This window comes from Caballeronia grimmiae, assembly GCF_022879615.1.
Taxonomy (GTDB): Bacteria; Pseudomonadota; Gammaproteobacteria; order Burkholderiales; family Burkholderiaceae; genus Caballeronia; species Caballeronia grimmiae.
Genome location: NZ_CP084271.1, coordinates 1,532,990 through 1,587,772, shown reverse-complemented (window position 1 = coordinate 1,587,772; position 54,783 = coordinate 1,532,990). Strand labels below are relative to the sequence as shown.

Here is a 54,783-nt window from a genome sequence, read left to right as displayed (position 1 = left end):
GCCTCACAGTTACGACGACGATCAGTTCCACCGATCAGGACGCCGCTTATCGCGCCGTGCGCAAGGGCGTGATGGACTACGAGCGACGTCACGGGTATCGCGGGCCGGAAGGGCATATCGACCTGCCGGCCGCAGCCGATGATCGCGCCGAATCGATCGAAGACGCGCTCGTCGATCACCCGGATAACGGCGATCTCGTCGCAGCGGTCGTCACGTCGGCGACGCCGAAGCAGGTGACGGCGCAGTTCGTCGGCGGCGAGACCGCGACGATCTCCGGCGACGCCTTGCGCTTCGTGGCGGCGGCGCTGCGCAGCAACGCGTCGAAGGCGCTTGCGATCAAGCCGGGTTCCATCGTTCGACTGACGAAGGATGCGAAGGGCAACTGGCAAATCGCGCAATTGCCGCAAGTGGAAGGCGCGCTCGTGTCGATGACGCCGCAAGACGGCGCAATCCGCGCGCTCGTCGGCGGTTTCGATTTCAACAAGAACAAGTTCAATCACGTGACGCAGGCCTGGCGTCAGCCGGGTTCGAGCTTCAAGCCGTTCATCTATTCGGCGGCGCTCGACAAGGGACTCGGACCGGCGACCATCATCAACGATGCGCCGCTGTATTTCCCCGCGCCGGCGGGCGGCGAGCCGTGGGAGCCGAAGGACGACGATCAGCCCGACGGCCCCATGTCGATGCGCACCGGTCTGCAGAAATCGAAGAACCTGGTGTCGATCCGCATTCTGTCGTACATCGGCACGGGCTACGCGCAGGACTTCGTCACGCAGAAGTTCGGCTTCGACAAGGACAAGACGCCGCCGTACCTGCCGCTCGCGCTCGGCGCAGGGCTCGTCACGCCGCTGCAATTGAGCGGCGCGTACTCGGTGTTCGCGAACGGCGGTTATCGCATCAATCCGTATCTGATCGCGGAAATCGCCGATGCGCGCGGCACGGTCGTTTCGCGTGCCGATCCGCTGACGGCGGGAAGCAATGCGCCGCAGACGCTCGAGCCGCGCAACGCCTATGTGATGAACAGCCTGCTGCATACGGTCGCGACGTCCGGCACCGGTTCGGGCACTAACGTGCTCAAGCGTAACGACTTGCAGGGCAAGACGGGCACGACGAACGACGCGAAGGACGGCTGGTTCGCGGGCTATCAGCGTCAGCTCGTGGCGGTGGCGTGGATGGGCTACGATCAGCCGAAATCGCTTGGCAGCAAGGAGTTCGGCGCGCAACTCGCATTGCCGATCTGGGTCGACTACATGGGACGCGCGCTGCGCGGCATTCCTCAACAGCAGATGCCGATGCCCGACGGCATCACGACCGTCGACGGCGAACTGTTCTTCACGGACCATACGCCGGGCGCGGGCTTCGTCGCGAGCATCGGTCTCGACAGCGGCAATCCGATGGCCGGCGATTCCACCACGGCGGGCGGTGTCGGTCCGGCTGGCATGCAGGCGCCGCCGGTGCCGCAAGTTACCACCGACGAGCGCAAGCAGATCATGGACATGTTCAACCGGCCGTGACGTTACGGCGGTGCCGGGCATAGAAAAAACGCGCCGGGGTCTCAGGACTCCGGCGCGTTTTTGCTTTTTGACGGCGCGTGTCGAGCGTTACTTGCCGAGCGTCGCCGCTGATTTCACCGCGCAATCGACCTTGACCGTGGTCTTGTCGGCGAACGTGAGCGTGAGCGGAATCGTCGCGCCGACCTTCACGGACTTGCCCGGTTCCTCGAGCATCAGGTGATAGCCCTTCGGTGCGAACGCGAGCGTGCCGTGCGCGGGAACGTCGACGGTATCGACGGCGGCCATCGTCGCCGTGCCGCCCTTGTTTTCCGACTTGTGCATCATCGCCATGCCGAAGGCGGGCGTGTCGGCGGCGCTGAGCGTCGCGGCCTTGTCGCCGTTATTCGAGACGACAAAATAACCCGACGAAGGCAGATTCGGCGGCATCGCGCGAACCCAGCAATCGCGCGCTTCGAGCGTGGCCGCGTGCGCGGCGGAGACGAACGGGGCGAAGGACGCGCAAACCAGCGCGCTCATCAGTACAGCGTTTCTTTTCATTGCGGCCTCACTTGACCGTGAAGTTGTAGTGACCTTCCGTGCGATGTCCGTCGGCGGCGACCGCCGTCCACTGCACTTTATAGACGCCCGGCGGCAGATCGCCCAGCGCGACGCTCATGCGCTTCTTGTTGTCCGTATCGACGACCGATTTCGCCGTGTTGACCTGCTTGCCTTGCGCGTTGGTGACGAGCATGGAACTGAAGGCCGGTTCGAGTGCTTCGCCGAACACGATCGATACTTCTTGCGGCGCGCTGACCGTTGCGCCGGGGCCGGGCTGCTCGAGCTTGGGGACCGCGTGAGCAAACGCGAGTTGCGCCGACGCGATGCATGCGAATACGAGCATGCCGCGCAATGCGGATTTGATCGACATGATGATGTCCTGTGTGGTGCTTGATGACGCGGCGCCGGCGTGTCGCCGGATGCGACGCGAGCAGCGCGCGGAATAGGGCAGATCAGGCGAGGGCGGGCGGTGCGCGCGGCTGGGCGTCGTCGAAGCGAACGCGATGCGCGGTGCGGGTAGTATCGACTGAAGCGAAAAGATCGCGCGGTGAGGGTATGGACGCGAATTCGATAGCGGGCGCCGGCGGCGTCGCTGCATGGGCGATGAGATCGCAGTAGCCACAGGCCGGAAGATGGATACGGGCGTGGTCATCGGCATGCGCTGACGTTACGGGGTGCGCGTTGCCCGAGGCGCATACCGATGCGAACTGTGCATCGACGCGCTGGGCGTTCAGCCATTGCGACGCTACGGGCGCGAACGAGAGCAGCAGCATCGCGCACAAGGCTACGATACCGCTCGCTTTCCCGATGATTCCCCGACGCAAAAGCTGCATCCCGCCTTCTCGTACCGATGATGGATCTTGATAGCGGACGATTATGCCATGCACGCTTGTGCGGCTTTTCCGACTGATCGTCCGGGTGCGCGAGGCATTGTCTTTGCGATCGCAGACGCAAATGATGAACTAATCATTGCGCTCTATAGATCGATGCCCTATAATCTTTTCTTCGACGGACGCGGGGTGGAGCAGTCTGGCAGCTCGTCGGGCTCATAACCCGAAGGTCGTAGGTTCAAATCCTACCCCCGCAACCACTGAAGACCGTCGCAACATCAAACCCGCCACTGAGCGGGTTTTTTGTTATCTGCTCGAAACGCTTTCGATCCGCGCATCAGCCGGCCCACACGGAAAGGAGAAACGATGGACCTTCCACACGATCTTCAAGCCATCGCGCATCAGGAGAACACGCTCGTGTTCCCGCAGTTCAACACGGAACACGCCTGGCAAGTGGGCTCGCAATTGCGCGAGATGGCGCTTGCGCGGAGTGCAGCCGTCGCGATCGACGTGCGCACCTTCGGCCACCGCCTTTTCTTCGCCGCGCTCGATGGCGCGACGCCCGACAACGCGCGCTGGGCCGAGCGGAAATCGAAGACGGTCGAGCACTTCCGCCGCAGCTCGTATGCCATCGGGCTTACGCTGCAGCAAAGCGGCGCGACGCTCGCCGATAAATACGGCCTCGATCCCGCTCAATACTCTGCGCATGGCGGAGCGTTTCCGATCCGCGTCGCGAATGCTGGCGTGATCGGTTCGGTCGTGGTGTCGGGACTGCCGCAGCGCAAGGATCACGAGATGGTGGTCGAAGCTTTGTGCGCCGTCCTCGGTCAGAGCTACGCCGCGCTCGCGCTCGATCATCACTGAGCGCTGTCTCCGCGCCTTAACGAAACCCGGTGGGGCACAAGGCGAGAACCGCGTGCCTATTTGCAGCGAATGATCATCGAACGATTCTTCACGTTCGCGGATATTACGTTGCTGATGCCGCCGCCCGTCGGCCCGCCTTCTTCGTTGTCCTTCGACACGATGTCATACCCCGTCGCGCCGCATGCCTTCCCGGCCAGCACATAGCAACTCGCCCAGCTCGATCCGGCATCCGCGCCGCTGCAATTGACGGCGTAGCCCGTCTGTCCATCGGGCAGGTTGATGAGCGAAGCGTTATTCGACGACGCGCAAGCACCCAGCCCCGCCATCAAGAGCGCAGTCGCGCCGAGCATCGACGCGCGCAGCCATGAAACCTTGCGTATCCCTTGCGCCCTATGCGCCGAAGGAAGCGCATCTCCAAGCGTGGAAAGCCGGCTGCTTCGCCGATTGAATCCCTTCATCTGTACCTCGTGAGTTCTGGTCCGTGCGACGCGAGGCCCGCGCGCGCATACTTTTTGAGATGGGCATTGTCCCATACGCCGATGACCCGGCGTGACATGACGCGGGCGCGACGCTTGCGAGACGTCAGTCAACACATGCAGCATTTCATACGCTGCGAACTATTTGCCGGATCGTGCGCCCTATGAATGGGCTATCGGTTTGAATTGCGGTCGGGCCGCGCAATGGCGCACGGCACGACAACGAGCAACGGAGGACAAAAGCAATGGCGGAAAGAGTCACGGGACCGTATCGAAGCTATTACATCAGCGCATCGGCGCGGCTCGTGCAGACGCACGAGAGCAAGGACGGTCAGCCCGGCGCGGGTATTTACGTCGGTTCGGTGAGCCTCGGTCAGGGCGGCCCGGACAACGCGCGCCACTTCGAGGCGCTCGTCGACCTCGGCCCCGAGCGACGCTTCGCCACCGAGGAGGAAGCGCTCACGCACGTCGAGCAAGCGGCGCGCGATTACATCGACCGGTTGCTGCAAGCGACATGATGCGAGCCATTCATCTGCGCCACGCCGTGCTATACGATATCGCGCATTGCCTCGTCGATCTGTTCCCGAGCGGCGCGGACATCGCCGAGGTCGGCGCCGATTCGAGTCCCGCGCTGTTCGTCAGCTGGCGCACGGGCGGGGTGGCGAACCATGCGGGCAACATCGCGTGGGGCGTGCATTACCGTTTCGATGCACGCGTGTTACTCGCGTATCCGCATCTGCCGCACGATGCCCGCGAGCGCGTATGCCAGCGCGTGCGCGAAATGAGCCGTCACCTCGATTTCAATTACGCCGATCCTCGCGCAAGCTCGCTGCTCGTCGTGGATGTCGGCGAGGACGTGCTCGACGGCTGATCGTAAGCGGCGGCGCATCGCGCGCCTGCTGGACCGTGCGGCGCATCGGCGAGTACCATGTTTGCCCTGACCGGATTTCGCAGCGCGGCCCGCTCGTCGCGGCGGGATCGAACGGAGAGACGCCTCTGCAACGAGACAATCATGGACATTCGTTTTCTTTCTGACGCGCCGGATTATCGCGATTCCAATCTCACGATCGAATTCGCCGCGCTGGTCGATGGCCGGCGCGTGCCGTGCGCGATTTCAGTGGAAGCGCTCGAAGACCACTTCGGCGCACAGACTTACGACAGCGCCGGCTGGATCGGCGCTTTCGATGCCGGCCGCGAGCGCATCGAAGCTGTCGCCCGGGAACACTTGCGTGTGACGAACGGCATGCCCGTGCTGCTGAAAAGCGGACACTTTCCGCCGGGGCGCGTCACTGTCGAGTGAGAGCAGCGCTTCTTGCAAGCATGAGGTGTAAGAGCTGCCAGCCCCTTCGGCGCTGCGGCCAAAGGACGTCCATGAACGGCGTCCTTTCGCACGCTCACGCCTCGGAGTAACATGACGACAATCTGCCGCATGCGATGCGATTCGCTCGGCATATTACTTGCTCCGGGCCATTGGCTACGAAGAGCATCCATTATAAAAATCGCGCGGGGTCGTCATGCTTCAATCCTTTCTTCACTCGCTCGTCGAGTCCAATGCACTTTGGCTCATCTGGGCGGCCGTCGGTGTCCTGATTCTTGGCTTCTGCATTCTGTTTGCTTCGGTCGTGCTGGGCGACTCGGACGAGCCGCTCTACAACGCGGCTTCGGCGACACGCAGGGACGACGACGGCTCGATGACCGTCTGAACGGCGGCGTCGTGCGCGGCATCGCCCGCCGTAACCTAAACTCACTTGCAACGTAGCGGTGCCGACAATGCCTCGCATGAGTCTGGATGAAGAGCGGACACGCCGATTGCAGGAGCACAAGCAGCAGCAGCGCGACGCGCTGCGCGAGCGCATACTCGAAGCTTCGCGCGGCATCGTAAGGAGCGAGGGCATCGGGTCGCTCTCGATGCGCAAGCTCGCCGATGCGATCGACTACTCGCCCGCAGCGCTCTATCTTCACTTCAGAAGCCGGGGCGAGATTGCGCGAGCGTTGCGCGAAGAAGGGCATGCGCAACTGCGCGCGGCCTTCGTTCCGCACGCGGCGATTCCCGATCCCGCCGCGCGCCTGAAAGCGATCGGCCGCGCGTATGTCGAGTTCGGCCTGGCGGAGCCGGAGATGTATCGGCTGATGTTCATGGAGACCGGCGATGCAGCCGGTTCCGCCGGCGTCGCGAGCAGCCGCGACAGCGCCGCGATGCTTTCGCTTTTCGGGGAGGCGTTCGCCGCGCTGAACGCGAACGCGCCGGCTGCCTGCGCGCAGGCGTTGTGGGCGAACCTGCACGGCATCGTCGCGCTCCAACTGAGCGGTGCGGCGCCGCCTGCCGCGCCGGTGGCTGCGCTCGTCGAGCTGTCGCTCGATGCGTGGCTCGCCGCTGGCTCCGGGCTCGCCGCTAGCTCTGGTGTTTGACCGAAAGAACGTTCCGACTCTCAACACGATGACCACTGAAGACATCCGTATCGACACCGCCAACGGCATCGGCTTCATTGCGCTCGATCGTCCGAAGGCGCTCAACGCGCTGACGCCGCCGATGCTGCGCGCGATCAGCGAGGCGTTGCGGGCCTGGCGTCACGACCAGGCGATCCGCGCCGTCATGATCTACAGCCCGCACGTGCGCGCATTTTGCGCGGGCGGCGACATTCGCTTTCTCTACGACGCGGCGAAGGCGGGCGACCGCGACACCGTCGACGCATTCTTCATCGACGAGTACAAGCTCAATCACGCGATCTTCACGTTCCCGAAGCCGTATATCGCGGTTATGAGCGGCGTCGTGATGGGCGGCGGCATGGGCATTTCGCAGGGCGCGCATCATACCGGCGGGCTGCGCATCGTCACGCAGTCCACGAAGATGGCGATGCCCGAGACGCGCATCGGACTGTTTCCGGATGTCGGCGTGAGCTGGTTTCTGGCGCGCGCGCCGGGCGCGATCGGCCGCTATCTCGCGGCGACGGGTGCGAGCATGGGCGCCGCCGATGCGCTTTACGCGCGCATGGCCGACGCCTATCTCGACGACGGCGCGCTGCCGGGGCTGATCGAATCGCTGCGGCATCAGCGTTTTCTGGATGGCGTCGACATCATGCGTTTCGTGCAGAACGAGACCACGAAATACAAGGTCTCGCCGATCCCCGATGCCAGCCCGCTCGCGGAAGCGCGCACGCTGATCGACAAGTGTTTCGCGGCGGGCAATGGCGCGGCAATTCTCGCGTCGCTGGAACGGGAAGCCGACGCGTCGGGAAGCGAATGGGCGCGCGGCACGGCGGCGCAATTGCGCGAGCGTTCGCCGCTGTCCGTCGATGTATCGCTTCAGCAGGTGGACCGCGCGCGCTTCTCGACGATGGCCGAGACGCTGCGCCGCGATCTCGATCTCACGCGCTCCGTTTTCGAGCGGGGCGACGTGGTGGAGGGGATACGGGCGCGCATCGTCGACAAGGACGATCAGCCGGCATGGAAAGTCACCCGCGCCGAGGATGTCGATCCGAAGGACGTCGAGCACATGTTCGACAGCGCGTGGTCACCGGCGACACACCCGCTGAGGCTGCTGAAGGATTGAGGCTTGCGGCGGCCGGGAGTCCGGCCGCTTGCGCTTGGCGCGCTTAACGCGCTTAACGCGCCTCGCCGCGCGCCATGAATGCGCGCATGAACACGAGCGCGCCCCAGCCCCAGATGGCGTTTGCGATGAAGCTCGGCGCGAGGCGCGGCAGCATGTTGCCGGCCGGCCAGATGCCGCGCGCCGGATCGATCACGAAGGCGCTCACCGCCGTCAGCACGATGCCGCCGAACACGAGCGCGCCGATCCACGGGGCGCGGTTATCGGGCGCGACGCGCAGCAGCCACGCCATCAGTACGGCGAAGACGGCGCTCCACAATGCATTGGCGATGAACTCGGGGATGCCGAGCGGCAGGAAGGGCGTGGTGGAGAAGCCGGTCGCATCGATGAGTCCGGCTGCATGTAAAAGCGCGTAAGTCGATTCACGAAAGAACAGGGCGGCGAGAAAACCTGAGACGAACGGCAGAATGAGTTTTTGCATTGGCTGGACCGCAGGCGGGCGAGACGGCGGCTCGCTCGGTTATCGTGACGAGCGCCATTATAGGGGCGGGCGTGGGGCAGTTGACCGGTGCATGGCGGCACGAGAAGCGCCACAAAGCAAAAAGCCCAGTCGAAGACTGGGCTTTTTGCTTGAATTCTTCTGGGGTGGCTGATGGGACTCGAACCCACGACGACAGGAATCACAATCCTGGACTCTACCAACTGAGCTACAGCCACCACTGACAACAGATCTACTGCTTTCTCCCTTCAGCAAGATTGCCTGCCGATCGAGAAGCGAGATTATACGAACTGGGATTCCGCTTGCCTAGCCCTTTCGAGCATTTTTTTGCGGTCCGCGCTGCCGGTTTGCGTCAAGCCTCGATCGCTTCGACGCCGTCGCGCAAATGGCTGCGCGCTTCATCGAAGATGCCGAGATCGCCCTTCGCGAGCCGCTTGCTATCGGACAACACGCGCCGCCATCCGCGCGCGCCCGCTTCGCCCCGGTACAAGCCCAGCGCATGCCTCGTCACCGCGCCAAGATACGTGCCGCGCGCAAGTTCCGTACGCGCATACTCGATCAGCCCCGCCTCGATATCCTCGCGCGCCGGAACAGGCGTCGTCGCACCGTAGAAGCGCGTGTCGACTTCCGCCAGCACATACGGATTGTGATACGCCTCCCGTCCGAGCATCACGCCATCGACATGCTTCAGGTGCTCTTCCACCTCATCCAGCGTCTTGATGCCGCCGTTGATCGAGATTTCCAGATGCGGAAAGTCGCGCTTCAGCCGATACGCATAGTCGTACTTGAGCGGCGGAATCGCGCGGTTTTCCTTCGGGCTCAGGCCCTTGAGAATCGCGTTGCGCGCATGGACGATGAACACCTCGCAGCCCGCGTCGGCCACCGTGCCGACGAAGTCGTGGACGAACGCATAGTCCTCGACCGCGTCGACGCCGATGCGATGCTTCACCGTCACCGGAATGGATACGGCATCGCGCATCGCCTTCACGCAGTCGGCGACGAGCTGTGGTTCCTTCATGAGGCACGCGCCGAACGCGCCGCGCTGCACGCGCTCGGACGGACATCCGCAATTCAGGTTGATCTCGTCGTAGCCCCATTGCTCGCCGAGCTTCGCGCTTCGGGCCAGATCGCCGGGCTCGCTGCCGCCGAGTTGCAGCGCGACGGGCGCTTCACCGGGCGTGAAGGCGAGATGCCGCGCGACATCGCCGTAAAGCAGCGCGCCGGTCGTCACCATCTCGGTGTAAAGCCATGCATGGCGCGACACGAGTCGATGCAGCGAACGGCAGTGGCGATCCGTCCAGTCCATCATGGGTGCGACGGACACGCGGCGGGGGCTGATCTTCGGAACGGCGGACATGGCGATAAGACGAACGGTGTCGGATGGCGGCGAATCTGCGATTTTAACGCAGCGATGCGAGCGCGTTTTGCGGGCGGTTCGCGGCGGCACAGGCGAATCTTTCGGGTGAACGCCTGTCAGATCAGGCATGACGTCGTTCGAACGGAGTCCATCATGAAAAAGCAACTGATCGCGGCAGGCGCGTTCCTCTGTGCCGCGCTCGCCGCACAGGCGCAGAATCCGCCGGCCGCGCGCCCGGACGACAACGCGTCGATGGTCAGGCCGCCCGGCGCGCCCGGATCGCCTGCAGCCAGCGCCGCGCGCCCGCACAATCCCGACAACATGCCCGTCAAGCGTCCCAATCCGCCGCCGAACAGCGACCGCATGCTGCACAACAGTCCCGCGAGCGACGCTATCGCGAAGTAAGGCGAACCGCAAGCACGCCACGGCGCGATGCACCGTGCTAGCATCTTCAGACCATCCCCCAACCGACGACCATGGAGGCAGCTATGGCTACTTTGGCGATCGACGGCGTGCGCTGGGTCAACGATCGTGTGACCAACGTGCGCTGGGGCAGTTTCGATTCCGCCAGGAATGCGTGGGCGGCTCCGACCAGCATCGTGGATGTCCACGAAGTCGTGGACGCCATCAAGAGCGGCAAGGAAGTCCGCACGCTCTTCACGCTCGGCGGACGAACCTTTCTCGGACCCAAAGTCAGCGCCTTGCCTTACGCCAACGGCCACGTCGGCATCGAGGCGCGCGTGCAGGACGGGCAAATCGAGAAATCGCTCGAAGACCTGCCGCCCGTCTGACGACGAGCAAACGCGGGCGCAGCGGAGAACATGCATTGAATCGGGAACAGGCGCTCAGGTTCGAAGCCGAATTCATGCCGCGCATCGTCGAACACGTCGCGCGGCAGATCGGTCGCGGGCTGCGTATCGATGTCGTTCCGTACGAGCATCGCAATGCGCCGACGCGGCTGCACATCAGTGCGCCGCCGCATGACAACGGCGAGCGGGCGCGTCAATATCCGTTCGATCTGAGCGTGTTCCTCACCTGGGACGACGACGAAATCGAGCGCCTGTTGCGTCCCGGAGGGGAAGCGCGTTTCCAGCGATATCTGGATTCGCTCGGCGCGAAATTCATCGCCTGGCAAGGCGCGCGAGAAGTCGATTTCAACACGCGCTCGCAAGCGGAGCCGTCGATATTGCTCGGCGGGCTCGACTTCGAACCCTGACGGACCTCGCCGCTCGCTTCGGATCGAACGCACTCACGAAATGGGAGATCGAGATGGCATCGTCGAATGAAGGCAGGCTGCGCGCATTCGTGCAGACGGCGGAACAGGCGGGCGGCTTCGTGTGGGTGCTCGTGCTCGTCGATTTCCAGGCGCAGGAGATCAAGCGCGCGATGGTGTCGGAAGAAAACTTCGCCACCGCCGATGCCGCCCGCGACGCGGGCAACGATCGTCTGAAAGCGATGTCGAACGACCGCTGACGCCGAACCGGCGATGCCCGAGTGATGGCCCACGCGCGGCGTCGCGCCGTGCGTGGAGCGGCTTTTGCGCGACGTCCGTCAGACAAATCTATAAGAACGATGAGCGACAACGATAATCAGGAAGCCGCCCGGCAAGCCCGCTATCGACGCTACGAAGCCGCCGGCGAAGCATCGGTCCGAGCCGATCTCGAAGAGGCCGCGCACGCCGATCCGGAAATCGCCAGCAAACGCGCCTGGCTGCGCGACAAGGACGCCGCGCGTCAGAACGAGCAGTTCCGGGCGATGTTCGCCTCGGTCGCATCGGCGAACGATGCCGCGCAGCTTGCCCGCGAATCCGCGCAGGCGTCGCGCCGCTCCGCCTTCTGGACGATGATCGCGGCGCTCGCGGCGACGGCCGGCGTCATCGTCAACGCGGCGATCGCGCTCGGATGGCTCGACTGGCTGAAGCGGTAAGGCGGTGAAGCGGCAGAACGGTAAAGCGCGTTAGAACGTCCACCACGAGCGCACGCCCGGTTCGCCGTCGAGCGCGCGCAGGAAGTCGTCGGCGAAGGCATCGCTGGCGGCTTTCCATTCCGGCGTGCCGGCCGGCAGATCGTTCGGGTTCTTCAGGCCGCGCGCATGGCGGATGACGGCGACCGCTTCGCTCACGGCGGCGATCGATTCCAGACTTTGCATGTTCATACCGTGGTTTACGGCACGCAACGCCCGACATTTAGCGCCGCGATCCGTCCGCCTTGCCATGCCCCGACACCAGCGCGCCGGCGTCTTTCGGCAGCCTGAGCAGATCGATCACGGCGGCAAGCCCCATGAAACCGACGATCAGGAACGCGACGCTGAAGTCCTCCGGTGCGATCGAATGCGCATCGTGGCCGTGCAGCCACTCGCCGATGCGCAGTGCAATCGCGCCGGCCGCGACGCCAATGCCCATCGTCATCTGAAAAAGCGTGCTCGATAACGCCGACGCGCCGCTCATCTGCGCCTTCGGCACGTCCGCGAAGCTGAGCGTGTTGAGCGCCGTAAACTGGAGCGAGCGCGACAGGCCGCTCGCGAACAGCACGACGGCAATGGCGACCTTAGGCGTCGACGGGGCGAGCAGGGCCATCGCGGCGAGCGAGAGCGCCGCAATCACGCCGTTGACGATCAGCACGCGGCGAAAGCCGAAGCGCCGCATGACGGGCGTGGTGACGATTTTCATCGACAGGTTGCCGGCGAAGACGGCGAGCGTGAGCAGGCCCGAATCGAATGCGTTCATGCCGAAGCCGACCTGGAACATCAGCGGCAGCAGAAACGGCGCGGCGCTGATGGCGATGCGAAACAGCGAGCCTCCGCCCATCGCCACGGCGAAGGTCTGGATCTTGAGCGGCGCGAGATCGACGACCGGCTGCGCCGCGCGCCGCAGATGCCGCCACGACAGGACGCCCGCCACGCCGCCCATCGCGACGAGCGCGCCGACGAGCGGCCACGAGGCGTCGTTGCGGCCGACGAGTTCCATCGCGTAGAGCAGCGTCACGCAGGCGATGCCGCACAGCACGAAGCCGGCGAAATCGAAGCGGCGCTGCGCATCCTCACGCACGTTGTCGACGAAGCGCCAGGTCAGCAACAGGCCGATCAGACCGAGCGGCACGTTCAGATAGAAAATCCATCGCCACGAAGAATACGTCGTGATGAAACCGCCGAGCGGCGGCCCGATGACTGGTGCGACGAGTCCCGGCCACGTAATGATGGCGATGGCGCGCATCAGCCCGTTTTTCGGCGTCGCGCGCAGGACGGCGAGGCGTCCGACCGGCACCATCATCGCTCCGCCGATGCCCTGCAGCACGCGCGCCGCGGCGAACGCCGGCAGTGTCGATGTCGTTGCGCAGAGCACGGACGCCGCCGTGAACACGGCGATCGCGCTCCCAAACACGGTGCGCAGGCCGAAGCGGTCGGCGGCCCATCCGCTGATCGGGATGAACACCGCCAGCGTGAGCAGATACGCGGTGATGCCGAGGCTCATGTCGGCGGGATGCACGCCGAACGAACGCGCCATCTGCGGCAACGCGGTCGCAATGATGGTGCCGTCGAGGTTCTCCATGAAGAACGTCGCGGCGACGAGCATGACGATGATCGAGGAGCCCGGCTTCGTGCGGTCGGGTTCGCTGGAGGCAGTGGAAGAGGACATCGGCCGGGTGGTTTGATCGTGTGGAAGGCGCAGTGCGTGAATTCTAGCCGTGGGAGCAGACCTCGCGCGCCTATGGTAGTTTCTGCGGTTGGTCGGCTATGTCTGCCGTGGACAGTTCGCCAGCGGGTGTCACCAAGCAGGCTTCAATAAAAAAGGAATCAAGCGATGAAGTATCGGAAACTGGGCGATTCGGGCGTCGACGTGAGTCTGATCGGGCTCGGCACCATGACCTGGGGCGAGCAGAACACTGAAAGCGAAGCGCACGAGCAGATCGACTACGCGCTCGCGCAAGGCGTGAACCTGATCGACGCCGCGGAAATGTATCCGGTGCCACCGCGCCCCGAAACGCAGGGCCGCACCGAGGAATACATCGGCACGTGGCTCGCGAAGAACGCCGGCAAGCGCGGCGATATCGTGCTCGCGACCAAGATCGCCGGGCCGGCGCGCCAGCCGCACAATCCGCGTCATATTCGCGGCGCGGGCAATCAGTTCGACCGCAAGAACATCAACGAGGCGATCGACAGCAGCCTCAAGCGCCTGCAAACCGACTACGTCGATCTCTATCAGCTGCACTGGCCCGACCGCAGCACGATGACTTTCGGGCGCGGGGCGTATCCGTATATCGACGATGAATACACCGTGCCCATCGAGGAAACGCTCGCCGCGCTCGGCGATCTCGTGAAGGCCGGCAAGATCCGCTACGTGGGCGTGTCGAACGAAACGCCGTGGGGCGTCGCGCAGTTTCTGCGCGCGGCGGAGAAGGCGGGGCTGCCGCGTATCGTCAGCATTCAGAACCCCTACAGTCTCGTGAACCGCACATACGAGCTCGGGCTGTCCGAATTCACGCACAAGGAAGGCATCGGCCTGCTCGCGTATTCGCCGCTCGCGTTCGGCTGGCTGTCGGGCAAGTACGAGGGCGGGGCACGTCCGGCGGGCGCGCGCATCACGCTGTTCGAGCGGTTCCAGCGCTACAGCAAGCCGCAGGCGATCGCCGCGACCACGTCCTACGTCGAACTCGCGAAGCGCCACGGCCTCACGCCGACGCAGCTCGCGCTTGCCTTCGTCAACACGCGTCCGTTCACGACGAGCACGCTGATCGGCGCGACGTCGATGGCGCAGTTGCAGGAGAATGTGGCGAGCGTGGACATCGAACTGTCCGACGAGATCCTCGCGGAAATCGAGGCCTTGCACGAGCGTCAGCCGAATCCCGCGCCGTAATGCCGTGACGCGGTTCCGGTCTCCGGACCGCGGATGTGTCAGCATGGATGCATGAACCGGGCGACGCGTCGTTTCATCACCGAGACGCCGCCCGGACGAAACACCCGAATCACCGGACGCACAGGTTGTGCGCGTCGCGTCCCAGTCCTGCCGAATACGAGAGTTGCGCCTGACGGCGCACTTTCCGTCTTACTCGCGTGCGATGCCGCCGTAAGGCACCGCACTTGCTCGATGGTCCTGGTTGCCCGCTGCGGCGCCTCTCGCCACAGCGCGCTCTTCAAGAAAGGAGTCGTCGCTCATGTCGCAAGTCACGCCGCAATCCCAAGATCTGGATCGCCTAGCCATCGATACGATCCGCACGCTGTCGATGGACGCCGTGCAGAAAGCCAATTCCGGCCACCCCGGCACGCCGATGGCGCTCGCGCCGGTCGCGTTCCATCTGTGGCAAAACCATCTCCGCTACGATCCGGACGCGCCACTGTGGCCGAACCGCGACCGCTTCGTGCTGTCGGTCGGGCATGCGTCGATGCTGCTGTATTCGCTCCTGCATCTCGCGGGCGTGAAGGAGGTCGATGAAAGCGGCAAGCCGACCGGCAAGCCCGCCGTTTCCATCGACGATATCCAGCAGTTCCGCCAGCTCGGCAGCAAGACGCCGGGCCACCCGGAGTTCCGCATGACGACCGGCGTCGAAACCACGACCGGCCCGCTCGGACAGGGTCTCGGCAACAGCGTGGGCATGGCGATGGCCGCGCGCTGGAAGGAAACGCACTTCAACAAGGCGGACGCGACGCTCTTCGACTACCGCGTCTATGCGCTCTGCGGCGACGGCGACATGATGGAGGGCGTCTCGCACGAGGCGGCGTCGCTGGCCGGGCATCTGAAGCTGTCGAACCTCATCTGGATTTACGACAGCAACCGCGTGACGATCGAAGGCCACACGGACCTCGCCTACAGCGACGACGTCGAAGCGCGCTTTCACGGCTACAACTGGAACACGCTGCACGTCGACGACGCCAACGACGCAGCCGCGCTCGAAGCCGCGCTCAACGAAGCGAAGGCGTCGACGGACAAGCCGACGCTGATCGTGGTGAAGAGCATCATCGGCTGGGGCGCGCCGAACAAGCAGGACACGGCGAGCGCGCACGGCGAGCCGCTCGGCGACGCGGAAATCAAGCTCGCGAAGAAGTTCTACGGCTGGCCGGAAGACGCGCAGTTCCTCGTCCCCGATGGCGTGATGCAGCATTTCGCCGATGGCATGGGCGCGCGCGGCAAGGCGGCGCATGCCGAGTGGAAGCAGCGCTTCGACGCTTACGAGAAGGCAAACCCCGAGCTCGCGAAAGAAGCGTGGCTGATGCTCGGGAACAAGCTGCCCGAGGGCTGGGACGCCGATATTCCCACGTTCGAGCCGGACGAAAAGGGCATCGCGACGCGCGAATCGTCGGGCAAGGTGCTGAACGCGATCGCGCAACGCATCCCTTGGATGCTCGGCGGCGCGGCGGACCTCGCGCCATCGACGAAAACGAATCTCAAGTTCGAAGGCGCGGGCAGCTTCGAGCACGACAACTACGGCGGGCGCAATCTGCACTTCGGCATTCGCGAGCACGGCATGGGCGCGGTCGCCAACGGGCTCGCGCTGTCGGGGCTGCGGCCGTTCGCATCGACATTCCTGATTTTCAGCGACTACATGAAGCCGCCGATCCGTCTCTCGGCGATCATGGAAGTGCCGGTCATCTACGTGTTCACGCACGATTCGATCGGCGTCGGCGAAGACGGTCCGACGCATCAGCCGATCGAGCAACTTGCGTCGCTGCGTGGCGTGCCCGGTCTGACGACGCTGCGCCCCGCCGATGCCAACGAAGTGAGCGAAGCCTGGCGCGTGGCGCTGTCGCATTCGAAGGAGCCGTCGTGCATCGTCGTGACGCGCCAGCCGCTGCCGACCTTCGACCGCACGAAGTACGCGTCGGCCGAAGGCGTGCGGCGCGGCGCTTACGTGCTCGCCGATGCCCCCAACGGCAAGCAGCCCGAAGTGCTGCTGCTCGCGACGGGCAGCGAAGTGTCGCTGTGCGTCGAGGCGTATGAGAAGCTCAAGAGCGAAGGCATCGCGGCGCGCGTCGTGTCGATGCCGTCGTGGGACATCTTCGAGAAGCAGGACGAGGCGTATAAGGAATCGGTGCTGCCGTCGGGCGTGAATGCGCGCGTGGCGGTCGAGCAGGCCGCGACGCTCGGCTGGGACCGCTATACCGGGCGTCTCGGCGCGCAGATCGTGATGCATACCTTCGGCGCATCGGCGCCGCTCAAGGCGCTCAAGACGAAGTTCGGCTTCACGCTCGAAGGCGTCTACGAAGCCGCGAAGAAGCAGATCGAGCGCGTGAAGGCCGACGCCAATGGCAAGGAGTGAGCACATCATGCAGATCGGCATCGTTGGGCTGGGACGCATGGGCGGCAACATCGGCAGGCGTCTGATGCAGGGCGGGCACGAATGCGTCGTCTACGATCACAACCCGCAAGCGACCGAGGCGCTCGCGAGCGAAGGCGCGACCGGTGCGAAAGACCTGGGCGATCTCGTCTCGAAGCTCGCCGCGCCGCGCGTCATCTGGCTGATGCTGCCCGCGGGCAAGATCACCGAGGACACGCTCACGGATCTCCACAAGATTCTTGCGGCGGACGACGTGGTGATCGACGGCGGCAACAGCTTCTACAAGGACGATATCCGCCGCGCCGCACAGTTTCGCGAGCAGGGCGTGCATTACGTCGATGTCGGCACGTCGGGCGGCGTGTGGGGCCTGACGCGCGGCTATTGCATGATGATCGGCGGCGAAGAAGCGGTGGTCCGCCGGCTCGATCCGATTCTCTCGACGCTCGCGCCGGGCCGCGGCGACATTCCGGAAACGCCGGGCCGCGAAGGACGCGATCCGCGCGTCGTGAACGGCTACATGCATTGCGGCGCGGTCGGGTCGGGGCACTTCGTGAAGATGGTGCATAACGGCATCGAGTACGGACTGATGCAGGCGTATGCGGAAGGCTTCCACATCCTCAGGCATAAGGAGTCGCCGGACTTGCCGGAGAGCGAACGCTACTCGCTCGACCTTGCCGATATCGCCGAAGTGTGGCGGCGCGGCAGTGTCGTGTCGTCGTGGCTGCTCGATCTGACGGCGGGCGCGCTCGCGAGCGACGAAGGACTCGAGCGCTTCTCGACGGAAGTGGCCGACAGCGGCGAAGGACGCTGGACGATCGAAGCGGCGATCGAAGAAGCGGTTCCGGCGCAAGTGCTGTCGGCTGCGCTCTATACGCGGTTCCGCTCGCGCGATGCCGATCTCTTCCCCGAGCGCATCCTCTCCGCGATGCGCTTCGGCTTCGGCGGGCACAAGGAGTTTCCGGCGAAGTAAGCGCCTTTGCCGGCAGACGGCGATGGACGGTGAGCGTCCGTCGCCGTTTTTATTTCATGATGCGCCGCCTGAAGAGCCACGCGCACGCGAAGAACGGCAGCACGGTATAGGCGATCAGCACGGCCAGATGCAGGGCGACTCCATCGGCGGGGCGTCCGAGCATCGCGGGACGAATCAGCTCGACTGCGTGATAGAGCGGCAGCGCCTGGGTCGCGTGCTGCGCGAGCGCGGGCAGTTGCGTCACCGGGAAGAACACGCCGGAGAGCAGGAGCATCGGCGTGAGCGCGAGCGTCTGATAGAACATGAAGAAGTCGTAGCTCGGCGCAATGGCGGTGACGATCATCGCCGTGCTCGCGAACGCCAGTCCGGTCAGCACGATGACGGGCAGCGCGAGCAGCATCGACGGAAAATTCGCGTAACCGAGCGCGCCCGCGACGACCATGATCGCGACGCCCGACAGCACCGACTTGCTCGCGGCCCACACGATTTCGCCCAGCACGATATCGCCGAGCGTGAGCGGCGTGTGCATGATCGCTTCCCACGTGCGCTGCACCTGCATGCGCGAAAAGCCCGAGTACATCGCTTCGAAACTCGCGGACATCATCACGCTCGACGCCACCGTGCCCGCCGCCAGAAACGCGATATACGACACCCCGTCGACGTGCCCGACCATCAGCCCGAGACCGAGCCCGAGGCCGAACAGATAGATCATCGGATCGGCGAGATTGCCGATCATCGACGCCACCGCGAGCTTCTTCCAGACGAGGTAATTGCGCCGCCACACCGACATCCAGTGCGTCGCGTTGGCGGGCAGGGCGCTCGAAAGCGGCGCGAGACTGCCCGGCTGCTTGCGGGTCTTGTCGGCTTGAACGCCCGGTTGTTCGAAGGTTTCCATCGTTCGTTCAGTCCACCATTTCGCGCCCGGTCAGGCGCAGGAACACGTCTTCAAGATTCGCCGGACGATGCAGATAGCGAACGTCCGCGCGTCCCTTCACACGCGCGTGCACGGGCTGCGGATCGTCGGCGTAACAGAAAATGGTTTCTCCGCTCACTTCGATTCGCTCCACGAGCGGCTCCAGTTCCGCTGCCAGCGCACGCGGGTCCGGCCCGTAAATTTCGATGACGTCCGAGCCGATCACCGACGCGATCAGATCGCGCGGCCGGCCTTCCACGATCTTGCGCCCCTCTTCGATCACGCACAGGCGGTCGCAAAGGCGCTCGGCTTCCTCCATGAAATGCGTGGTCAGCAGAATGGTCTTGCCGCGTGTGAGGAGCGAGCGGAGCCGCTCCCAGATCAGATGCCGCGCCTGGGGATCGAGGCCGGTGGTCGGCTCGTCCATCACGAGGACATCGGGATCGTTGACGAGCGCGCGGGCCAGCGTGAGCCGCCGCTTCATGCCGCCCGACAACTCGCCGACGCGCGCATCGGCCTTGCTTTCCAGCCGCGCGAACTCCAGCAGCGACGGCACCAGCGCGGTCATCCGCGCGCCCGTCAGCCCGAAGTAGCGGCCGAAGACGAGCAGGTTCTCGCGCACCGTGAAGTCGGGATCGAGATTGTCGAACTGCGGCACGACGCCGACGCGCTGGCGGGCGAAGCGCGCACGCGACGGAACCGGTTCGCCGACGAGGCGGATCGTCCCGCTATCCGGCGACGTGATGCCGAGCAGCATCTTGAGCGTCGTCGTCTTGCCGGCGCCGTTAGGACCGAGCAGTCCGAAGCATTCGCCCGGACGCACGTCGAACGACAGTCCGTCGACGACGTTCTTCCCGCCGTACTGTTTTCTGACTTCGCTGAATTCGATGGCGGGCGCGGCCTGAGCGTGATGCCCGGACGCGGCGCGCGGAGCCTGCGTTGCCATGCGTGACCTGTTTGAGGGAAAGCAGCGGGCTAGTGTAATCCAATGCACCACTGCGACGCTTGCGCGCAACTGCATGCTGCGCGCGCGAGTCAAACGAGTGCCGGCTGCGTCCGGCGCGGGTTGCGCCGAACGCGCCGAAGCCTTGCTGGAAGGGATGTGGCGGAAACTGGCACGGTGCAAGCTAGTGCGGTGTCGCGTTGCGGAAGATTAGCGTTTTCCATCGTTGCGACGCGGGTCGCGGCACACGATGATCGAGTTACGCCGCGCTCATGCGATGCGGCAGGGAGGCATGATGACAAGTTACCGAAAAATTCTGCTGTGCTACGACGGCTCCCGGGAAGGCCGCAAGGCGCTGCGCCAGGGCGCGAACCTGGCGCTCGACCTCAACGCGGAAACACACGTGCTTGCCGTGGTCGACATGCGATCGAGCATCGCGCAGAGCGCCGGTCTGTTGACGGACGTCGCGTGCGGGCGTTTCGAAGATGCGGCGCGCGACATTCTGCAAGAGGGCGTCGACTGGCTGCGTGAACGCGGACTGCAGGCGCAGGGGCATTTCGCGTTCGGGCATCCTATCGACGAGATCGCCGCGCTCGCCGACAACCTCAAGGTGGACCTCGTGGTCGTCGGGCATCGCTGCCGCAGCGGACTCGCGCGATGGTGGATGGGCGCGGGCAATACGCCGCTGCTCGATCGCGTGAAGTGCAGCATTCTGGTGGCGGTCTGTCAGGCGGGCGAATCCGCCGAAGCGGAAGACGAAGCCGCGTATGCCGCGAAGCCGGTTAAAGCTGAAGAGGGCGCATGATCGTGCTGCGAGCTCGTCAGCCGTTGAGATCGACGGCGGCGAGCTTCCCTGACGCGAGCCGGCTGCGGCGGAAGGTGGCCGAGTAGCGCGCGTCGCTGCGCCGTGCTGATAGGTCACGACGAAGGTGTTGAAGTCGCAGTACCGGCGGTTGTCTGTGGCAGCATCGGCGGTTGGGCCAAGCGCCCCGGCGCGGATATCCGGCGCGTGGCGGCGTGGGCGGCCATTCGCCGGGATCGCGCGGCGCAATGCTTTCAGATGAGGCCGGGCATCCGCTGGGCTGGCGTTTTGCTGCCTTAAACAACGCGTGAGTGCGTTATCGACTGAACGCAGCGGCGCTCCGTCGCGGTGCGAGAAATCTGTCAGTGAGAGTGGAACTGCGTCGCTTGCTGACGTACTCACGATTCCTCGATTCGCGCGAGCTTAGCCGTGGAGAAGACGAGAGCATCACGCAGCCTGTTTGCGACCATCCCTTATCACCAGCATCATCCCGAGCGCAGAGATTGCTGTCCCGATGGCCATCGAACCGGACAACGGCTCTCCGAACATCGCCCATGCCCAGATCATGGTGACGGGCGGGCTGAGAAAGAGCACGCTCGTGACGCGAGCGGGCGACGACCGCCGCAGGCAGAGCCAATATAGGCCGCATCCGCCGACAGTTGCGAAGATGGCCGTCCAGGCGACGCTTGCGGCAAATCCGACACTCATAAGCGGCATCACCTGTCCCTGCAAGGCCTGCAGCCCGAAAAAAATCGGTGCCGAAACCAAGCTTTGTAGCCACAGCATGCCGAGTGGACTTAGCCCGTCGTTACGAGTCGTGGTCCGCTGCTGCCACACAGTCGCTACCGCGAGCGAAAGCATTCCGGCGACGGGTAGTCCGTATGCCCACGCGGGTGCTTTCCCGAGCAAAACGGCGTCGCGGCCGACTATGAGCGTTCCTGCAACGCCTAGCGTCAACCCTGCCCATACTGCGGCCGGATTGCGTTCCCGGAAGGCGAACGTCGAAATGAGCACTACGCCAAGCGGCAGCAAATCCGCGACGAGCGCCGCGAGTCCGGCCGGCACGCCCTGCTGGATGCCTCCCGCAACGCCGGCGAGATAGCCCGCCATCGCCAACGCTCCGATGAGTAACTGGCGAAGTAAAGCCCTCAAGGGCCTGCGCCAGATCTCCCTCGCGACGAGCGGAAAAAGGCCCAGCAACAATGTGATGAACCGCCACAGGATGACGAGATACACCGGTGCGTAATCGGCTGAGAACCGCATGCCCACGAAGCCGGAACTCCAGGTTGCGACCATCAGCGCCTCGAGCAGGGGAAGCGGTACGCGATCGATGCCGATCGAAGCGGTGTGCAAGTTCTGGCGTTCCGTGGGTGTGTGCGTCATGAAAAGCACGTTACCGCCGCAGCGTCGATTCGGAAATCAAAATATACTGACCTGGTCGTTCAACAACGCTAAATCATGAATTCCGTTCTCGATATCGACCTGTTACGTACCTTTCACGCAATTGCCAGGTTCGGACGATTTCGGACCGCCGCGGAGTTCGTCAATAGAAGCCCCGCAGCGGTGAGCATCCATATCCAGCGGCTCGAAGCGATCGCGGGTGGACGGTTGCTCGATCGAGACAACCAGTCGGTCACGCTGACGGCGTTGGGCAAGCGGCTTTTGTCGACCACAGGTGAGATATTGGCGGCTCACGATCGCGCCATCGAGGCAATGCACGGGAAGACCTTGGCCGGCCGCGTTCTGGTCGGCATACCCGATGAGTACGCGGCGCATGTGGTCCAGGACATCTTGCCCGAATTTACTGCCAGCTGGCCCAACGTCGTGCTGGAAGTAAAGACGGCGCCGAGCTACAAGCTTCGCGATCAGATCAACCGCGGCAAGCTCGATCTGGCGATCGTTGTACAACCGTCGCATGAAGTTGCGGCTGCGGACCTTCTGACGGTCACAACGCCAGTCTGGGTCGGCAGCACGACCTTCGCGCGCGATGAGAGCGCACCGCTTCCACTAGCGCTCTATGCGGAGCCATGTCCGTACCGCGCAGCAATGATGAGCGCGCTCGAGTCGGAGGGCCGCAGATGGCGTGTGATCCTCGACAGCGGATCGACGCAGGTCATCAAGGCATGCGTTGAGTCGGGTCTGGCGGTGACGCTGCTCGACCGTGCTCGAGTCACCGCGAACATGCGGGTACTGGATGAACTTCCGGTTATCGCTGATCACGGCGTGACACTGATGCGGGGCACTCGGGGGCGCACGACAGAGGCGGCGGAAGTGCTTGCGAAGGCGCTTCGACAGAAGTTCAGACTGTAGACTGGACCGGGCGGGGATCGTGACTGTCCCGGGCTCGCAGACAACGCGTGGGACGATCTGCCGGGACGCGGCGCCCGCGGAGCCGGCGAGGAGTCGCCGCAGAGGTGTCGGCGCGTTGGGCGCGGCATGATCCAGTTGATGCCGACGTCTGCAGGTTGTTCGATCGCTAGCGAAAGCGAGCACAGCCGGAAGCTGAGGCAATCGCCTGATGACAAAAGTCGAGCACGGTCGGCGCGGCAATTCCGGTCGCGGTGAACCTCCTATTACTCTTCACCACGCCCGTTCGATGGACGTGGGTCAAAAGGCCCGCGCCAATGGATGGCGCGGTCCGTTCTAGCGCGAGGCAAGTGCCGGATGCTTGAGCAGTGAAGCCGCAGCAGGCGATGAAGACGCCGGGTTTTGCCCCGTGATCAGTAAGCCGTCAGTGACGACATAGGGCGCCCAGTCGTCGGCTTTCGAGTAAATCCCACCCTTGGCCTTCAGTTCGTCTTCGACGAGGAACGGCACGATGTCGGTGAGACCCACTGCCGCTTCCTCGGAATTGGCGAAGCCCGTGACCTTCTTGCCTTGGACCAGCGGCTTACCATCAGCGGTGCGGACGTGGCGCAGAGCACCGGGCGCGTGACACACGAGGGCGACCGGCTTGGCGGCGGCGACGAAGGATTCGATCAACGCGATCGAGTTCTTGTCTTCGGCAAGATCCCACAACGGGCCATGACCGCCTGGATAGAAAACCGTATCGAAGTCGGCCTGCGAGACGCTGTCCAGCCGCACGGTCGCGGCAAGCTGTGCGCGAGCGTCCGCATCGCGTTCGAAGCGGCGCGTCATGTCCGTCTGATTCTCAGGCTCATTGCTTTTCGGATCGAGCGGCGGTTGCCCACCGCGAGGCGAGGCGAGAACGATTTCCGCTCCCGCTTCCTTGAACGTGTAGTAGGGCGCGGCCAGTTCTTCGAGCCAAAACCCCGTCTTGCGCCCGGTATTGCCCAGTTGATCGTGCGAAGTCAGAACTATCAGTACTTTCATTTGAAGCTCCTTCAGATGATGTAAGCACGCCAGTCGTCTGCAACTCCGTTCGGAAAATGCACTACGGTGAAGTGCGTCTTTGCTCGCAAGTCCTATGCGAGATGAAGCGCCTGCCGCGTTGTTGCCAATGCTGTCTCGAATGGCTCGACTTTTCTAACGATCTTGACCATCACGCTCGCGCCCGGCCAAAGTTGATGAAGGCTCTGAGCAACCGCTTCTGGTTCGCCATCGACTTCAAGTGCAATCCTTCACCAACGTTATAGGTTCGTTGATGTCGAACGGTTTACGAGCATAACCACACTGGGCTTCGCCTGCAGCCGACGCACTCGTACCGCTCTCCAAACGGCTGGAAAGGCGGAGGCGTGTCGACTTCGGCTTCAGTTTTTGGAACCGCAACGATCCGACCGTCGGCAACGCGTCGGCGACATACGTTCGCGATCGCGAAGTCCGACTCGCTACGTTTTTGACCCCTGCATGAGACGCCGGTCCAGCGCGATCCGTCGCCATGTTCTCGTTCGCGTCTTCTACCCTCGGTCACCGTGCGTTCATCGTTAGATTGCCTTCAGACGAGAACGCGCATGCAACCCTCAGTGCGACGAGACATAGGTCGCGTCGGCAAACGGCGGGACAGCGAAGTTATCGCGCATGCGTCGCGTCTCCGCTGCGGGCGTTGAACTGAAGAGGCGCTTGAACTCCCGGCTGAACTGGGAGGGGCTCGTGTAGCCCACAGCGTGACTGGCGGCGTCCGCGCTCAGGCCCTCGCGCACCATCAACAGCCGGGCCTGATGCAGACGCGTCGACTTGACGTACTGCATCGGCGATACATGCGTGATCGCCTTGAAGTGGCTATGGAAGCTCGGAACGCTCATGCCGGCTTCCCTGGCGAGTTGCGTCACGTCGAGCGGCTGCGCATAGCCGGAGTGGATGAGGCGCAGAGATCGAGCGATACGGCCGAACTGCCCGCGCATCGCGAGGGCCTCTTTCATCGAACGCCCCTGCGCTCCGGTCAGCACACGGAAATAGAGTTCGCGCAGTAGCCCTTCGCCTAATACAGCGGGCTCCAGCGGCCGGTGCATCGCTTCGAGAAAGCGCAACACGGACGACTGCATGGCGTCGTCCATCGGCGTCGACATCATGCTTTGGGGCGCGTCTACGAGGTCCGTCACGCCTTCGCGATCGATCTGGGCCGCGAGGTCCGCCGCCATGGTGAAATCCAGATGCAAGTACAGGGCAAGCAACGGACGCTGCGGCGTGGCATCGGTCTCCATAGTGAAGGGCACCGGCACCGACACAGCGAGATAGTGATGTTCGTCGTAGAGGTAGAGCCGATCACCGAAGTAGCCACATTTGCGGCCCTGACACACGATCACAATGCCCGGGTCATAGAGGACCGGCGTGCGCGACAACGCCCGGTCCGAACGAAGGATGCGGACGCTCGGCAGTGGTGTGAGGTTGTAGCCCTCGCAAGGCGCCAGCGCGCGCAAGAGCGCCACAATCCGGTTCTGAGTCCGACTGGACCGTTCAGTCCGCTCCGGTTTCGAGCTCATAGTTTTGTGCAAGGAAATTAGCGGAATTTGCCTTATCGGGCCTCTGTTGCAAGATTAGCATGCACTCTTCAGTCAACGTGACGGAGCGTGCTTCCATGAAATTCAGCAAGACTCTACTTATCACTGGCGTGAGTAGCGGCTTTGGCCGGGCACTCGCACAAGAGGCACTCGCGATGGGCCTCAGGGTTGTCGGTACGGTGAGAACGGAACAGGCCAAGGATGATTTCGAGGCGCTATCCCCCGGCGTCGCGTTCGGAAGAGTCCTCGACGTCACCGATTTCGATGCGATCGACGCCGTAGTGTCGGAGATCGAGAACAGCGTGGGGCCGATCGATGTACTGGTCAATAACGCTGGCTACGGGCATGAAGGCATCATGGAAGAGTCGCCGTTGTCGGAGATGCGTCGACAGTTCGATGTGAATGTGTTCGGTGCAGTTGCCATGATGAAGGCGGTACTGCCTTTCATGCGTGCGCGCCGACGCGGGCACATCATGAACATGACGTCGATGGGCGGCTTCATTACGATGCCCGGAATTGCTTATTACTGCGGGAGCAAGTTCGCGCTCGAAGGCATCTCAGAAGCGCTCTCCAAAGAGGTCAGGCCATTTGGAATCGCAGTGACGGCCGTGGCGCCAGGCTCGTTCCGGACCGACTGGGCGGGCCGCTCGATGAAGCGTACGCCCCGGTCCATCCCGGACTACGATGACGTTTTCGACCCCATTCGCAAATCTCGCGAGGAGAAGAGCGGCAAGCAACTGGGCGATCCGCGAAAGGCAGCACGTGCGATGCTCACGGCGATCGCCGCAGACAGGCCGCCGGTGCATCTCTTGCTTGGCAGCGACGCACTAGGGCTGGTAAGAGGCAAGCTGTCGGCGCTCGACGACGAGATTCGTGCATGGGAGGCCGTCACGGTTTCCACGGACGGCTAAGGAGTGCTGACGCGGCAGCGCATCGCGTCAGGTTTCGAAAGGGACGGCTCAGTAACAGTCGTTGCACATGCTTCGCATAACATACTAAGTCGCCCCTCATCGGAATTACTGGCGTCTCTCCTCGACGACGATTGCCTCTGCATCCCGGCGTACGCTCCCGCGCAGCGCCACGAAGAGACAATTCATGCGGTACCACTACACTCGTTCAATGAACTCTGGCGTTCGAGAAGACATTAATGATTACCACGCCCAATACGATAAAGCCAAGACCCACAACGGCAGGCGCGTCCAGCCGCTGACGAAAGACGAAGAAGCTCACGGTCGAAATCAGCACGATACCCAGTCCGCTCCAAATTGCGTAAGCCAGCCCGACCGGAATCGTCTTGAGAACGATGGAGAGAAAATAGCACGCGCCCAAATAACAACCGGCCATGGCCAGGGTAGGCACGAGCTTCGTGAACTGATCCGACTTTTGCAGGCAGGTCGTACCGACAATCTCGAGCAGGATCGCTACAAAGAGTGCCCCGTAGGCCGACATCTTCTCGTTGATCATGGTTGCGGGTATTGGCCGCGGCCTCCGGATTCCGGCTTTCGCGCTCAGTGGTCTGCGAGATAGGCTTTAACGGCGGGCAGCCCCGGCTTTCCATCAAGAGTCGTCACGCCGGAAAGCCAGCTGTCGAGCACCGACGGATTTGCCTTCAACCAGGCCAGCGTCGCCTTGTTGGGGTCTTCCTTGTCCATGATGCGCGTCATGATTTGATTTTCCATGGACGTGGTGAATCGAAGGTTCGCGAGTAACCTAGCCGCGTTCGGGCATCGCGCCGCGTAGTCGCTCGGCTGCACGGTGTACACCTTGGCTTCGCCATAGTTCGGTCCGAAGACATCGTCGCCGCCGGACAAGTATTTGATCTTCATCCGGACGTTCATCGGGTGCGGTTCCCATCCGAGAAAAACGATCCACTGCTTGTTCTGCACCGCCCGATTCACCTGTACCAGCATCCCCGCCTCGCTAGACTCGACGAGCTTGAACTTGCCGAGGCCAAACTGATTCGTCTTGATCATCTTGTCGATCAGACCGTTCGCATCATTGCCCGGCTCGATGCCATAGATCTTGTACTGCAGCTTGTCCGCGTTCTTGGCGATGTCCGCAAAGCTCCTGATCCCCGCGTCATAGACATAATCGGGGACGGCCAGCGTGTATTTCGCGCCGGTCAGATTGGGCGGGTTCACCACCTTGACAGACCCGGATTTGACGAATGGCTCGATGACCGAATCCATCGAGGGCGACCAGTAGCCGAGAAAGGCGTCGATCTGCTTGGCTTTTACGCCGGCGAACGTGATCGGCTCCGATGCGATTATCTTCGACGGAGCGTAGCCGAGCCCCAGCAGCACGTTAGTGGCGAGGCCCGTTGTCGCGGCGATATCGGACCAGCCGATATCGGCCATGCGAATCGCGCGACACGCTGCGGGATCTGCTGCATGGGCACTGACGACGAAGTTGCTTGCGATCGCGATTGCCACCGCTATCGGGGCTGTGTACTTTCTCATCTGTACTCCGAATCGTTGAATTATCGAGCGTCGTGACGGTGTGCGTGGAAGCTGCGGCTACGTTACCTTCGGATAGAGTTCCCTAGCGTTGTGGAAAGCACCGTCCGTTCGAACGGGCTCGTCGCGTCTGCCCGCAATGTAGTAGGGCGTTTCACGTTTCTCGAGCGCCTTGATTCCGCGCATGCGATCCGCGATCTTCTCGGCCAGCATGATCGTAGGCGCGTTGAGGTTGCCCGTCGTGATCTGCGGCATGATCGAGGCATCGACGACGCGCAGGCCTTGCATCCCGTGAACGCGGCCTTCGCCATCGACGACAGCCATGTCGTCATAGCCCATCTTGCAGGAGCACGACGGGTGATAAGCAGTTTCGGCCTTGGCGCGCACGAATGCATCGAGTTCGGCATCGCTCGCGGCGTCGTCGCCGGGATGGAGCTCTTCTCCGCGATAGCGCGACAGTGCGGGCTGCCGCATGATTTCCCTGGTGATGCGGATCGCGTCGCGAAACTCTCGCCAGTCGAGCGGATCGGCCATGTAGTTAAAGAGAATGCTCGGATGCGCATTCGGGTCGCGCGACTTGAGCTTCACGCGCCCGCGGCTCGGCGATCGCATCGATCCGACATGAGCCTGAAACCCATGCATCTTGATCGGATTCGAGCCGTTGTAGTTTATTGCGACCGGAAGGAAATGGTACTGAATATTGGGCCACGGATCGTCATCGCGCGTGCGGATGAAACCGCCCGCCTCGAAATGATTGGTCGCGCCGATGCCGGTTCCGTTCACCAGCCATTCGAGTCCGATCGCCGGCTGGTTCCACCACTGCAGGGCAGGGTACAGCGAGACCGGTTCTTTGCACGCGTACTGCATATACATTTCGAGGTGGTCCTGCAAGTTCTCGCCGACGCCCGGCAGATCGTGCACGACCGGTATATCCAGTTCCTTCAGCCATTCAGCCCGGCCGACCCCCGAACGTTGCAACAACTGAGGCGAAGCGATCGCCCCGCCGCAAACGAGCACTTCGCGCCGCACATGGGCGGTCGCACGCTGGCCGCCATGCAAGTACGCAACGCCGATCGCACGCTTGCCCGAGAACAGCACGCGGTCGGTGGTTGCGTGCGTGACGATCGTCAGATTCGAACGATGCTTCGCGCGGTCGAGATAACCGCGCGCCGTGCTCGCGCGTCGTCCGTTCGCGGTGACGGTGCGATCCATCGGGCCGAAGCCTTCTTGCTGATAGCCGTTGAGATCGTCCGTGCGCGGGTAGCCTGCCTGCACTCCGGCCTCGACCATCGCAGCGAAAAGGGGGTTATTGCCGGGTTTGCTCGTCGTCACATGCACGGGGCCATCGCCGCCGTGATATTCGTTCGGGCCGATGTCGCGTGTCTCCGCCTTGCGGAAATACGGCAGGCAATCGAGATAGCTCCAGTTTTCGAGGCCGGGCATCGAGGCCCAGTTGTCGTAGTCGAGCGCATTGCCGCGTATGTAGCACATGCCGTTGATCAGCGACGATCCACCCAGCCCCTTGCCGCGTCCGCACTCCATGCGGCGATTGTTCATGTGCGGCTCGGGCTCGGTTTCATAGGCCCAGTTATAGCGGCGTCCCTGCAGCGGATACGCGAGCGCCGCCGGCATCTGCGTTCGGAAGTCAAACCGGTAATCGGGCCCGCCCGCTTCGAGCAGCAGCACGGTGACGTCCTCCTCCTCGGTAAGACGCGACGCGAGCACGTTGCCCGCCGATCCCGCTCCGACGATGATGTAGTCGTATTCCTTCGCGCTCATCGAAAAAGCCCTCAAAACACGGGTTGATACGGTCCCAGTTCGACCTGGACCGATTTGATGCGGGTGTAAGCGTTGAGCGCCACGATGCCGTTCTCGCGGCCGATGCCCGACTGCTTGTATCCGCCCACAGGCATTTCGGCCGGTGACTCGCCCCATGTATTGATCCAGCAGATGCCGGCGTCGAGCCGATGAATCACGCGATGCGCACGCGACAGGCTCTCCGTCACGACCCCCGCCGCGAGGCCGTACACACTATCGTTGGCGCGCGCGATCGCTTCGTCTTCGTCGTCGAAAGCGAGGATGCACATGACCGGGCCGAAGATTTCCTCCTTCACGATGCGCATCTCGTCGCGGCAATCCGCGAACACGGTCGGCTCGACATAATGGCCTCGCGCGAATGCACCATCCATAAGCCGTTCGCCGCCCGCGACGAGCCGTGCGCCTTCGCGCTTGCCGCTCTCGATGTAGGTCAGCACCTTCTGTAACTGCATCGCACTGGCCAGCGGACCGAAGTTCGTATTCGGATCGTCCGGTGCGCCGATACGAATGCGCTTCATGCGCTCCCGGATCAGAGCTTCGAATCTCTCGACGACATTGCGTTGAACGAACACACGCGTGCCGTTCGTGCACACCTGGCCCGAGCTGAAGAAGTTCGCGCTCGTTGCGATATCGGCGGCGCGCTCGAGGTTTGCATCGTCGAACACGATCAGCGGCGACTTGCCTCCGAGTTCCATGGTCACTTCCTTGAGCGTCGATCCACCCGCGCGCGCCATCACCTTCTTGCCCGTCTCGACGCCGCCCGTGAACGATATCTTGTCGATGCCGGGATGTTCCGCGAGCATCGCGCCGACGCGGGCGTCGCCCTGCACGACGTTGAACACGCCGGCCGGTACGCCTGCCTCGATGTAGATCTCGGCGAGCTTGAGCGCGCTCAAAGGCGTGACTTCGCTTGGCTTGAAGATCATTGCGTTGCCAGCCGCAAGCGCCGGCGCGGACTTCCAGCATGCGATCTGGATGGGATAGTTCCACGCCCCGATGCCCGCGCACACGCCGATCGGCTCTCGCCGGGTGTAGACGAACGACGATTCGCGCAGCGGTATCTGCTCGCCTTCGATGGCGGTCGCGAGGCCTGCGTAATACTCGATCACGTCCGCGCCCGTGACGATGTCGACGGCGCGCGTCTCCGAGATGGGCTTGCCCGTATCGAGCGTTTCCAGCGCGGCAAGCTCGTCGTTACGCGCGCGCAGCAGGTCCACCGCGCGGCGCAGTATGCGCGAACGCTGCATCGCCGTCATCGCGGCCCATTCGCGCTGTCCCGTCCGCGCGGAACGAACCGCGCGATCGACATCTTCCTGCGACGCCTGCTGCACGCGTGCGAGCGTTTCGCCCGAAGCGGGGTTGAGGGTGTCGAAGGTTTCGCCGCTGGTCGCATCGACATATTCGCCGCCGATGTAAAGCCGTTGCTCTTCGAATGCGGACATCGCGTACGTCTCCTGAGTGCGTAGCTATGAAATCAGTCGCGTGGCTTGATCACCATGTCGATGTAGTCATACGAGACGCGCAGGGCGGTCTTCGTGTCGAAAGGTTCTCCCGCGAGCGCGCCGCGCAACCAGAGGCCGTCGATCAGGGCCGCGAGTCCGGTCGCAGCGCGGCGGGCAGCGCCGCGGCTCAGCACGCGCGAAAATTCCGCGCATAGATTCGAGTAGAGACGCCGCGTGTTCACGTACTGCAAGCGCCGCAACCGGTCCTTGTGCATGCTTTCCGACCAGAACGCGAGCCACGTTTTCATGACCGGCCCGTTGACCTGCTCGACGTCGAAGTTCGCGGCGACGACCGCGCGCAACTTCGAGCGCGGATCGGCCTTCGCGGCTCTTCGCCGGCGCGACGTGCCTTGCCACAGCGAACGCAGCACATGCCGCATGGTGGCTTCGAGCAGACCGTCCTTGTCGCCGAAGTAATGGCTCACGATGCCGGTCGATATTTCGGCGCGCTGCGCGACCGACGCGAGCGTCGCTCCCGTCAATCCGAACTCGTCGATGGTCAGCAAGGTGGCATCGATGAGCTGCGCGCGGCGCACTTCCCGCATTCCAAGTTTTGGCATGACCTTCAACTTCGATAAATGACACAGCCGCCGGAGACATCCGGCTGCCTGATGGTTCGAGCGTGAAAACCATGCTACTTTTTTTATATTGAACGGTCAATCAATAAAAACACGGCACGTCTCCGTGGCTTGAAATCAGGCAAACAACGTTAGATGATCGTGTCGCACTCGTCGAGCAGCCAGTGCTGAAACGCGCGCACAGCGGCCGACGGTTCGCGCAGCGTGAGCAGCACGTACCCACGCTCGGTGACGAGCGGGGTATCGCGGAGCGCGACCAGCTGGCCGGTCGCGACGAGCTCGTCGATGAGCGGCGACCAGCCGAGCGCGACGCCTTGTCCCATGACCGCGGCATGCGTCACGAGGGCATAACTGTTAAAGGTGAATCCGCCTTGCGTCGGCGGGGCGGGGTGTCCGTGGGCTTCGAACCAGGCGCTCCATGAGAGCCATCGCTCGGGCTGCGTGCGCTCGACGTGCAGAAGTGGCAGCTTCGAAAGGTCCGACGTGTCGTGCGTCGCGGCGAACGTCGGGCTGCACACGGGCGTCACTCGTTCGGGGAACAGCTTGACGGCCCGGCGCGATCCCCAGTCACCGTGCATGTCGCCGAAAACGATGAACACATCCGCGAGCTCGCCGGATGCGCTCGGGAACTGCTGGGACGTGATGATTGTTACGTCGACGTCGGGCATGAGCGCCTTGAACTGGGGCAGGCGCGGCATCAGCCAGTAGGCGGCGAAGCCGAAGTCCGTCGACAGCGTCAGCGTGCGCTGCGTATGGCGCGAGCGGATATCGGACGCAGCCTGGCGGATGAGATCGAAACTCTGGCGCACTGCCTGGAATAGACGCGCTCCGTCTTCCGTCAGCGAGACTCCGCGATGTCCGCGTTCGAAGAGCGGAGTGCCGAGCGCTTCCTCCAGTTGCACGACGCGCTGGCTCACGGCCGGTTGCGTCGAGCCGAGTTCGCGCGCTGCGGCCGTGAAGCTCGCGAGCCTGGCGGCGGATTCGAATATCAGCAGCGCCTGCATGGGCGGCAGGCGGTCTTGTCGTGGCATAACCGCTCCTTATAGGCGCATAACGAAATGCCGTCTTCACAGACGCAAATCGAACGGCAATAGTGGCGTTGCGCGGACGTCCCGGTCCGCGCGGTTCGCTGCAGTGGATTCTATTCGAGGCTTGCTCCATGCTTGAGACGAAACAAAATATCCTTGTTCTGATGGCCGATCAACTCACGCCGCTTGCGCTCGCCGCGTACGGCAATCGCGTGACGAAGACGCCGCATATCGATGCACTCGCGCGTGAGGGCGTCGTCTTCGAATCGGCGTATTGCGCGAGTCCTCTGTGCGCGCCGTCGCGCTTCTCTTTGCTTGCGGGGAAGCTGCCCTCGAATATCGGCGCTTACGACAACGCTGCCGAATTTCCTTCTGAGACGCTGACCATCGCGCACTATCTGCGCGCCGAAGGCTATCGCACGGTTTTGTCGGGCAAGATGCATTTCTGCGGCGCCGACCAGTTGCACGGCTTCGAAGAGCGGCTCACAACCGACATCTATCCTGCGGATTTCGGCTGGACGCCCGACTGGCAGAACTTCGAAGCGCGCCCGTCGTGGTATCACAACATGAGCTCCGTCATCGATGCAGGCCCGTGCGTGCGCACCAATCAGCTCGATTTCGATGACGAGGTGACCTTCACCGTCCGTCAGAAGCTCTTCGACATCGCGCGCGAGCGGCACGCGGGCAAGGACACGCGGCCGTTCATGATGGTCGCGTCGCTGACGCATCCGCACGATCCCTATGCGATACCGCGCAAATACTGGGACATGTACCCCGACGAAGACGTGGACATGCCTTCTTACCGCGACTCGTTCGAGGCGAGCGATCCGCACTCGAAGCGTCTGCGCCATGTCTACGAAGCCGATCGCACGCCGCCAACGGACAGGCAGATTCGCAACGCGCGGCGCGCGTACTACGGGGCGGTATCGTATGTGGACGATCAGTTCGGAGCCATCCTGGAAGCACTCGAACAGGCCGGACTCTCAAACGAGACGACGATCATCGTCACGTCGGACCACGGCGAGATGCTCGGCGAGCGCAACCTCTGGTACAAGATGACGTTCTTCGAAGGCGGCTGCCGCGTGCCTTTGATCGTGCATCGGCCGGGGCGGTTCGAGCCGCATCGCGTGAAAGAATCGGTCTCCCATCTCGATGTGTTGCCGACGCTGGTCGAGATTGCGCGTGGAGAATTGCCGGAAAGCTGGCCCGATGCGATCGACGGGCAAAGCCTCGTGCCGCATCTTGCAGGAACGGGCGGACACGACGAAGCCATCGGCGAATATCTTGCGGAAGGCGCGATTGCGCCCATCGTCATGATTCGGCGAGGGGCGTACAAATTCATTCACTCGCCCGCCGATCCGGACCAGTTATACGACCTGGAAGCGGATCCCTTCGAACGGACGAATCTCGCTAACGATGAGCGGCATCGAGCGACGGTGGCCGTGTTTCGCGAAGAAATTGCGCGTCGCTGGGATCTGGATGCGCTGCATCGCGACGTGCTGATGAGCCAGCGCCGCCGTCACTTCCACTTTGCATCGACGACACTGGGCACGATCCAGTCATGGGACTGGCAGCCCCGCGTCGATGCGAGTCAACGCTATATGCGCAACCATATCGACCTCGACGATCTCGAGGCAATGGCCCGCTTTCCCGCTGTGGAACATTGAAGCTGCAGACGATCAACCCGCACTTACAACAGGAACGCAGATGAAAAATGCCCTCATACATGCGCTTTTCACCGCCGTGCTCGGCTGCGCGGCGTCGCACGTGCTCGCCGCCGATCCGCCGTCTTGCACGCAAGTGCGCATGGCCGATCCGGGCTGGACCGACATCGACGCGACCAATGCGATGAGCGGCATCGTGCTGAAGGCACTCGGTTACAAGCAGGACGTCGCGAACCTTTCGGTGCCGATCACGTATCAGGGCTTGAAGAAAGGGCAGATCGACGTGTTCCTCGGCAACTGGATGCCTGCGCAGGCTCCGCTGATCAAGCCGTTCGTCGACGAGAGATCCATCGACGTGGTGCGGCCGAATCTGTCGAATGCCAAGTTCACGCTTGCTGTGCCGGAGTACGTCGCCGCAGCGGGCGTGCATTGGTTCGCGGACTTGCAGAAGAATGCGGACAAGTTCGACAAGCGCATTTACGGCATCGAGCCGGGCGCGCCAGCGAATCAGAACCTCAAGAAGATGGTGGGCGACAAGGCCTTCGGTCTCGGCGACTGGAAGGTCGTCGAGTCCAGTGAAACGGGCATGCTGACGCAAGTGGAGCGCGCGATACGCGACAAGAAGTTCATCGTTTTTCTCGCGTGGGAGCCGCATCTGATGAATACGAAATTCAAGCCTGTTTATCTCGATGGCGGAGATCAATATCTTGGCCCGAACTTCGGCGGCGCCACGGTGAACACCGTATCGCGCAGCGGGTATGAGCAGCAATGCCCGAACGTCGGACGCCTTTTCAGGCAGATGGCGTTCAGCGTGGATCTGGAGAACGGCGTCATTGCCGACGTGCTGGATAAGAAGGCAAGACTCGAAACGGCCGCCGCCGACGCGCTCAAACGTCACCCCGAGCTGTTGAAGGCGTGGCTCGACAACGTAATGACCGTGAGCGGCGGCAACGGGCTGGAAGCCGTTCAAAGCGCCTTGGGCGTGAAATAGGCGATAGTGGCAAGTCTGAGTCTTGCCACTGCAGCGGATAGTTCGCATTCCTATGGTAATGATCGTGGCGCGCGCTTGCTGAACGTCGAGCTGCAATTCGACGGTCGCTCCCGGGCAGATTTATGTCGCAATCAGTCGAGCCACCGGCTATATGGCACCTTATTTTTACGTGTCGCCCCACAACAAGAGGACACGCTGATGCAAGAAAAACCATACGCCGCACGACGTTCGTCTTTCATGACAGCTTTTGCGCTCGCCGCGAGCGCAGCCGTTGCACCGGGTGTTGCGCAAGCACAAAGCAGTGTGACGCTCTACGGCATTCTGGATGCGGGCGTTACCTATGTGAGTAACAGCGGCGGCTCGCACCTGTTCAAGTTCGATGACGGCATTTCCTACGGCAATCGTATCGGCTTTCGCGGGGCTGAAGATCTGGGCGGCGGGCTGCAAGCGGTATTCGTGCTCGAATCGGGCTTCCGTGTCGGCACGGGACGCTATGCGTTCGGCGGTGCGGAGTTCGGGCGTCAGGCGTACGTGGGCCTGAAAAGCAATCAGTGGGGCCAGTTGTCGTTCGGTAATCAGCTCGATATGACCGAAGAGTTCGTTTATCTTTACAACATTTCGGCGTGGGCGAGCGGATATGCCATCCACCAGGGCGACTTCGACCGCATGAACGGGGACCGGCTGCCGAATTCAGTGAAGTTCCTGTCGAACGACTATGGCGGCTTCACGTTCGGCGGCATGTATTCGTTCGGCAACGTATCGGGCAACTTCCACCAGAACAGCGCATGGAGCGTGGGCGGACACTATGCCGCGAACACCTTCAACCTGGGAATCGCCTATACGCAACTCAACAATCCGAACGGAATCTACGCGTTCGATCCCTACGCGATGATCGGCGCGCGCACTTTCCTCGGGCAGCCCACGGTCAGCATCGATCCGGCCACGGGTGCGCGCACCGACCTATACAGCACCAACGCGTTTCCCGTCGACAGGCAAGGCGCGCTGGCCGTTGGCGGCGCGTGGACGATCGGCAACCTGATGGTGTCGGGTAACTTCACCTGGACGAACATCAAGGGGCTGGGCGTCACCTCGTACATGAAGGTGTACGAGGCCGGCGCGTCCTACAACTTCAGGCCCGATATCGCGCTATACGGCGGCTATCAGCACACGCGCTTCGAAGGCAATCACTGGAATCAGGGATCGCTCGGTCTGCATTATCTGTTGTCCAAGCGGACCGACATCTACATTTCCGGCGACTATCTGCGCGCCTCGGGTCCGGTCGATGCAGTCATCGGCTATAGCTTTACGCCGTCCACCTCGAACACGCAGGCCGATATTCGTATCGGCATGCGGCAATCTTTCTAACGCCGTCGCTCTTTTGCTTAAGCCGGTTTCGCCTTTTGCGGAACCGGCTGCATAGGCGACTCCGGCACGGCGCGGTAAGGGACGAAAGAGCATCGACGGAAGGATGGCACAGCAGGTCAAGCATCGGGGGCGCAGAGACGCGGGTACGAAATCCTGGAATGGGCGTACTTCGTTCGCTAATGCAAGAAGCGAGCAGGTAGAGCAGTTATCGCAAAGAGTGTCTTCCGATGCAATTCCCATTCGGTCTTGGGATCGATGCACCTTCCGGTGCACGTCACTTGCCAGCGGCAGGACATCCAAAGTCTTCAAGGCTCGCAGAACCTGGCGATAAAAAATGCCCGCCTTTCCGGCGGGCCGAACGAGAGAACGCACTGACAGTGCGCAGTTTTATTATCTCTTGAAAGCCAGCGATTTCAAGCAAGAGCAAACGATTACATGAGCTGTCGAAAGTTCGTCGAACCTTTGCAGACCGAACATTCGCGCGCCCAACTGCGACCTGGACTCACCCGCATCCTCGTCGCCGCCAAGCACGGTGTCATGGTCACAAGCTCACACTCATGTCCTTTCCGGCTTTCCGTTGTCTGGGACCGAAATTGGAAGCAATGGCCGCCTTTCACGCAAGCGGCTTCGCTAACGAATTCGCCACCGAGGCGCTGCGAGGCGCAATGCTCCGCAACGCCTGCCTTTAGCTTGTACGGAGAACAGCTTTCAGCGAGTGCGTTTATATGCCCGCGAGAAGTTCGGTTCAGAGCACGGCGAGCCAGCCGCCGTCTACATAGATAATCTGGCCGTTCACATAGCTCGATGCCTGCGACGACAGATACACCGTCGTGCCGACGAGCTCTTCCGGCTTACCCCAGCGCTGTGAGGGATTGCTGCTGCGGACCCACGCATCGAAGGCGGCGTTGTCGACCAGCGCCTGGTTCATGTCAGTGAGGATGTAGCCCGGGCCGATGGCGTTCGCCTGAATGTTCGACGACGCCCACTCGGCACTCATCGCGCGGGTCAACATCTTGATGCCACCCTTTGCCGCTGTGTATGCGCCGATCGTCGCGCGTGCGCTTTCGCTGGTTAGCGAGCCGATGTTGACGATCTTGCCTCCTGTGCCGCGCGCGATCATGCGACGCGCCGCTTCTTTCGCGACGATGAACGCACTCGTCAAATTAGTGTCGATCACACGCTGCCAGTCGGCGAGTTCGAGTTCGACGAGCGGCTTGCGAAACTGGATGCCCGCGTTATTGATGACGATGTCGATCTGGACGCCGTCACGGTCCCATTGCGCGAATGCGTTGGCAACTGCTGTTTCATCCGTGACGTCGAACGCGCGACCTTTTGCCTTGAAGCCTGCGCCTTCGAGTCGGTCTACCGCTTCGGCAACGGTATCGGCGCGCGTTCCGTTCACGATCACCCCAGCGCCCGCGACCGCGAGCCCCTGCGCGAGCGCGAAGCCGATGCCTCTTGTGGAGCCGGTGATGAGCGCAGTGCGGCCGCTCAGATCGAATAACGATGTCATGTGCTCTTCCTTTCGGGTGTCGATAGCGCAGATTTTGACCTTTCCGGCCAAGCGGCGCTACCCAGCCTCCGGCGATAGATCGTAGAAAGCAGTGCACTGGATATGGTTCGACGAGTCAGTCGGCTCAACGTGGAACGTTTCGAATGACAACGCGATGCTCGTTCGATGATCGAGGACATCGTCAGATTGCGGCAGATAGTCGAATCCATAAAAGCATGACGAGGCGGGCGTGTGAATTGAAACCTACTGCGGCGCTGATTCAGTCATTCTTTCGCTTGCGTCGTCGATCAAATTCAGTGCGACGGCCGGATCGTCGATCTTGTCGATCGCGAGCATGGCGCACCGCGCGAGAAAAAGGGAATTGACGGAAAGCCAGATATCCTGCGACGGCTGGAGCAGAAGGGACCGTCGGCCTGAAACATCTGGCTGGTGTTAGCAGGCGGCCCGATACCCTTCATGCGCGATGTCTTCGATGGCCTGCTGGTGCAGCAAGACGGCCGAATCCGGCTTCGGAGGACGGGCAGATGAAATGATCGTCTGATTTCCGTCCAGCGCATAGAAAGTCTTTGCGTAGGTATCCGCGACGTTGCTCAGGAAACGACCACCGCGGTGGTCTGCGACCGAGACCGTCCGTGGGCGATTGTTGACTCGTAGGCGAAGACGGTGCACTGCGATATGCCCGCGGCATCTCACAGGAGTTTTAAAACTTCCGCCGCGAAGGCGCTCGCATCAGTAGACCCGATGGCCGAAACCAGACTCGTTGCCCGTGACAGATCCAGATGACCTGAAAGGTTGGGGCGATCAAGCCGCCATGAGCGCATGATTGCGCGAAGCGTGCCCAAAAAAACCTAAGCGACTCTGTAACAGAAGCTCGTAAGAGGCCCCCTTCGGCTGCCACGCCGATGCGCAGACCCGTGTGGCTGCCGGGCCGGGCCGGACCGCGCCGGCGACTCGTCCCCGATCTTATTGTGCGGCTTCGCTGTACAGATGCGATGGTGTGGATTGCAGCCGTGCTCCGCTAACTTCTCCGCGTTCGGGCGCCCGGCGGAGAAGCGCCGCCCGCCTGCATCGATTCGGCAACCGACATGCGAGCACGGCCATTACCAAAAGCAATTTCTTTATAAATGCAGGGTTTCCTAGGGTCGCTATGAGTTGACGGCGTCATGACGCTGCTCTAACTTCACATTGTGATCACACATCAAACATCACGGCGGCGCTGAATACGTCTACAGAAAGACGCGGAAGCGGTTGGAGAGACTCGGAGAGCAGGTTCTTGCTCATTAGCGCGCTGCATGGATTGGGAGACAGATAGCTGTGAATGATATTGAAGCCCGAACGATCAAGAAGGTCATGGTGCGGCTAGTGCCGTTTCTCATGCTTTGCTACTTCGTCGCGTATCTGGACCGCGTCAATGTCGGGTTCGCGAAGCTTCAGATGAATGCTGCGCTAGGTTTGAGCGACACTGTCTACGCATTTGGCGCAGGGCTGTTCTTCATCGCGTATTTCTTCCTCGAAGTCCCGTCGAACCTCGCGCTGCACAGATTCGGCGCCCGGCTGTGGATCGCCCGAATCATGCTGTCGTGGGGCGTTATCTCATTGCTATTCGCGTTCATCCAGCCGATCTCAGACACCATCGGCGTCTCGAATCAAACGACCTTCTATACGCTTCGTTTCCTCCTCGGGGTCTGCGAAGCGGGCTTCTATCCGGGCGTCATCTTCTATCTGACGCTGTGGTTCCCAGCGGTGTATCGAGCGCGAGTCGTGGCGTTTTTCATGCTGGCGATTCCGTTTTCGTCGGTGGTCGGAGCGCCCATCTCAGGCGCCTTGCTGAACATTTCTGCCGCGGGCTTGCATGGATGGCAGTGGCTGTTCATTCTAGAGGCGCTGCCCTCGGTGGTGCTGGCGCTGGTCGTGGTGTTCTATTTGACGGACCGCCCATCTCAAGCCGCATGGCTCCAGAAGGATGAGATTAACTGGCTCGAAAAATCTATCGAGCAGGAGCAGCAAAGCAAGCTTTCCGCCGGACACGGACATATCGGGATCAAGGAGTTCGTCAGTGATCCGCGGATGCTCATTTGTTCGTTTGTCTACTTCTGCCTGAACGCGGCCAACTACGGCGTGGCGTTCTTTCTGCCGACGATCGTCAAGGGCTTCGGCGCCAGCAACTTCGAAACGGGAGTGCTGGCTGCCGTACCGTTCGTCTTTGGCGCAATCGGCATGGTGCTTCTCTGCCGGAATTCCGACCGCACGCTCAAGCGCCGCGAGCATGTTGCCTTTGCATTGTTGCTGGCTGGACTAGGCGTGGGCGGGGCCGGCCTGGTCAGTGCACCGGTTCTGGTGCTTGCTCTGCTGTGTGTTGGTCAGATCGGCTGCTCGGCGATGCCGCCGCTACTTTGGCCCATCCCGACAGCGTTTCTTACCGGCGCGTCAGCTGCCGGCGGGATTGCGGCGATAAATTCGGTCGGAAATCTCTCGGGCTTTGTCGGTCCATACGTGATGGGCTATCTGAAGGATCTGACTGGTAACTTCACTACTGGACTACTGGTGCTTGGAGGCTGTGCGCTCGTTGGCGCCGTTGTTACGCTCTTCATAAAACAGGCTCCGGTGGTCGGCACGACAGGTCTTGCGCAGCCCGAATCAACTCATTGACTGACGGCCTGTTCATCGCGTAGTCGTCGCGCACGTTTAGCTAACGCTGGGCGGCGTATCTTCACTGGTACGCGGAACGGTTAGTGGACGTGCCATCGCCTTGCTTTACATCTCGCGCGACAAGGGCAGGGAACTGAGGGCGTTGTCCCTCAGTTCCCGCTCGCCACTCGCTCGTCGACCGTTTCAGAGCCGAGAACCTAACGGCTTTCTGCATGGCGTGCCGACTGGGTGATGGCCGTTGCTACGGATGAAACAGACACTGGGTTGGAGCCGCCCGACACACGTCGCCTTATCGCGACAACCCAATCACCATCTCGTGCTGATAAGCCGGACGCGAGGTTCTCAGCCCCAGCTCGAGTTCAAGATGATGCTGCACAGGTCGGCTCTTACGAAGCCAGGATCCTTGTACGCAAGGAAGTCATCGTTGAAGGTGCCGAACGTGGTGCCCGGGCGATGCTTCATGCCCTCGTAGAAGGCATCGATCATCTTGCTCGCGAAAGCGGTGCCGCGCGGATACGATGCAAGCACCGCCGCTCGTTGTTCTTCCGTGAATCCTTCGAAGCCTCGTCCCGCCACGTCCATCCCGGCACCGGCCTGGACGAGCGCAACTTCCGGATGCATGTGCTCTGGGATACCCGGCGTCGTGTGCAGCGCAATAGCCGTCCAGACCTTCTGTACTTCCGCCTCGCCGATGTGATGGCTTCGTAAAAAATCACGGGCGGCGTTCGCGCCATCGACCTCGAAGCGAAGCTGGCTTTCGCGATAGACGGACGTCAGGCCGACATCGTGGAACATGGCCGCGACGTAAAGCAACTCTTCGTCGAAGGCGAGGTTCTTTCGCTTACCGAGTAGAGCGCCCCAAAGGTACACGCGCGTTGAGTGGTGGAACAGCAATTCGCTTTCGGTATCGCGAATGAGTTCAGTCGCCTCACGCGCTAGCTGGCTGTCGGGAATCACGATGCCGAGGTTTTCGTTCGTCGGCAGAAGTCTGTGTTGTTTCATCGGGTGCGGTAATCAGGGAGCGGACGGTTCAACGTCGTATGCAATGCGTCCGGCGGGTAAGAGGAACAATGCAATGACAGCACCGACTCTCACCTATGGCAAACGTTTCGGGCGCTGAAGTGATGACGTCGATTAGACGATCCTTAGCATCGCCTGCAGCAACTTCGGCGCGCGACGGTTCCCCATTTGCCCCGTTTTTGAGTAGCGTACAGAGCTGACAATGCCCTTAACGACTGCGAAATCAACTTCGCGGTTCGAACAAAATCGATTGGCGAATCGACTCACCATGACCCTTTCCATGTCGGTCAGTTCATAGGTCCGTTCAATGTCGTCGGTGAACATTGGATAGCCTTCGTCGGATGCTTGGATAGAGGCTACAGCGACAGTTTCCGTCGAGGAAGTGCATTTTTTGCCAAACCAGAATGCATAACGTGCAGTTCACCGGCGTGACTTGCCCCTGACGCGCTGTGCGTCGGTGTTCGCGACATGCCGCGCCGCGTCTGCCAACATCGTTCGCAGCCGTGTATGACCCTGGTCATGAGCGTGACGCTCGTGCCAAATCATCTGCAAGGCTCGCGTGGTGGTCTTCCATGGCAGTTCCGCTGCGTACACCGTCCCCGCCTGACTAAAAAGCCTTGCAAGCGACGCAGGAACTATCGCTGCGGCCGGGGTCCCGGCTAAGAGCGAGGGAATAGCGAGAAAATGAGGTTGAACGATTTTGAACTGTGGCCTTTTGCCAATCGATTCATATGCGGCCTCCACCTCAGCGCGGTCGAACATCTCAGTCCTGCGAGTCAACCCTCGCTCGGACAGGAAGCCATCGTCGGTCCCTCCGGTCGATACAACCAGCAAAGGCAAGTTAGCGAGATCCTTCAAGCGAATTTTTCGTCCCGCGAGAGGGTGGTCCGACGCGATAACCAACACGTCCCTTTCTTCAAACAATGTCTGTTCGTGGATTCGAGGCGGCACGTTAGAAAACGATCCCAGTGCAATTTCAACACGGCCGATATCGATCTGCGTGGTCAGATCGATCCTGCTCGCAGGCAAGACCGTAGCACTCGCCCGCGGTGCTGCGATCGACGTTGCACGGAAGAACGGCGGCAATACTACGGCGGTCAGGTAGTCCGTCGCCGCTATGCAGAACTGTCTGTCGGTGCTGGCCGGGTCGAAATGCTTCGGTCCCACTGCACGGTCGATGATAACGAGGGCATCGCGTACTAGCGGAGCCATCTCGAGCGCCCGGGTGGTAGGTTCCATTCCAGCGACCGTTCGTACGAACAAATCATCGTTGAAGAACCCTCGTAGCCGCGATAGCGCATGACTGACTGCGGAAGGGCTTAAATTGATTGCCTCGCTGGCACGAAGCACGTTCCGCTCGCGGAGGACCGCATCGAAGACGCGGAGCAAGTTCAGATCAAGATTACTCATTTCGATAGCGGCTTATGCGTCAGCAGGTTGGTGCGATTCACGCACACTCAATGACATCATGGCCCTGCGTGTGCTTATCGGGAATAGCCAATTCAAAGCGGCGAAGGCAAAGCTTCAGCCACAAGCGCGCGGCGATAACGAAGATGGGCGGTGCTCTGGTTGCGACCGTGGCGCAATCAAAGCATGTACGGAAAGCTATTGGATCGACGGGCTGTACCGCTTTCAATCCGTTCATTAGAACGGCGGCAAGCGCGGAGCAGTCGCTTACGTATGGGACGTGCTTATGACGGGCTAAAAAAATCGCCGATGCGTAAGTCGGATATTTGGCGCGCTCGCCATTGACGGGGTGAATCCGGATCGCATCCGATGAATCGGATAACTCATTGCGCGGCGCACGAGCGATGCAAAGCGCGGGCGCTCGCCATCACTCAAGAATGAGTGGCATCAAAAGCATACGCACAGAACCGACCAAAGCCTGCGAAATCCCGTCTTGCGACCGCCGACGCGACTCAATCCACGACAGGCTCCTCGATGTCGATATCGAGGAGCGCCGCGCTCACCGACTTGCCGTGTGCGTCGAGCGCGAGCGAACGCGTGACGCCGCCGCCCAGCGCATGTCCCAGCACGAAATTTAAGGCATTCAGAAGCGGCAGTTCGTAGCGCGCGACATCGCCTTTGACGACCTCGGCGAGATGCGCCTTCACGCGCTCGGGCGTCAGTTGTTTGCGAAGATGCGCGTAGTGTTTCTGATCGAAACAGATCACCGAGACGTTCAGCGTGTTGCCCTTGTCGCCGGTGCGGCCATGCGCCAGTTCACGCAGTTTCATCGTTGGCCTCCACGAATTCGAAAACGGGATTCACATGCTCGCGCGAGAGCAGCACGGATTGCACCGCGATGACCTCACGCGTGTTCTTTGTCACGCCACCGCCGCCCGCCGGACCGTTGGTATAGAGCGTTTCGACTTCGTTGCCGATGCGCGCCGCCTCCTTTGCGTTCGACGTCCGTCCAGCGACGCGCACGCGGACTTCGAAAGGATCGTCATTGCCGGACGCTAGCGCATCGCCATAGAGCGCGTTCACGCCGATCAGGTCGAAACGCAGTTCGCTGATATCGACGCCCGTAATCGCGAGACGTTCACGCACGATATCGAGCGCGAGCCTCGCGCGCGCCACCGCGCCCGGTCCGCCATAGGAAATCTGGCCTTCGCCGATGAAGCCGTCGGCATAGGCGACGGAGACTTTTAGCGTATCCGTGCGCGCATTGCCGCGCCCGCCCGAGACGCGCACGCGGTCTCGCGCCTCCCGCCTCACGCGCACTTGCGTAAAGTCCGCGACGACGTCCGGCTGGTAGTAGCGCGCCGGATCGTGAATCTCGTAGAGCAGTTGTTCCTTGCACGTCGCCTCGGTCACGGCGCCGCCCGCATGTGGCACCTTCGTCACGATGATCGAACCGTCCGCGCTCACCTCGCCGAGCGGAAATCCGAGCCGCGCGAGATTGCCGACATCCTTGTAACCGGGATCGGCGAAGTAGCCGCCCGTCACCTGTCCCGCGCATTCGAGCAGATGCCCGACCACGGTCGCCTGCCCGAGCGTGTTCCAGTCGTCCATGTTCCAGCCGAATTCGTGGATGAGCGGCGCCGTGAACAACGACGGGTCCGCGACGCGCCCCGTCAACACGATATCCGCGCCCGCTGCAAGCGCGCCGACGATAGGCGCGGCGCCGAGATACGCATTGGCCGATACGATGCGTTGTGCATACGCGCGAACGTCGTCGCCCGATTCCTCGAAGCGCAGGTTCGCGCGCAGGACGACGTCGAGCACGTCGTCGCCGGTGACCGCGGCGATCTTGAGGCCATCGAGCCCGAGTTCGCGGGCGATCTGCGCGGTTTTGCGCGCGGCCGCACGAGGATTGGCCGCGCCCATGTTCGAGATGATGCGCACGCCGTTCTTCACCGCGACGGGCAGCACTGCGCGCATGCGCGCTTCGAGCAGCGGGTCGTAACCGAGATCGGGATTGTTGCGGCGCGCCTGCTGGGCGATAGCGATCGTGCGTTCGGCAAGGCATTCGAACACGAGATAGTCGAGCGCGCCATGTTCGGCCAGTTCGACCGCAGGCTCGATGCGATCGCCCGAATAGCCCGCGCCCGCGCCGATTCTGATGATGTCTTTCATGGTTCGTCCTTACAGCGGAAACACGCCCAGCACGACGCACGCGATCGTCATGACGATCGACGCGCCGAACAGCAGCGGGAACGTGAACTTCTGATGATCCGCGAGATCGATGCCGCACAGTCCGACGACGAGAAACGTCGCGGGCGTGAGCGGGCTCACGGGAAAGCCGGTCGTCATCTGGCCGAGCAGCGCGGCCTGGCCGACATGCACCGGCGCCACGCCGAGCTGCGACGCAACTTCGGCGACCACGGGCAGCACGCCGAAATAGAACGAATCGGGATCGAAGAGCATCGACAGAGGCATCGACACCAGACCGAGCGCGACGGGAATGTGCCCGGCAAGCGCGGGCGGCACGAAGCCGACGGCTGCCTGCGCCATCGCCTTCAGCATGCCGGTGCCCTGCATGATGCCGGTGAACACGCCGGCCGCGAGCAGAATGCCGGCCATCATCAGCGCGGCGCGCGCGTGCGCATCGATGCGCTTTCTCTGCATGTCGACATTCGGGTAATTCACCATCAGCGCGATGCACAGTCCGACCATGAACATGATCGCGGGCGGAATCTTCTCGCCCATGACGACCATCGTGCCGAGCACGACGATCGTCAGCACGATGTTGAACCAGAAGTTCTTCGGACGGCGCAGCGCTTCTTCCTCGGGCGTGAGCTTACGTTCGGGCATCGGAATCGAACCGGTCGCGCTCGAATAGCCGAGGCGCTTCTCCTCGCGGCGGCCGAGCCACCACGCCATGCCGAACACGAACACGAGGCCAATAGCCTGCACCGGAATGAGCGGGTTGAAGAGCGATGAAATCGGCAGATGCAGCGACGCCGATGCGCGGATCATCGGCCCCGTCCATGGCAGAAAGTTGATGCCCGCCGCCATCGACACCGCCGCGGCGAGCACGCGCTTGTCCATGTTCAGGCGTTCGTACAGCGGCAGCATCGCGGGGATCGTCACGAGAAAACACACCGCGCCAGAGCCGTCGAGGTGGATGAGGAGCGCGAGCAGCGTCGTGCCCATCACGATGCGCGTCGGTTTGGTGCCCACCGCGCGCAGGATGCGGTCGATGATCGGGTCGAGCGTGCCCGCATCCGTAATCGTGCCGAAATAGAGGATCGCAAACACGAACATGCCAACGACAGGCGCGAGGTTCTTCAATCCGTCGATGACGAATTTGCTGGTCTGCAATCCGAATCCGCCAATCAGCGACGCCGCGATCGGCACGATGATCAGCGCCACGAGCGGCGACATGCGTTTGGAAAGAATCGCCCCGAGCAGGACGACGATGGTGGCGAGGCCGAGTAACGGCAGCATGTGTCTGTCTCCGAATCTTGTTTTTTGATGAGGCCCAGAGTAAGTTCGAAGCAGCGATCACACAATTGAAATGATTTGATCGCAGCTATCACGAACCATAATGGATCTCAATCTTCGCGATATTCGCGCACTCGTCGCCGTGGCCGAGGCGGGAAGCTTCACTCGGGCGGCCGAGCGGCTGCATCTGTCGCAACCCGCACTTACTGTGCAGATACGCCGGCTGGAAGAAGCGGTCGGCGCGCGCCTGTTCGATCGCAACAGCCGCAATGTCGCGCTGACGACGACGGGCCGCGAGCTTTTGCCGCTGCTGCGCAAATCTCTGCGCGACATGGAAAACGTGCTGCGTGACGCCCGCGCACTGGGCGAAGGCGAGAGCGGCACCATCCGCATCGCGTGCCTGCCGACTTTTGCGGCGAGTGCGTTGCCGGAATTAATCATCGGCACGAAACACGATGTGCCGCGCGTCACGTTCCAGATTCGCGACGTCGTAGCAAGCACCGTCAACGCGCTCGTGCGCGAGGAAGAAGTTGATATCGGGCTCACCGGGGGGGACGTGCTCGACCCGATGCTTGAGGTCCTGCATGCCGGTGTGGACCGGCTCGTCGTCGTTTGTCCGGGCGAGCATCCGTTCGCGAGCATGCGTCGAATCGGCGTGAGCGATCTCGCGCAGGTTCCGCTCGTGCTGACCGCACCGGGGACAAGCGTGCGCGCGGTTGTCGATGCCGCGCTTAGCCAGTGGAGCGGGCCGCTCGTTATTGCGTGCGAACCCACGTATATGATGACCGCCGTCGCGATGGTGCGCGCGGGCCTGGGCGTGACGATCCTGCCCGAGACCGCGCGAGAAGTGCGCGCCGAACCTGGGCTCGTCAGCAAAGAGATCAACGATCCAGCGTTCGTGCGGTCGATTGCGATCGTGAAGAAACGAGGCAGAACGTTGCCGTCGATCACCGACAAGTTCGTGCAACTGATGCGTCACAGCGTTAGGACGCGGTGAGCCGATTCCGGCTTTGCGCCGGGCTGAGACTTAAGCAGTCGCCAGGCCTGAATAGCCTAGTAACAACTGGATGGTTCGGAAATCTTTGGCTCACTCCAGCAGATGAGTTGCAGAGGCATGACGCGATGGATGTTCCCTACCACCGGCGTAGACCGTCATTGACTGCACTCACGACCAAAGATGAGTGACAGTTCTCGCATAACCCTCTAGGCGACGAGCGTCGTTCAAACTCCGATTGAGCACGCCGGCGCGAGAACCATCCCGAAGCCGCCGTCCGGTCAACCCGCGACGCTCACGCCAGAAAACCGCCCGCCACGCCCGCCCGTTCCTCGTCGATGCAGCGGTCGAGCATGCGCGACACCTCGCTGATCTTGCCGACCATGATGACGCGCGATTCGCTGCGATACACCCGTACCGGCGCGCGCTGCGCCGGTTCCGCATGAACCGTCTTCACGAGCGACACGCGGGCGAACGCCGGCTGGCGAGACGGCAGCACCGGCATTTCATCGAACAGATCGGGCGTGGCTTCGGTATGCGGACGCGCCGCGACGCCGCAGGGAATCAATGCACGCAGATGACGCAGGCGGCCAAACTGGCGGAAGGGCAACAAACGGGCAAAACGTTCCATGATGACTCTCCAGGCGATAGGACGCACCGCGGCGAGCCGGGAACGGCTGCCGTCATGCTTTGATGTACTCGAAACGCGCCGCGTCGTGCGTGGCGTGAGATGAAGCGGGCGCGCTAGAACTCGCCCGAGCGGATCAGACCGACCGCAATGCCTTCGAGCGCGAACTCACCGCTGCCGGAGCGCACGAAGATATTCTCGTAGTCCGGGTTCTCCGCGATGAGTTCGACGCCGTCCGTATGACGCTTCCAGCGCTTGACGGTGACGTCGTCGCCCAGACGCGCAACGACGATCTGCCCGTCCTTCGCTTCCGTGCGCTTCTGCACCGCGAGCAGGTCGCCATCGAGAATGCCGGCGTCGCGCATGGACAGCCCGCGCACCTTCAGCAGATAGTCCGGCTTGCTGGAAAAGAGCGCCGGGTCGCACGCGTAATGCTGCGAGATGTGCTCTTGCGCGAGGATCGGACTGCCGGCTGCGACCCGGCCGACGAGCGGCAGCGACAACTGCATGATGCTCGGATGCGGCAAGGTGAGCTGATGCGGCAACTCGTCCGGCTGTACGGCTTCGCCAATCAGCCGGATGCCGCGCGACGATCCCGCCGCCAGTTCGATCACGCCTTTGCGCGCCAGCGCCCGAAGATGCTCCTCGGCGGAATTGGCCGAACTGAAGCCAAGCTCCGCGGCAATCTCCGCGCGGGTGGGCGGGAAGCCGGTGCGCTCGATGGCGCGCTGCAAGAGTTCGAAGACTTCCTGCTGGCGAGCGGTAAGTTTTGAAGTTCTAGTCACTGGCTGGCCCCTGCTGCGCTGTATGGATGAACAGATGACTGTATTTTTATACAGTATTTCGCGCTTTTCAAGCATTACTTTAACTTCGTCGCGGAAGCGCCCGGAATTGGCCTTCGCAGGCGGAACGCAGCAGCAACAGCGCCGTTAGCACGATTCGATATAAAAAGATGAGAAACGATTATTTCTAATCATATAGCCGCGCCGATAGACTGATTCCGTCAATGGATAAGACGGAGAACGGGGAATGCAAAGCACGAAAGCGGGATTGGGGACCAAGGCGAGAAAGCTCTTCGCGGCGTTCGCGGTGACGGCGGCGACGGCGGCCATCAGCGTCCACGCTCATGCTCAAACCGCGTTTCTGAACGTGTCGTACGATCCGACGCGCGAGCTATATCAGGATTTCAACCAGGCGTTTGCGAAGAAGTGGAAGGCGGAGACGGGCGAGACCGTCACGTTCAAGCAGTCGCATGGCGGTTCCGGCGGCCAGGCACGCGCGGTCCTCGATGGCCTTCAGGCCGATGTCGTCACGCTCGCACTGGCCTACGACATCGACGCGCTCGCCGGCAAGGGACTCGTCAACGGCGACTGGCAGAAGCGCCTGCCGGACAATGCGTCGCCGTACACATCGACGATCGTGTTTCTCGTGCGCAAGGGTAATCCGAAGCACATCAAGGACTGGGACGATCTGGCGAAGCCGGGCGTCTCCATCGTCACGCCGAACCCCAAGACCTCGGGCGGCGCACGCTGGAACTATCTGGCCGCGTGGGCGTATGCGCAGCACAAGCCGGGCGGCAACGAGCAGAGCGCGAAGGACTTCGTCTCGAAGCTCTACAAGAACGCAGGCGTGCTCGATTCGGGCGCACGCGGCGCGACGACGAGCTTTGTGCAGCGCGGGCAGGGCGACGTGCTGATCGCGTGGGAGAACGAGGCGTTCCTGTCGCTCAAGGAGTTCGGCCCGGACAAGTTCGAGATCGTCGTGCCGTCGGTGAGCATTCTGGCCGAGCCGCCGGTCGCGGTGGTCGACAAGGTCGTCGACAAGCACGGCACGCGCAAGCTCGCCGAGGCGTATCTGAAGTATCTGTATAGCGACGAAGGCCAGCAGATCGCGGCGCGCAACTTTTATCGTCCGCGCTCGAAAACGGTCCCGGCCGATCTCATCAAGCAGTTTCCGAAGCTGAAGCTCTACACCATCGACGATACCTTCGGCGGCTGGACGAAGGCGCAAAAGACGCACTTCGCGGACGGCGGCGTGTTCGATTCGATCTACCAGCCGCAGTAACGGCAATGAGCAGGGCGGCCCGATGATGGAGCATCGAGCCGATTGAAGCGACGACAAGCGGCGCGCCATGACGCCGCTGTACGCACATGCAGCAACGAGCGCCCGCCCCGGCGCACTGGAACAGGATGATTCACGCATGAGCACTTTCAACCTGCGCAAGCCAAGCGCGCTGCCGGGCTTCGGCCTGACGCTCGGCATTACGCTCGCGTATCTGAGCCTTATCGTGCTCATACCGCTTGCAGCCACCTTTGCCAAGACGGCGACGCTCGACTGGGCGCAATTCGTGCGCGCGGTGACGTCGCCGCGCGTGCTGGCGTCGTACCGGCTGACGTTCTTCGCCGCGCTCGGCGGGGCGCTCATCAATGCGGTGTTCGGCTTTCTCGTCGCGTGGGTGCTGGTGCGCTATACGTTCCCGTTCAAGCGTATCGTCGATGCCATCGTCGATCTGCCGTTCGCGCTGCCGACTTCCGTCGCGGGCATCTCGCTCGCGGCCGTGTATGCGGGCAACGGCTGGATCGGGCAATTTCTCGCGCCGCTCGGCATCAAGGTCGCGTTCACGCCGCTCGGCGTGCTGGTCGCGCTGACGTTCATCGGCTTGCCGTTCGTCGTGCGCACGGTGCAGCCGGTGCTCGAAGAGTTCGAGCGCGAACAGGAAGAGGCCGCCGCGTGTCTCGGCGCGACGCGCTGGCTGACGTTTCGCCGGGTCGTGCTGCCGTCGGTTTTCCCCGCGTTGCTGACGGGCTTTGCGCTGGCGTTCGCGCGTGCGCTCGGCGAATACGGATCGGTTATTTTCATCGCCGGCAACGTGCCGATGAAGTCGGAGATCACGTCGCTGCTCATCATCACGAAACTCGAACAGTACGACTATGCCGGCGCGACGGCGCTCGCAGTCGTGATGCTGTGCGTATCGTTCCTGATGTTGCTGTTCATCAATACGCTGCAATGGTTCCTGCAAAGGCGCACGAGCAGGACGGTCGCGCCGCCGGCCCCGACGCTGCAGGTAGAGGGAGGCCGCGCATGAGCACGCCCGACAGCAAGGCCATTGCGATGAACACCGCCCCGCAACGCGAAGTCCATACGCTCAATCCGGTGACGGAGCCACGCGCGATACGCTGGCTGCTCATCGCCATCGCGCTCGTGTTTCTCGCGCTGTTTCTCGTCGTGCCGCTCGTCGCGGTGTTCGCGCAGGCGTTCGCGAAGGGCATCGACTATTACTTCGAGTCGCTGAAAGACCCGGATGCGTGGTCCGCGATCAAGCTCACGCTGATGACCGCCGCGATCGCCGTGCCGCTGAATCTGGTGTTCGGCCTGGCGGCGTCGTGGGCCATCGCGAAGTTCGAGTTTCGCGGCAAGGCGCTTCTGACGACGCTCATTGACCTGCCGTTTTCGGTGTCGCCGGTCATCTCCGGTCTCATCTACGTGCTGATGTTCGGCGCGCAAGGCTGGTTCGGACCGTGGCTCGCATCGCATGACGTGCAGATCATCTTCGCGGTGCCGGGCATCGTGCTCGCGACGATCTTCGTCACGTTCCCGTTCGTCGCCCGCGAACTCATTCCGCTGATGCAGGCGCAAGGCAACGACGAAGAAGAAGCCGCGCACGTGCTGGGCGCATCGGGCTGGCAGATTTTCCGGCGCGTGACGCTGCCGAACGTGAAGTGGGGCTTGCTCTATGGCGTGATTCTCTGCAACGCGCGTGCGATGGGCGAGTTCGGCGCGGTGTCGGTGGTGTCGGGTCATATTCGCGGACAGACGGACACGATGCCGCTGCACGTCGAGATTCTCTACAACGAATACAACTTCTCGGCCGCGTTCGCGGTGGCGTCGCTGCTGGCCTTGCTCGCGCTCGTCACGCTCGGGCTGAAGCTCATCGCGGAGCGGCGCATGTCGCAGTCGCTCGTCGAAGCCAGAAAAAGCGCACAGAACTAAGGATCATCATGAGCATCATCGTTCGTAATCTGCAAAAGCGTTTCGGCGATTTCACCGCGCTCGACAACGTCACGCTCGATTTTCCGGCGGGCGAACTCGTCGCGCTGCTGGGGCCGTCGGGATGCGGCAAGACCACGCTGTTGCGCGTGATCGCCGGCCTCGAACAGGCCGACGCGGGCCAGGTCTTGCTGAACGGCGAGGACGTCGCGCATGTCGGCGCACGCGATCGGCAAGTCGGCTTCGTGTTCCAGCACTACGCGCTCTTCAGACACATGACGGTGTTCGAAAACGTCGCGTTCGGCTTGCGCGTGAAACCGCGCCGCGAGCGCCCGACCGAAGCGGCCATCCGCGAGAAAGTGCATGAACTGCTGAAGCTCGTGCAGCTCGACTGGCTTGCGCAGCGGTTTCCGTCGGAACTGTCGGGCGGTCAGCGGCAGCGTATTGCGCTGGCGCGTGCGCTTGCGGTCGAACCGAAAGTGCTGCTGCTCGACGAGCCGTTCGGCGCGCTCGACGCCAAGGTTCGCAAGGAACTGCGCAGCTGGTTGCGCCGCCTGCACGACGACCTGCACATCTCGACGCTCTTCGTTACGCACGATCAGGAAGAGGCGCTCGAAGTGGCGGATCGCATCGTCGTGATGAATCATGGACGCGTGGAGCAGGTCGGCAGCCCGCAGGATGTGTACGATCATCCACAGACGTCCTTCGTGTATGAGTTTCTTGGTGCGGCCAACCGTCTGCAAGGCAACGTCGATGCGAGCGGCTTCATCGCCGATGGCGCCGCGAAAGCGATCACCACGCAGGCGCATTTCAGCGGCCGCGCGCTTGCTTATGTGCGTCCGCACGATCTCGCGCTGTATCGCGCCGACGATGCGGAAGGCGTGGCGCACCCCGATGGCATCGTGGTCGGCGTGCGGCGCGTGGTGACACTGGGCGGCTCGGTGCGCGTGGAGCTTGCGGGCGATACGGGCGGCGTGCTCGAAGCCGAACTGGACCGCGAAGCATGGCGCGCGCTGCGGCTCGACATCGGCGATGGCGTGCGCGCGGTGCCTCGTGCGCTGCGCGTGTTTCCGGCGCAATGACGCGTTAGACAGAACAAAGACAGCAGACAAGAGAGGCAGAGAATGAACTTCCAGCAACTGCGCTTCGTGCGCGAGGCGGTGCGCCAGAACATGAATCTGACGGAAGTCGCCAACGTGCTCTATACGTCCCAATCGGGCGTGTCGAAACAGATCAAGGACCTCGAAGACGAGCTCGGCGTCGATATCTTCATTCGCCGGGGCAAGCGTCTGACGGGCCTGACCGAGCCGGGCAAGCAGGTGCATCAGCTGATCGAGCGCATGCTGCTCGATGCGGAGAACCTGCGGCGCGTCGCCCGCCAGTTCGCCGATCAGGACAACGGCCATCTCGTCGTCGCGACGACGCACACGCAGGCTCGTTACGCGTTGCCCAAAGTCATTAGACAGTTCACCGAAGTATTTCCGAAGGTGCATCTCGCACTGCGGCAGGGCAGCCCGCAGCAGATCGCGCAGATGATCATCAACGGCGAGGCGGACATCGGCATCTCGACTGAGGCGCTCGACCGCTACCCGGACATCGTCACGTTCCCGTGCTATTCGTGGCATCACACGGTGGTGGTGCCGAAGGATCATCCGCTGGTCGGGCGGGAGAACATCACGCTCGAGCAGATCGCGGAGTATCCGATCGTCACCTACGACAACGATTTCACGGGCCGCTCTCACGTCGATCAGGCTTTCGCAAGCGCCGGCGCGATGCCCGATATCGTGCTGACGGCAATCGATGCCGACGTCATCAAGACGTATGTCGAACTGGGCATGGGTATCGGCATCGTGGCGGCGATGGCTTACGACGCGAAGCGCGATACGGAACTCGTCGCGCTCGATACGCAACATCTGTTCGAAGCGAGCACGACGCGCGTCGGCTTGCGCCGTGGCGCGTTTTTGCGCGCTTATGCGTACCGGCTGATCGAGATGTTCGCGCCGCAACTCGACGAAACGCAGATCGCCGCGCAACTGCGCGAGACCGCGTAAAGCCTGCCGGCTGATTTACAATCGCCGGCATGACAACCGACATTCTTCCTCGTATCGCCGTCCTCGCAACGGGCGGCACGATCGCCGGACGCGCCGGCGACGCTTCCATGACAGCGGGCTATAAGGCGGGCGTCGTCGGCGTGAACGACCTGCTCGACGCCGTGCCCGCGCTCGGCAACGTCGCCCGCATTCACGCGGAGCAGATCGCGAGCGTCGACAGCAAGGACATGA

Annotated in this window: 58 protein-coding genes, 2 tRNA genes and 1 pseudogene (2 of these 61 only partly in view); 31 read left to right on the top strand and 30 right to left on the bottom strand. The window is 62.4% G+C overall.

Features of this window, described 5'->3' with window-relative positions:
- Window positions 1-1,511 carry the 3' portion of a penicillin-binding protein 1A gene (locus LDZ21_RS07570; protein ID WP_244792452.1) on the top strand. 1,039 nt of this gene lie to the left of the window's left edge, so the window shows 1,511 of its 2,550 coding nt (coding positions 1,040-2,550); its start codon lies beyond the left edge, outside the window; it ends in the stop codon at window positions 1,509-1,511.
- An 87-nt stretch (window positions 1,512-1,598) separates the two neighbouring features.
- Here LDZ21_RS07570 and LDZ21_RS07565 read toward each other — a convergent pair whose 3' ends face one another.
- The 3 genes from LDZ21_RS07565 to LDZ21_RS07555 form a co-directional block, all read right to left on the bottom strand.
- Window positions 1,599-2,048 (bottom strand): copper chaperone PCu(A)C, encoded by a 450-nt coding sequence (locus tag LDZ21_RS07565; protein ID WP_244792450.1) that lies wholly within the window; start codon window positions 2,046-2,048, stop codon window positions 1,599-1,601.
- A gap of 7 nt (window positions 2,049-2,055) precedes the next feature.
- A complete protein-coding gene (locus tag LDZ21_RS07560; protein WP_244792448.1) occupies window positions 2,056-2,418 on the bottom strand; it encodes a copper resistance protein CopC in 363 nt (120 codons plus the stop codon).
- Between the two features lie 82 nt (window positions 2,419-2,500).
- Entirely contained in the window at window positions 2,501-2,881 is a 381-nt protein-coding gene (locus tag LDZ21_RS07555; protein ID WP_244792446.1) for a DUF2946 domain-containing protein, read from the bottom strand.
- Window positions 2,882-3,061: 180 nt separating this feature from the next.
- Between LDZ21_RS07555 and LDZ21_RS07550 the strand changes: the two genes are divergently transcribed.
- Window positions 3,062-3,138, top strand: a tRNA-Met gene (locus LDZ21_RS07550).
- Window positions 3,139-3,244: 106 nt separating this feature from the next.
- Window positions 3,245-3,742 (top strand): heme-degrading domain-containing protein, encoded by a 498-nt coding sequence (locus LDZ21_RS07545; protein ID WP_035969535.1) that lies wholly within the window; start codon window positions 3,245-3,247, stop codon window positions 3,740-3,742.
- A 56-nt stretch (window positions 3,743-3,798) separates the two neighbouring features.
- Here LDZ21_RS07545 and LDZ21_RS07540 read toward each other — a convergent pair whose 3' ends face one another.
- Entirely contained in the window at window positions 3,799-4,092 is a 294-nt protein-coding gene (locus tag LDZ21_RS07540) for a hypothetical protein (protein ID WP_244794794.1), read from the bottom strand.
- Between the two features lie 371 nt (window positions 4,093-4,463).
- On the opposite strand from LDZ21_RS07540, the gene LDZ21_RS07535 reads away from it, so the two are divergent.
- The 6 genes from LDZ21_RS07535 to LDZ21_RS07510 all read left to right on the top strand — a co-directional run bounded on the left by LDZ21_RS07535 (window position 4,464) and on the right by LDZ21_RS07510 (window position 7,768).
- Entirely contained in the window at window positions 4,464-4,736 is a 273-nt protein-coding gene (locus tag LDZ21_RS07535; protein WP_244792444.1) for a hypothetical protein, read from the top strand.
- Window positions 4,733-5,089: a hypothetical protein gene (locus LDZ21_RS07530; protein WP_035969539.1), complete on the top strand. Its 357-nt coding sequence runs from the start codon at window positions 4,733-4,735 to the stop codon at window positions 5,087-5,089. The genes LDZ21_RS07535 and LDZ21_RS07530 overlap by 4 nt, the downstream gene beginning before the upstream one ends.
- A 141-nt stretch (window positions 5,090-5,230) precedes the next feature.
- The gene (locus LDZ21_RS07525) at window positions 5,231-5,518 is read left to right on the top strand and encodes a DUF1488 family protein (RefSeq protein WP_244792442.1); all 288 of its coding nucleotides are present in this window, start codon (window positions 5,231-5,233) and stop codon (window positions 5,516-5,518) included.
- Between the two features lie 214 nt (window positions 5,519-5,732).
- Window positions 5,733-5,921, top strand: coding sequence for a hypothetical protein (locus LDZ21_RS07520; protein WP_244792440.1), 189 nt, complete (start codon window positions 5,733-5,735; stop codon window positions 5,919-5,921).
- Between the two features lie 76 nt (window positions 5,922-5,997).
- Entirely contained in the window at window positions 5,998-6,627 is a 630-nt protein-coding gene (locus tag LDZ21_RS07515) for a TetR/AcrR family transcriptional regulator (RefSeq protein ID WP_244792438.1), read from the top strand.
- Window positions 6,628-6,655: 28 nt separating this feature from the next.
- A complete protein-coding gene (locus tag LDZ21_RS07510) occupies window positions 6,656-7,768 on the top strand; it encodes an enoyl-CoA hydratase/isomerase family protein (protein WP_244792436.1) in 1,113 nt (370 codons plus the stop codon).
- A gap of 52 nt (window positions 7,769-7,820) precedes the next feature.
- Here the strand turns inward: LDZ21_RS07510 and LDZ21_RS07505 are convergent, their stop codons facing one another.
- The 3 genes from LDZ21_RS07505 to dusA all read right to left on the bottom strand — a co-directional run bounded on the left by LDZ21_RS07505 (window position 7,821) and on the right by dusA (window position 9,621).
- Window positions 7,821-8,246, bottom strand: a complete 426-nt coding sequence (locus LDZ21_RS07505; protein ID WP_035969547.1) for a hypothetical protein — start codon at window positions 8,244-8,246, stop codon at window positions 7,821-7,823.
- A 160-nt stretch (window positions 8,247-8,406) separates the two neighbouring features.
- A tRNA-His gene (locus tag LDZ21_RS07500) sits at window positions 8,407-8,482 on the bottom strand.
- A 134-nt stretch (window positions 8,483-8,616) separates the two neighbouring features.
- On the bottom strand, window positions 8,617-9,621 hold the full coding sequence (dusA, locus tag LDZ21_RS07495; protein ID WP_244792434.1) for a tRNA dihydrouridine(20/20a) synthase DusA: 1,005 nt from the start codon (window positions 9,619-9,621) through the stop codon (window positions 8,617-8,619).
- A gap of 153 nt (window positions 9,622-9,774) precedes the next feature.
- Here dusA and LDZ21_RS07490 point away from each other — a divergent pair, with 153 nt between their 5' ends.
- From LDZ21_RS07490 to LDZ21_RS07470, 5 genes are all read left to right on the top strand, one after another.
- Window positions 9,775-10,026, top strand: a complete 252-nt coding sequence (locus LDZ21_RS07490; protein WP_244792432.1) for a hypothetical protein — start codon at window positions 9,775-9,777, stop codon at window positions 10,024-10,026.
- 83 nt (window positions 10,027-10,109) lie between these two features.
- Window positions 10,110-10,412, top strand: coding sequence for a hypothetical protein (locus tag LDZ21_RS07485; protein WP_035969555.1), 303 nt, complete (start codon window positions 10,110-10,112; stop codon window positions 10,410-10,412).
- 35 nt (window positions 10,413-10,447) lie between these two features.
- The gene (locus LDZ21_RS07480; RefSeq protein WP_244792430.1) at window positions 10,448-10,837 is read left to right on the top strand and encodes a DUF5594 family protein; all 390 of its coding nucleotides are present in this window, start codon (window positions 10,448-10,450) and stop codon (window positions 10,835-10,837) included.
- Window positions 10,838-10,890: 53 nt separating this feature from the next.
- On the top strand, window positions 10,891-11,094 hold the full coding sequence (locus LDZ21_RS07475; protein ID WP_035969559.1) for a hypothetical protein: 204 nt from the start codon (window positions 10,891-10,893) through the stop codon (window positions 11,092-11,094).
- 99 nt (window positions 11,095-11,193) lie between these two features.
- Entirely contained in the window at window positions 11,194-11,547 is a 354-nt protein-coding gene (locus LDZ21_RS07470) for a hypothetical protein (RefSeq protein ID WP_244792428.1), read from the top strand.
- A 30-nt stretch (window positions 11,548-11,577) separates the two neighbouring features.
- On the opposite strand, the gene LDZ21_RS07465 is transcribed toward LDZ21_RS07470, so the two are convergent.
- On the bottom strand, window positions 11,578-11,769 hold the full coding sequence (locus tag LDZ21_RS07465; protein WP_229753809.1) for a hypothetical protein: 192 nt from the start codon (window positions 11,767-11,769) through the stop codon (window positions 11,578-11,580).
- A 37-nt stretch (window positions 11,770-11,806) separates the two neighbouring features.
- Complete coding sequence (locus LDZ21_RS07460) at window positions 11,807-13,255, bottom strand: MFS transporter (RefSeq protein ID WP_244792426.1); 1,449 nt, start codon at window positions 13,253-13,255, stop codon at window positions 11,807-11,809.
- A 165-nt stretch (window positions 13,256-13,420) separates the two neighbouring features.
- On the opposite strand from LDZ21_RS07460, the gene LDZ21_RS07455 reads away from it, so the two are divergent.
- From LDZ21_RS07455 to gnd, 3 genes are all read left to right on the top strand, one after another.
- Window positions 13,421-14,473: an NADP(H)-dependent aldo-keto reductase gene (locus tag LDZ21_RS07455; protein WP_035969566.1), complete on the top strand. Its 1,053-nt coding sequence runs from the start codon at window positions 13,421-13,423 to the stop codon at window positions 14,471-14,473.
- Window positions 14,474-14,771: 298 nt separating this feature from the next.
- The gene (tkt, locus tag LDZ21_RS07450; RefSeq protein ID WP_244792424.1) at window positions 14,772-16,871 is read left to right on the top strand and encodes a transketolase; all 2,100 of its coding nucleotides are present in this window, start codon (window positions 14,772-14,774) and stop codon (window positions 16,869-16,871) included.
- A 7-nt stretch (window positions 16,872-16,878) separates the two neighbouring features.
- Window positions 16,879-17,859: a phosphogluconate dehydrogenase (NAD(+)-dependent, decarboxylating) gene (gene gnd, locus LDZ21_RS07445; protein WP_244792422.1), complete on the top strand. Its 981-nt coding sequence runs from the start codon at window positions 16,879-16,881 to the stop codon at window positions 17,857-17,859.
- A gap of 49 nt (window positions 17,860-17,908) precedes the next feature.
- Here the strand turns inward: gnd and LDZ21_RS07440 are convergent, their stop codons facing one another.
- Both LDZ21_RS07440 and nodI read right to left on the bottom strand, forming a co-directional pair.
- A complete protein-coding gene (locus LDZ21_RS07440; RefSeq protein ID WP_280519407.1) occupies window positions 17,909-18,754 on the bottom strand; it encodes a nodulation factor ABC transporter permease subunit NodJ in 846 nt (281 codons plus the stop codon).
- 7 nt (window positions 18,755-18,761) lie between these two features.
- The gene (gene nodI, locus LDZ21_RS07435) at window positions 18,762-19,718 is read right to left on the bottom strand and encodes a nodulation factor ABC transporter ATP-binding protein NodI (protein WP_244792420.1); all 957 of its coding nucleotides are present in this window, start codon (window positions 19,716-19,718) and stop codon (window positions 18,762-18,764) included.
- 292 nt (window positions 19,719-20,010) lie between these two features.
- On the opposite strand from nodI, the gene LDZ21_RS07430 reads away from it, so the two are divergent.
- A complete protein-coding gene (locus LDZ21_RS07430; RefSeq protein WP_035969635.1) occupies window positions 20,011-20,520 on the top strand; it encodes a universal stress protein in 510 nt (169 codons plus the stop codon).
- Between the two features lie 444 nt (window positions 20,521-20,964).
- Here the strand turns inward: LDZ21_RS07430 and LDZ21_RS07425 are convergent, their stop codons facing one another.
- A complete protein-coding gene (locus LDZ21_RS07425) occupies window positions 20,965-21,900 on the bottom strand; it encodes a DMT family transporter (protein WP_244792418.1) in 936 nt (311 codons plus the stop codon).
- Window positions 21,901-21,975: 75 nt separating this feature from the next.
- Between LDZ21_RS07425 and LDZ21_RS07420 the strand changes: the two genes are divergently transcribed.
- Window positions 21,976-22,827 carry a LysR substrate-binding domain-containing protein gene (locus tag LDZ21_RS07420; protein WP_244792416.1) on the top strand — a complete coding sequence of 284 codons (852 nt, stop codon included), beginning with the start codon at window positions 21,976-21,978 and terminating at the stop codon, window positions 22,825-22,827.
- A 333-nt stretch (window positions 22,828-23,160) separates the two neighbouring features.
- Here the strand turns inward: LDZ21_RS07420 and LDZ21_RS07415 are convergent, their stop codons facing one another.
- Both LDZ21_RS07415 and LDZ21_RS07410 read right to left on the bottom strand, forming a co-directional pair.
- The gene (locus LDZ21_RS07415; protein WP_244792414.1) at window positions 23,161-23,850 is read right to left on the bottom strand and encodes a type 1 glutamine amidotransferase domain-containing protein; all 690 of its coding nucleotides are present in this window, start codon (window positions 23,848-23,850) and stop codon (window positions 23,161-23,163) included.
- Between the two features lie 587 nt (window positions 23,851-24,437).
- Window positions 24,438-25,397: an AraC family transcriptional regulator gene (locus tag LDZ21_RS07410; RefSeq protein ID WP_244792412.1), complete on the bottom strand. Its 960-nt coding sequence runs from the start codon at window positions 25,395-25,397 to the stop codon at window positions 24,438-24,440.
- A 95-nt stretch (window positions 25,398-25,492) separates the two neighbouring features.
- Between LDZ21_RS07410 and LDZ21_RS07405 the strand changes: the two genes are divergently transcribed.
- On the top strand, window positions 25,493-26,326 hold the full coding sequence (locus tag LDZ21_RS07405; protein WP_244792411.1) for an oxidoreductase: 834 nt from the start codon (window positions 25,493-25,495) through the stop codon (window positions 26,324-26,326).
- A 205-nt stretch (window positions 26,327-26,531) separates the two neighbouring features.
- Here the strand turns inward: LDZ21_RS07405 and LDZ21_RS07400 are convergent, their stop codons facing one another.
- The 6 genes from LDZ21_RS07400 to LDZ21_RS07375 all read right to left on the bottom strand — a co-directional run bounded on the left by LDZ21_RS07400 (window position 26,532) and on the right by LDZ21_RS07375 (window position 32,800).
- A complete protein-coding gene (locus LDZ21_RS07400; protein ID WP_244792409.1) occupies window positions 26,532-26,879 on the bottom strand; it encodes a DMT family transporter in 348 nt (115 codons plus the stop codon).
- Between the two features lie 44 nt (window positions 26,880-26,923).
- On the bottom strand, window positions 26,924-27,874 hold the full coding sequence (locus LDZ21_RS07395; protein ID WP_244792407.1) for a choline ABC transporter substrate-binding protein: 951 nt from the start codon (window positions 27,872-27,874) through the stop codon (window positions 26,924-26,926).
- Between the two features lie 57 nt (window positions 27,875-27,931).
- Entirely contained in the window at window positions 27,932-29,650 is a 1,719-nt protein-coding gene (gene betA, locus LDZ21_RS07390; RefSeq protein WP_244792405.1) for a choline dehydrogenase, read from the bottom strand.
- Window positions 29,651-29,661: 11 nt separating this feature from the next.
- A complete protein-coding gene (gene betB, locus LDZ21_RS07385) occupies window positions 29,662-31,131 on the bottom strand; it encodes a betaine-aldehyde dehydrogenase (protein ID WP_244792403.1) in 1,470 nt (489 codons plus the stop codon).
- A 32-nt stretch (window positions 31,132-31,163) separates the two neighbouring features.
- A complete protein-coding gene (gene betI / locus LDZ21_RS07380; protein ID WP_244792401.1) occupies window positions 31,164-31,751 on the bottom strand; it encodes a transcriptional regulator BetI in 588 nt (195 codons plus the stop codon).
- A 149-nt stretch (window positions 31,752-31,900) separates the two neighbouring features.
- A complete protein-coding gene (locus LDZ21_RS07375) occupies window positions 31,901-32,800 on the bottom strand; it encodes a choline sulfate utilization transcriptional regulator (RefSeq protein ID WP_244792399.1) in 900 nt (299 codons plus the stop codon).
- A gap of 128 nt (window positions 32,801-32,928) precedes the next feature.
- Between LDZ21_RS07375 and betC the strand changes: the two genes are divergently transcribed.
- The 3 genes from betC (at window position 32,929) to LDZ21_RS07360 (ending at window position 36,817) form a co-directional block, all read left to right on the top strand.
- The gene (gene betC / locus LDZ21_RS07370) at window positions 32,929-34,464 is read left to right on the top strand and encodes a choline-sulfatase (RefSeq protein WP_244792397.1); all 1,536 of its coding nucleotides are present in this window, start codon (window positions 32,929-32,931) and stop codon (window positions 34,462-34,464) included.
- Window positions 34,465-34,504: 40 nt separating this feature from the next.
- On the top strand, window positions 34,505-35,452 hold the full coding sequence (gene choX, locus LDZ21_RS07365; RefSeq protein ID WP_244792395.1) for a choline ABC transporter substrate-binding protein: 948 nt from the start codon (window positions 34,505-34,507) through the stop codon (window positions 35,450-35,452).
- Between the two features lie 237 nt (window positions 35,453-35,689).
- Complete coding sequence (locus tag LDZ21_RS07360; RefSeq protein WP_244792393.1) at window positions 35,690-36,817, top strand: porin; 1,128 nt, start codon at window positions 35,690-35,692, stop codon at window positions 36,815-36,817.
- A gap of 745 nt (window positions 36,818-37,562) precedes the next feature.
- On the opposite strand, the gene LDZ21_RS07355 is transcribed toward LDZ21_RS07360, so the two are convergent.
- Together LDZ21_RS07355 and LDZ21_RS07350 are read right to left on the bottom strand one after the other, a co-directional pair.
- Window positions 37,563-38,330, bottom strand: coding sequence for an SDR family oxidoreductase (locus tag LDZ21_RS07355; RefSeq protein WP_244792392.1), 768 nt, complete (start codon window positions 38,328-38,330; stop codon window positions 37,563-37,565).
- Window positions 38,331-38,690: 360 nt separating this feature from the next.
- Window positions 38,691-39,151, bottom strand: a pseudogene (locus tag LDZ21_RS07350) (LuxR family transcriptional regulator); the annotation flags it as partial.
- Window positions 39,152-39,644: 493 nt separating this feature from the next.
- Here LDZ21_RS07350 and LDZ21_RS07345 point away from each other — a divergent pair.
- Window positions 39,645-40,979, top strand: coding sequence for an MFS transporter (locus LDZ21_RS07345; RefSeq protein ID WP_244792390.1), 1,335 nt, complete (start codon window positions 39,645-39,647; stop codon window positions 40,977-40,979).
- 342 nt (window positions 40,980-41,321) lie between these two features.
- On the opposite strand, the gene LDZ21_RS07340 is transcribed toward LDZ21_RS07345, so the two are convergent.
- From LDZ21_RS07340 to LDZ21_RS07315, 6 genes are all read right to left on the bottom strand, one after another.
- Window positions 41,322-41,981, bottom strand: a complete 660-nt coding sequence (locus LDZ21_RS07340) for an HD domain-containing protein (RefSeq protein ID WP_244792388.1) — start codon at window positions 41,979-41,981, stop codon at window positions 41,322-41,324.
- Window positions 41,982-42,113: 132 nt separating this feature from the next.
- On the bottom strand, window positions 42,114-42,323 hold the full coding sequence (locus tag LDZ21_RS07335; protein ID WP_244792386.1) for a hypothetical protein: 210 nt from the start codon (window positions 42,321-42,323) through the stop codon (window positions 42,114-42,116).
- Between the two features lie 96 nt (window positions 42,324-42,419).
- A complete protein-coding gene (locus LDZ21_RS07330) occupies window positions 42,420-43,409 on the bottom strand; it encodes a LysR substrate-binding domain-containing protein (protein ID WP_244792384.1) in 990 nt (329 codons plus the stop codon).
- Between the two features lie 509 nt (window positions 43,410-43,918).
- Window positions 43,919-44,236, bottom strand: a complete 318-nt coding sequence (locus LDZ21_RS07325; protein ID WP_244792382.1) for an AtuA-related protein — start codon at window positions 44,234-44,236, stop codon at window positions 43,919-43,921.
- The gene (locus LDZ21_RS07320) at window positions 44,223-45,581 is read right to left on the bottom strand and encodes an acyclic terpene utilization AtuA family protein (RefSeq protein ID WP_244792380.1); all 1,359 of its coding nucleotides are present in this window, start codon (window positions 45,579-45,581) and stop codon (window positions 44,223-44,225) included. The genes LDZ21_RS07325 and LDZ21_RS07320 overlap by 14 nt, the downstream gene beginning before the upstream one ends.
- Window positions 45,582-45,590: 9 nt before the next feature.
- Window positions 45,591-46,895 (bottom strand): CitMHS family transporter, encoded by a 1,305-nt coding sequence (locus LDZ21_RS07315; protein ID WP_035969604.1) that lies wholly within the window; start codon window positions 46,893-46,895, stop codon window positions 45,591-45,593.
- Window positions 46,896-46,995: 100 nt separating this feature from the next.
- On the opposite strand from LDZ21_RS07315, the gene LDZ21_RS07310 reads away from it, so the two are divergent.
- Window positions 46,996-47,889, top strand: coding sequence for a LysR family transcriptional regulator (locus LDZ21_RS07310; protein ID WP_244792378.1), 894 nt, complete (start codon window positions 46,996-46,998; stop codon window positions 47,887-47,889).
- 292 nt (window positions 47,890-48,181) lie between these two features.
- Here LDZ21_RS07310 and LDZ21_RS07305 read toward each other — a convergent pair whose 3' ends face one another.
- Together LDZ21_RS07305 and lexA are read right to left on the bottom strand one after the other, a co-directional pair.
- A complete protein-coding gene (locus LDZ21_RS07305; protein WP_035969607.1) occupies window positions 48,182-48,517 on the bottom strand; it encodes a hypothetical protein in 336 nt (111 codons plus the stop codon).
- A 113-nt stretch (window positions 48,518-48,630) separates the two neighbouring features.
- Window positions 48,631-49,299, bottom strand: coding sequence for a transcriptional repressor LexA (gene lexA / locus LDZ21_RS07300; protein WP_035969609.1), 669 nt, complete (start codon window positions 49,297-49,299; stop codon window positions 48,631-48,633).
- Window positions 49,300-49,543: 244 nt separating this feature from the next.
- Here lexA and LDZ21_RS07295 point away from each other — a divergent pair, with 244 nt between their 5' ends.
- From LDZ21_RS07295 to LDZ21_RS07270, 6 genes are all read left to right on the top strand, one after another.
- The gene (locus LDZ21_RS07295) at window positions 49,544-50,578 is read left to right on the top strand and encodes a sulfate ABC transporter substrate-binding protein (RefSeq protein ID WP_035969611.1); all 1,035 of its coding nucleotides are present in this window, start codon (window positions 49,544-49,546) and stop codon (window positions 50,576-50,578) included.
- A gap of 136 nt (window positions 50,579-50,714) precedes the next feature.
- The gene (gene cysT / locus LDZ21_RS07290; RefSeq protein ID WP_244792376.1) at window positions 50,715-51,599 is read left to right on the top strand and encodes a sulfate ABC transporter permease subunit CysT; all 885 of its coding nucleotides are present in this window, start codon (window positions 50,715-50,717) and stop codon (window positions 51,597-51,599) included.
- Window positions 51,600-51,625: 26 nt separating this feature from the next.
- Window positions 51,626-52,504 (top strand): sulfate ABC transporter permease subunit CysW, encoded by an 879-nt coding sequence (gene cysW / locus LDZ21_RS07285; RefSeq protein ID WP_052006004.1) that lies wholly within the window; start codon window positions 51,626-51,628, stop codon window positions 52,502-52,504.
- 8 nt (window positions 52,505-52,512) lie between these two features.
- The gene (locus tag LDZ21_RS07280; RefSeq protein ID WP_035969615.1) at window positions 52,513-53,583 is read left to right on the top strand and encodes a sulfate/molybdate ABC transporter ATP-binding protein; all 1,071 of its coding nucleotides are present in this window, start codon (window positions 52,513-52,515) and stop codon (window positions 53,581-53,583) included.
- 42 nt (window positions 53,584-53,625) lie between these two features.
- Window positions 53,626-54,552, top strand: coding sequence for a CysB family HTH-type transcriptional regulator (locus tag LDZ21_RS07275; protein ID WP_035969617.1), 927 nt, complete (start codon window positions 53,626-53,628; stop codon window positions 54,550-54,552).
- A 29-nt stretch (window positions 54,553-54,581) separates the two neighbouring features.
- Window positions 54,582-54,783 carry the start of an asparaginase gene (locus LDZ21_RS07270; RefSeq protein ID WP_244792374.1) on the top strand. Its footprint extends 800 nt past the window's final position, so only the first 202 of its 1,002 coding nucleotides appear in the window; the start codon lies at window positions 54,582-54,584; the stop codon falls past the right edge of the window.

Bases quoted from the DNA above. Each gene is read 5' to 3' on its own strand.
- LDZ21_RS07460 (WP_244792426.1), bottom strand. From the start codon at position 13,255: ATGTCCTCTTCCACTGCCTCCAGCGAACCCGACCGCACGAAGCCGGGC.
- LDZ21_RS07415 (WP_244792414.1), bottom strand. From the start codon at position 23,850: ATGAAAGTACTGATAGTTCTGACTTCGCACGATCAACTGGGCAATACC.
- LDZ21_RS07465 (WP_229753809.1), bottom strand. From the start codon at position 11,769: ATGCAAAGTCTGGAATCGATCGCCGCCGTGAGCGAAGCGGTCGCCGTC.
- LDZ21_RS07485 (WP_035969555.1), top strand. From the start codon at position 10,110: ATGGCTACTTTGGCGATCGACGGCGTGCGCTGGGTCAACGATCGTGTG.
- betI (WP_244792401.1), bottom strand. From the start codon at position 31,751: ATGCCAAAACTTGGAATGCGGGAAGTGCGCCGCGCGCAGCTCATCGAT.
- LDZ21_RS07310 (WP_244792378.1), top strand. From the start codon at position 46,996: ATGGATCTCAATCTTCGCGATATTCGCGCACTCGTCGCCGTGGCCGAG.
- LDZ21_RS07510 (WP_244792436.1), top strand. From the start codon at position 6,656: ATGACCACTGAAGACATCCGTATCGACACCGCCAACGGCATCGGCTTC.
- LDZ21_RS07490 (WP_244792432.1), top strand. From the start codon at position 9,775: ATGAAAAAGCAACTGATCGCGGCAGGCGCGTTCCTCTGTGCCGCGCTC.
- LDZ21_RS07330 (WP_244792384.1), bottom strand. From the start codon at position 43,409: ATGAGTAATCTTGATCTGAACTTGCTCCGCGTCTTCGATGCGGTCCTC.
- LDZ21_RS07525 (WP_244792442.1), top strand. From the start codon at position 5,231: ATGGACATTCGTTTTCTTTCTGACGCGCCGGATTATCGCGATTCCAAT.
- dusA (WP_244792434.1), bottom strand. From the start codon at position 9,621: ATGTCCGCCGTTCCGAAGATCAGCCCCCGCCGCGTGTCCGTCGCACCC.
- LDZ21_RS07430 (WP_035969635.1), top strand. From the start codon at position 20,011: ATGACAAGTTACCGAAAAATTCTGCTGTGCTACGACGGCTCCCGGGAA.
- LDZ21_RS07395 (WP_244792407.1), bottom strand. From the start codon at position 27,874: ATGAGAAAGTACACAGCCCCGATAGCGGTGGCAATCGCGATCGCAAGC.
- LDZ21_RS07475 (WP_035969559.1), top strand. From the start codon at position 10,891: ATGGCATCGTCGAATGAAGGCAGGCTGCGCGCATTCGTGCAGACGGCG.
- LDZ21_RS07340 (WP_244792388.1), bottom strand. From the start codon at position 41,981: ATGAAACAACACAGACTTCTGCCGACGAACGAAAACCTCGGCATCGTG.
- gnd (WP_244792422.1), top strand. From the start codon at position 16,879: ATGCAGATCGGCATCGTTGGGCTGGGACGCATGGGCGGCAACATCGGC.
- LDZ21_RS07295 (WP_035969611.1), top strand. From the start codon at position 49,544: ATGCAAAGCACGAAAGCGGGATTGGGGACCAAGGCGAGAAAGCTCTTC.
- LDZ21_RS07320 (WP_244792380.1), bottom strand. From the start codon at position 45,581: ATGAAAGACATCATCAGAATCGGCGCGGGCGCGGGCTATTCGGGCGAT.
- betA (WP_244792405.1), bottom strand. From the start codon at position 29,650: ATGAGCGCGAAGGAATACGACTACATCATCGTCGGAGCGGGATCGGCG.
- cysW (WP_052006004.1), top strand. From the start codon at position 51,626: ATGAACACCGCCCCGCAACGCGAAGTCCATACGCTCAATCCGGTGACG.
- LDZ21_RS07545 (WP_035969535.1), top strand. From the start codon at position 3,245: ATGGACCTTCCACACGATCTTCAAGCCATCGCGCATCAGGAGAACACG.
- tkt (WP_244792424.1), top strand. From the start codon at position 14,772: ATGTCGCAAGTCACGCCGCAATCCCAAGATCTGGATCGCCTAGCCATC.
- LDZ21_RS07275 (WP_035969617.1), top strand. From the start codon at position 53,626: ATGAACTTCCAGCAACTGCGCTTCGTGCGCGAGGCGGTGCGCCAGAAC.
- LDZ21_RS07410 (WP_244792412.1), bottom strand. From the start codon at position 25,397: ATGAGCTCGAAACCGGAGCGGACTGAACGGTCCAGTCGGACTCAGAAC.
- cysT (WP_244792376.1), top strand. From the start codon at position 50,715: ATGAGCACTTTCAACCTGCGCAAGCCAAGCGCGCTGCCGGGCTTCGGC.
- LDZ21_RS07360 (WP_244792393.1), top strand. From the start codon at position 35,690: ATGACAGCTTTTGCGCTCGCCGCGAGCGCAGCCGTTGCACCGGGTGTT.
- choX (WP_244792395.1), top strand. From the start codon at position 34,505: ATGAAAAATGCCCTCATACATGCGCTTTTCACCGCCGTGCTCGGCTGC.
- LDZ21_RS07405 (WP_244792411.1), top strand. From the start codon at position 25,493: ATGAAATTCAGCAAGACTCTACTTATCACTGGCGTGAGTAGCGGCTTT.
- nodI (WP_244792420.1), bottom strand. From the start codon at position 19,718: ATGGCAACGCAGGCTCCGCGCGCCGCGTCCGGGCATCACGCTCAGGCC.
- LDZ21_RS07420 (WP_244792416.1), top strand. From the start codon at position 21,976: ATGAATTCCGTTCTCGATATCGACCTGTTACGTACCTTTCACGCAATT.
- LDZ21_RS07325 (WP_244792382.1), bottom strand. From the start codon at position 44,236: ATGAAACTGCGTGAACTGGCGCATGGCCGCACCGGCGACAAGGGCAAC.
- LDZ21_RS07400 (WP_244792409.1), bottom strand. From the start codon at position 26,879: ATGATCAACGAGAAGATGTCGGCCTACGGGGCACTCTTTGTAGCGATC.
- LDZ21_RS07315 (WP_035969604.1), bottom strand. From the start codon at position 46,895: ATGCTGCCGTTACTCGGCCTCGCCACCATCGTCGTCCTGCTCGGGGCG.
- LDZ21_RS07335 (WP_244792386.1), bottom strand. From the start codon at position 42,323: ATGTTCACCGACGACATTGAACGGACCTATGAACTGACCGACATGGAA.
- LDZ21_RS07530 (WP_035969539.1), top strand. From the start codon at position 4,733: ATGATGCGAGCCATTCATCTGCGCCACGCCGTGCTATACGATATCGCG.
- LDZ21_RS07355 (WP_244792392.1), bottom strand. From the start codon at position 38,330: ATGACATCGTTATTCGATCTGAGCGGCCGCACTGCGCTCATCACCGGC.
- LDZ21_RS07565 (WP_244792450.1), bottom strand. From the start codon at position 2,048: ATGAAAAGAAACGCTGTACTGATGAGCGCGCTGGTTTGCGCGTCCTTC.
- LDZ21_RS07440 (WP_280519407.1), bottom strand. From the start codon at position 18,754: ATGGAAACCTTCGAACAACCGGGCGTTCAAGCCGACAAGACCCGCAAG.
- LDZ21_RS07560 (WP_244792448.1), bottom strand. From the start codon at position 2,418: ATGTCGATCAAATCCGCATTGCGCGGCATGCTCGTATTCGCATGCATC.
- LDZ21_RS07515 (WP_244792438.1), top strand. From the start codon at position 5,998: ATGAGTCTGGATGAAGAGCGGACACGCCGATTGCAGGAGCACAAGCAG.
- LDZ21_RS07540 (WP_244794794.1), bottom strand. From the start codon at position 4,092: ATGCTCGGCGCGACTGCGCTCTTGATGGCGGGGCTGGGTGCTTGCGCG.
- LDZ21_RS07375 (WP_244792399.1), bottom strand. From the start codon at position 32,800: ATGCCACGACAAGACCGCCTGCCGCCCATGCAGGCGCTGCTGATATTC.
- LDZ21_RS07505 (WP_035969547.1), bottom strand. From the start codon at position 8,246: ATGCAAAAACTCATTCTGCCGTTCGTCTCAGGTTTTCTCGCCGCCCTG.
- LDZ21_RS07455 (WP_035969566.1), top strand. From the start codon at position 13,421: ATGAAGTATCGGAAACTGGGCGATTCGGGCGTCGACGTGAGTCTGATC.
- LDZ21_RS07555 (WP_244792446.1), bottom strand. From the start codon at position 2,881: ATGCAGCTTTTGCGTCGGGGAATCATCGGGAAAGCGAGCGGTATCGTA.
- LDZ21_RS07425 (WP_244792418.1), bottom strand. From the start codon at position 21,900: ATGACGCACACACCCACGGAACGCCAGAACTTGCACACCGCTTCGATC.
- LDZ21_RS07305 (WP_035969607.1), bottom strand. From the start codon at position 48,517: ATGGAACGTTTTGCCCGTTTGTTGCCCTTCCGCCAGTTTGGCCGCCTG.
- LDZ21_RS07535 (WP_244792444.1), top strand. From the start codon at position 4,464: ATGGCGGAAAGAGTCACGGGACCGTATCGAAGCTATTACATCAGCGCA.
- LDZ21_RS07470 (WP_244792428.1), top strand. From the start codon at position 11,194: ATGAGCGACAACGATAATCAGGAAGCCGCCCGGCAAGCCCGCTATCGA.
- LDZ21_RS07520 (WP_244792440.1), top strand. From the start codon at position 5,733: ATGCTTCAATCCTTTCTTCACTCGCTCGTCGAGTCCAATGCACTTTGG.
- LDZ21_RS07280 (WP_035969615.1), top strand. From the start codon at position 52,513: ATGAGCATCATCGTTCGTAATCTGCAAAAGCGTTTCGGCGATTTCACC.
- betC (WP_244792397.1), top strand. From the start codon at position 32,929: ATGCTTGAGACGAAACAAAATATCCTTGTTCTGATGGCCGATCAACTC.
- betB (WP_244792403.1), bottom strand. From the start codon at position 31,131: ATGTCCGCATTCGAAGAGCAACGGCTTTACATCGGCGGCGAATATGTC.